At 65.0% G+C, this 57,191-nt stretch carries 52 protein-coding genes and 1 riboswitch (1 of these 53 running past the window's edge); of the genes, 24 read left to right on the plus strand and 28 right to left on the minus strand.

What is annotated here, in order from left to right:
• The first annotated feature begins 386 nt into the window (after positions 1-386).
• Positions 387-1,574, plus strand: a complete 1,188-nt coding sequence (locus SMD10_RS17270) for an abortive infection family protein (RefSeq protein WP_331686980.1) — start codon at positions 387-389, stop codon at positions 1,572-1,574.
• Here the strand turns inward: SMD10_RS17270 and SMD10_RS17275 are convergent.
• Positions 1,571-3,151: a trypsin-like peptidase domain-containing protein gene (locus tag SMD10_RS17275; protein WP_331686981.1), complete on the minus strand. Its 1,581-nt coding sequence runs from the start codon at positions 3,149-3,151 to the stop codon at positions 1,571-1,573. The two genes, SMD10_RS17270 and SMD10_RS17275, sit on opposite strands and share 4 nt — an antisense overlap.
• 1,241 nt (positions 3,152-4,392) lie before the next feature.
• Entirely contained in the window at positions 4,393-5,637 is a 1,245-nt protein-coding gene (locus tag SMD10_RS17280) for a ubiquinone biosynthesis hydroxylase (RefSeq protein ID WP_331686982.1), read from the minus strand.
• Between the two features lie 123 nt (positions 5,638-5,760).
• Between SMD10_RS17280 and tesB the strand changes: the two genes are divergently transcribed.
• From tesB to SMD10_RS17295, 3 genes are all read left to right on the plus strand, one after another.
• Positions 5,761-6,633 carry an acyl-CoA thioesterase II gene (gene tesB / locus SMD10_RS17285; RefSeq protein ID WP_331686983.1) on the plus strand — a complete coding sequence of 291 codons (873 nt, stop codon included), beginning with the start codon at positions 5,761-5,763 and terminating at the stop codon, positions 6,631-6,633.
• A 247-nt stretch (positions 6,634-6,880) separates the two neighbouring features.
• Complete coding sequence (locus SMD10_RS17290; protein ID WP_331687040.1) at positions 6,881-7,231, plus strand: P-II family nitrogen regulator; 351 nt, start codon at positions 6,881-6,883, stop codon at positions 7,229-7,231.
• Positions 7,232-7,249: 18 nt separating this feature from the next.
• Complete coding sequence (locus tag SMD10_RS17295) at positions 7,250-8,593, plus strand: ammonium transporter (RefSeq protein WP_331686984.1); 1,344 nt, start codon at positions 7,250-7,252, stop codon at positions 8,591-8,593.
• A gap of 67 nt (positions 8,594-8,660) precedes the next feature.
• Here the strand turns inward: SMD10_RS17295 and SMD10_RS17300 are convergent, their stop codons facing one another.
• Positions 8,661-8,939, minus strand: a complete 279-nt coding sequence (locus SMD10_RS17300; RefSeq protein ID WP_331686985.1) for a GNAT family N-acetyltransferase — start codon at positions 8,937-8,939, stop codon at positions 8,661-8,663.
• Positions 8,940-9,142: 203 nt separating this feature from the next.
• Here SMD10_RS17300 and SMD10_RS17305 point away from each other — a divergent pair, with 203 nt between their 5' ends.
• Positions 9,143-11,938, plus strand: a complete 2,796-nt coding sequence (locus SMD10_RS17305; protein WP_331686986.1) for a DNA translocase FtsK — start codon at positions 9,143-9,145, stop codon at positions 11,936-11,938.
• 33 nt (positions 11,939-11,971) lie between these two features.
• On the opposite strand, the gene SMD10_RS17310 is transcribed toward SMD10_RS17305, so the two are convergent.
• Positions 11,972-12,478 carry a phosphatase domain-containing putative toxin gene (locus tag SMD10_RS17310; RefSeq protein ID WP_331686987.1) on the minus strand — a complete coding sequence of 169 codons (507 nt, stop codon included), beginning with the start codon at positions 12,476-12,478 and terminating at the stop codon, positions 11,972-11,974.
• Positions 12,479-12,740: 262 nt separating this feature from the next.
• Here SMD10_RS17310 and SMD10_RS17315 point away from each other — a divergent pair, with 262 nt between their 5' ends.
• A complete protein-coding gene (locus SMD10_RS17315; RefSeq protein WP_331686988.1) occupies positions 12,741-13,382 on the plus strand; it encodes an outer-membrane lipoprotein carrier protein LolA in 642 nt (213 codons plus the stop codon).
• Positions 13,383-13,388: 6 nt separating this feature from the next.
• Here SMD10_RS17315 and SMD10_RS17320 read toward each other — a convergent pair whose 3' ends face one another.
• Positions 13,389-14,324 (minus strand): alpha/beta hydrolase, encoded by a 936-nt coding sequence (locus tag SMD10_RS17320; RefSeq protein WP_331686989.1) that lies wholly within the window; start codon positions 14,322-14,324, stop codon positions 13,389-13,391.
• 310 nt (positions 14,325-14,634) lie between these two features.
• Between SMD10_RS17320 and SMD10_RS17325 the strand changes: the two genes are divergently transcribed.
• Together SMD10_RS17325 and SMD10_RS17330 are read left to right on the plus strand one after the other, a co-directional pair.
• Positions 14,635-15,438 (plus strand): exodeoxyribonuclease III, encoded by an 804-nt coding sequence (locus tag SMD10_RS17325; RefSeq protein WP_331686990.1) that lies wholly within the window; start codon positions 14,635-14,637, stop codon positions 15,436-15,438.
• A gap of 2 nt (positions 15,439-15,440) precedes the next feature.
• Positions 15,441-15,998, plus strand: coding sequence for an MOSC domain-containing protein (locus SMD10_RS17330; protein WP_331686991.1), 558 nt, complete (start codon positions 15,441-15,443; stop codon positions 15,996-15,998).
• 166 nt (positions 15,999-16,164) lie between these two features.
• On the opposite strand, the gene SMD10_RS17335 is transcribed toward SMD10_RS17330, so the two are convergent.
• The 3 genes from SMD10_RS17335 to SMD10_RS17345 all read right to left on the minus strand — a co-directional run bounded on the left by SMD10_RS17335 (position 16,165) and on the right by SMD10_RS17345 (position 18,448).
• Positions 16,165-16,449, minus strand: a complete 285-nt coding sequence (locus SMD10_RS17335) for a hypothetical protein (protein WP_331686992.1) — start codon at positions 16,447-16,449, stop codon at positions 16,165-16,167.
• Between the two features lie 714 nt (positions 16,450-17,163).
• Positions 17,164-17,619, minus strand: a complete 456-nt coding sequence (locus SMD10_RS17340) for a cyclic nucleotide-binding domain-containing protein (protein WP_331686993.1) — start codon at positions 17,617-17,619, stop codon at positions 17,164-17,166.
• Between the two features lie 145 nt (positions 17,620-17,764).
• Entirely contained in the window at positions 17,765-18,448 is a 684-nt protein-coding gene (locus SMD10_RS17345; protein ID WP_331686994.1) for a response regulator transcription factor, read from the minus strand.
• Between the two features lie 105 nt (positions 18,449-18,553).
• Between SMD10_RS17345 and SMD10_RS17350 the strand changes: the two genes are divergently transcribed.
• Positions 18,554-19,087, plus strand: coding sequence for a L,D-transpeptidase family protein (locus SMD10_RS17350; protein WP_331686995.1), 534 nt, complete (start codon positions 18,554-18,556; stop codon positions 19,085-19,087).
• A gap of 126 nt (positions 19,088-19,213) precedes the next feature.
• Positions 19,214-21,523 (plus strand): FdhF/YdeP family oxidoreductase, encoded by a 2,310-nt coding sequence (locus SMD10_RS17355; protein WP_331686996.1) that lies wholly within the window; start codon positions 19,214-19,216, stop codon positions 21,521-21,523.
• A 221-nt stretch (positions 21,524-21,744) separates the two neighbouring features.
• On the opposite strand, the gene SMD10_RS17360 is transcribed toward SMD10_RS17355, so the two are convergent.
• From SMD10_RS17360 to SMD10_RS17405, 10 genes are all read right to left on the minus strand, one after another.
• A complete protein-coding gene (locus SMD10_RS17360) occupies positions 21,745-22,581 on the minus strand; it encodes a helix-turn-helix domain-containing protein (RefSeq protein WP_331686997.1) in 837 nt (278 codons plus the stop codon).
• 164 nt (positions 22,582-22,745) lie between these two features.
• Positions 22,746-23,516: an ABC transporter ATP-binding protein gene (locus tag SMD10_RS17365; protein ID WP_331686998.1), complete on the minus strand. Its 771-nt coding sequence runs from the start codon at positions 23,514-23,516 to the stop codon at positions 22,746-22,748.
• Complete coding sequence (locus SMD10_RS17370) at positions 23,513-24,514, minus strand: FecCD family ABC transporter permease (protein ID WP_331686999.1); 1,002 nt, start codon at positions 24,512-24,514, stop codon at positions 23,513-23,515. The genes SMD10_RS17365 and SMD10_RS17370 overlap by 4 nt, the downstream gene beginning before the upstream one ends.
• Entirely contained in the window at positions 24,507-25,451 is a 945-nt protein-coding gene (locus tag SMD10_RS17375) for an ABC transporter substrate-binding protein (RefSeq protein ID WP_331687000.1), read from the minus strand. Before SMD10_RS17375 ends, SMD10_RS17370 begins: the two co-directional genes overlap by 8 nt.
• 2 nt (positions 25,452-25,453) lie before the next feature.
• The gene (locus tag SMD10_RS17380; protein ID WP_331687001.1) at positions 25,454-27,400 is read right to left on the minus strand and encodes a TonB-dependent receptor plug domain-containing protein; all 1,947 of its coding nucleotides are present in this window, start codon (positions 27,398-27,400) and stop codon (positions 25,454-25,456) included.
• A gap of 185 nt (positions 27,401-27,585) precedes the next feature.
• Positions 27,586-27,808, minus strand: a riboswitch (cobalamin riboswitch).
• Between the two features lie 134 nt (positions 27,809-27,942).
• Complete coding sequence (locus SMD10_RS17385; RefSeq protein WP_331687002.1) at positions 27,943-28,713, minus strand: hypothetical protein; 771 nt, start codon at positions 28,711-28,713, stop codon at positions 27,943-27,945.
• Positions 28,714-28,762: 49 nt separating this feature from the next.
• Positions 28,763-29,023: a hypothetical protein gene (locus tag SMD10_RS17390; protein ID WP_331687003.1), complete on the minus strand. Its 261-nt coding sequence runs from the start codon at positions 29,021-29,023 to the stop codon at positions 28,763-28,765.
• A 90-nt stretch (positions 29,024-29,113) separates the two neighbouring features.
• Positions 29,114-29,641 (minus strand): TIGR02301 family protein, encoded by a 528-nt coding sequence (locus tag SMD10_RS17395; protein ID WP_331687004.1) that lies wholly within the window; start codon positions 29,639-29,641, stop codon positions 29,114-29,116.
• A 41-nt stretch (positions 29,642-29,682) separates the two neighbouring features.
• The gene (locus SMD10_RS17400; RefSeq protein WP_331687005.1) at positions 29,683-30,120 is read right to left on the minus strand and encodes an NUDIX hydrolase; all 438 of its coding nucleotides are present in this window, start codon (positions 30,118-30,120) and stop codon (positions 29,683-29,685) included.
• Between the two features lie 132 nt (positions 30,121-30,252).
• Positions 30,253-31,215, minus strand: a complete 963-nt coding sequence (locus tag SMD10_RS17405) for a phosphoribosylaminoimidazolesuccinocarboxamide synthase (protein ID WP_331687006.1) — start codon at positions 31,213-31,215, stop codon at positions 30,253-30,255.
• Positions 31,216-31,341: 126 nt separating this feature from the next.
• Here SMD10_RS17405 and SMD10_RS17410 point away from each other — a divergent pair, with 126 nt between their 5' ends.
• The 3 genes from SMD10_RS17410 to SMD10_RS17420 are packed head-to-tail and all read left to right on the plus strand — an operon-like array spanning position 31,342 to position 33,824.
• On the plus strand, positions 31,342-32,127 hold the full coding sequence (locus tag SMD10_RS17410; protein ID WP_331687007.1) for an SOS response-associated peptidase: 786 nt from the start codon (positions 31,342-31,344) through the stop codon (positions 32,125-32,127).
• Positions 32,128-32,153: 26 nt separating this feature from the next.
• The gene (locus SMD10_RS17415) at positions 32,154-33,191 is read left to right on the plus strand and encodes a M42 family metallopeptidase (protein ID WP_331687008.1); all 1,038 of its coding nucleotides are present in this window, start codon (positions 32,154-32,156) and stop codon (positions 33,189-33,191) included.
• An 18-nt stretch (positions 33,192-33,209) separates the two neighbouring features.
• Positions 33,210-33,824 (plus strand): LysE/ArgO family amino acid transporter, encoded by a 615-nt coding sequence (locus SMD10_RS17420; RefSeq protein WP_331687009.1) that lies wholly within the window; start codon positions 33,210-33,212, stop codon positions 33,822-33,824.
• Here the strand turns inward: SMD10_RS17420 and SMD10_RS17425 are convergent.
• Complete coding sequence (locus tag SMD10_RS17425; protein WP_331687010.1) at positions 33,807-33,989, minus strand: hypothetical protein; 183 nt, start codon at positions 33,987-33,989, stop codon at positions 33,807-33,809. The two genes, SMD10_RS17420 and SMD10_RS17425, sit on opposite strands and share 18 nt — an antisense overlap.
• 350 nt (positions 33,990-34,339) lie before the next feature.
• On the opposite strand from SMD10_RS17425, the gene cysS reads away from it, so the two are divergent.
• From cysS to rarD, 5 genes are all read left to right on the plus strand, one after another.
• A complete protein-coding gene (cysS, locus tag SMD10_RS17430) occupies positions 34,340-35,758 on the plus strand; it encodes a cysteine--tRNA ligase (RefSeq protein ID WP_331687011.1) in 1,419 nt (472 codons plus the stop codon).
• Positions 35,755-36,711, plus strand: coding sequence for a prolyl aminopeptidase (gene pip, locus SMD10_RS17435; protein ID WP_331687012.1), 957 nt, complete (start codon positions 35,755-35,757; stop codon positions 36,709-36,711). The genes cysS and pip (SMD10_RS17435) overlap by 4 nt, the downstream gene beginning before the upstream one ends.
• Positions 36,712-36,810: 99 nt before the next feature.
• Positions 36,811-37,296 (plus strand): GFA family protein, encoded by a 486-nt coding sequence (locus tag SMD10_RS17440; protein ID WP_331687013.1) that lies wholly within the window; start codon positions 36,811-36,813, stop codon positions 37,294-37,296.
• A gap of 9 nt (positions 37,297-37,305) precedes the next feature.
• Positions 37,306-38,265, plus strand: coding sequence for a prolyl aminopeptidase (pip, locus tag SMD10_RS17445; protein WP_331687014.1), 960 nt, complete (start codon positions 37,306-37,308; stop codon positions 38,263-38,265).
• 180 nt (positions 38,266-38,445) lie between these two features.
• On the plus strand, positions 38,446-39,381 hold the full coding sequence (gene rarD, locus SMD10_RS17450; RefSeq protein ID WP_331687015.1) for an EamA family transporter RarD: 936 nt from the start codon (positions 38,446-38,448) through the stop codon (positions 39,379-39,381).
• A 106-nt stretch (positions 39,382-39,487) separates the two neighbouring features.
• On the opposite strand, the gene SMD10_RS17455 is transcribed toward rarD, so the two are convergent.
• The 3 genes from SMD10_RS17455 to SMD10_RS17465 all read right to left on the minus strand — a co-directional run bounded on the left by SMD10_RS17455 (position 39,488) and on the right by SMD10_RS17465 (position 42,669).
• A complete protein-coding gene (locus tag SMD10_RS17455; protein WP_331687016.1) occupies positions 39,488-41,038 on the minus strand; it encodes a GNAT family N-acetyltransferase in 1,551 nt (516 codons plus the stop codon).
• A gap of 71 nt (positions 41,039-41,109) precedes the next feature.
• On the minus strand, positions 41,110-41,715 hold the full coding sequence (locus SMD10_RS17460) for an LOG family protein (RefSeq protein ID WP_331687017.1): 606 nt from the start codon (positions 41,713-41,715) through the stop codon (positions 41,110-41,112).
• Between the two features lie 93 nt (positions 41,716-41,808).
• On the minus strand, positions 41,809-42,669 hold the full coding sequence (locus SMD10_RS17465; RefSeq protein WP_331687018.1) for a D-amino-acid transaminase: 861 nt from the start codon (positions 42,667-42,669) through the stop codon (positions 41,809-41,811).
• A gap of 345 nt (positions 42,670-43,014) precedes the next feature.
• Between SMD10_RS17465 and xylA the strand changes: the two genes are divergently transcribed.
• Both xylA and xylB read left to right on the plus strand, forming a co-directional pair.
• Positions 43,015-44,328 carry a xylose isomerase gene (gene xylA, locus SMD10_RS17470; RefSeq protein ID WP_331687019.1) on the plus strand — a complete coding sequence of 438 codons (1,314 nt, stop codon included), beginning with the start codon at positions 43,015-43,017 and terminating at the stop codon, positions 44,326-44,328.
• Between the two features lie 257 nt (positions 44,329-44,585).
• On the plus strand, positions 44,586-46,046 hold the full coding sequence (xylB, locus tag SMD10_RS17475) for a xylulokinase (RefSeq protein WP_331687020.1): 1,461 nt from the start codon (positions 44,586-44,588) through the stop codon (positions 46,044-46,046).
• Positions 46,047-46,168: 122 nt separating this feature from the next.
• On the opposite strand, the gene SMD10_RS17480 is transcribed toward xylB, so the two are convergent.
• The 6 genes from SMD10_RS17480 to SMD10_RS17505 all read right to left on the minus strand — a co-directional run bounded on the left by SMD10_RS17480 (position 46,169) and on the right by SMD10_RS17505 (position 51,856).
• Positions 46,169-47,275: a branched-chain amino acid ABC transporter substrate-binding protein gene (locus SMD10_RS17480; protein WP_331687021.1), complete on the minus strand. Its 1,107-nt coding sequence runs from the start codon at positions 47,273-47,275 to the stop codon at positions 46,169-46,171.
• Between the two features lie 131 nt (positions 47,276-47,406).
• Positions 47,407-47,772, minus strand: a complete 366-nt coding sequence (locus SMD10_RS17485; protein WP_331687022.1) for a DUF6867 family protein — start codon at positions 47,770-47,772, stop codon at positions 47,407-47,409.
• On the minus strand, positions 47,772-48,521 hold the full coding sequence (locus SMD10_RS17490) for an ABC transporter ATP-binding protein (RefSeq protein ID WP_331687023.1): 750 nt from the start codon (positions 48,519-48,521) through the stop codon (positions 47,772-47,774). Before SMD10_RS17490 ends, SMD10_RS17485 begins: the two co-directional genes overlap by 1 nt.
• Positions 48,518-49,489: an ABC transporter ATP-binding protein gene (locus tag SMD10_RS17495; protein WP_331687024.1), complete on the minus strand. Its 972-nt coding sequence runs from the start codon at positions 49,487-49,489 to the stop codon at positions 48,518-48,520. Before SMD10_RS17495 ends, SMD10_RS17490 begins: the two co-directional genes overlap by 4 nt.
• A complete protein-coding gene (gene livM, locus SMD10_RS17500) occupies positions 49,489-50,934 on the minus strand; it encodes a high-affinity branched-chain amino acid ABC transporter permease LivM (protein ID WP_331687025.1) in 1,446 nt (481 codons plus the stop codon). The genes SMD10_RS17495 and livM overlap by 1 nt, the downstream gene beginning before the upstream one ends.
• A gap of 4 nt (positions 50,935-50,938) precedes the next feature.
• Positions 50,939-51,856 carry an ABC transporter permease subunit gene (locus SMD10_RS17505; RefSeq protein WP_331687026.1) on the minus strand — a complete coding sequence of 306 codons (918 nt, stop codon included), beginning with the start codon at positions 51,854-51,856 and terminating at the stop codon, positions 50,939-50,941.
• Between the two features lie 325 nt (positions 51,857-52,181).
• Here SMD10_RS17505 and dgcN point away from each other — a divergent pair, with 325 nt between their 5' ends.
• From dgcN to SMD10_RS17525, 4 genes are all read left to right on the plus strand, one after another.
• Positions 52,182-53,177, plus strand: coding sequence for an N-acetyltransferase DgcN (dgcN, locus tag SMD10_RS17510; RefSeq protein ID WP_331687027.1), 996 nt, complete (start codon positions 52,182-52,184; stop codon positions 53,175-53,177).
• Complete coding sequence (gene dgcA, locus SMD10_RS17515) at positions 53,174-54,154, plus strand: N-acetyl-D-Glu racemase DgcA (protein ID WP_331687028.1); 981 nt, start codon at positions 53,174-53,176, stop codon at positions 54,152-54,154. Before dgcN ends, dgcA begins: the two co-directional genes overlap by 4 nt.
• A 200-nt stretch (positions 54,155-54,354) precedes the next feature.
• Positions 54,355-55,602 (plus strand): metallophosphoesterase family protein, encoded by a 1,248-nt coding sequence (locus SMD10_RS17520; RefSeq protein ID WP_331687029.1) that lies wholly within the window; start codon positions 54,355-54,357, stop codon positions 55,600-55,602.
• Positions 55,603-57,191 carry the 5' portion of an AAA family ATPase gene (locus SMD10_RS17525; RefSeq protein WP_331687030.1) on the plus strand. The gene runs 1,891 nt beyond the window's last position, so the window shows 1,589 of its 3,480 coding nt (coding positions 1-1,589); its start codon is at positions 55,603-55,605; its stop codon lies beyond the right edge, outside the window. It begins immediately after the preceding gene.

Below are 57,191 nucleotides of genomic sequence, written 5' to 3' on the forward strand. Positions count from 1 at the left end.
GTCGGGCTCCTTGTTGAAGAAGCCCGTCATGCTCTGCCCCTGCCGCACGACGCTCAATGCAGGCGCGACTTCGGCCTGTCTCCTCTAACCTCAACCGCGGGTGCCCTCCCGCGCAGCGGGTTCGTTCAACGACCCCGGTGCGGTCGTTCGAGATTACCAGCGATCTCCCGAAAGCTGCCGTTGCTGCGTGGAGCGCAACCAGACGGCGTAAATGGCCGCCACCGAATTTCGGAGATTGCATCGGCTTACGCTGGTGCACGCGAGAGCCGGACCGAACTCGGGTGTAGAACGGAAATAGAACAAAGGAGTAGAGTATTTGGAGTGCCCCTCACTGGCACGACGGCCGAGATTGCGTGTAAATGAGGGGGGAGAAAGGGTGCCGGGGTGTGAAACAGCAAGCAGCGCAGCAGTATCCGACGGTGGCAGTCAAGCAGCTTAGAAATGCATTGGCTGGTGCGATATCCGATTTCAGCGCCAACGAGGTGCCGTCCCTCTGCAGCCGTCTTCAACTGCGAGACGGGGATCGCGATGAGTCATTCAAGAGCAAATTCAAGTATGCAGAGCGGCGACTGATCGAGAAATCGGCAGCGGAGCTAATCCCCATCGCTCAGCGCCTTCTTGAAGAGGTCGACTCCTTCGAGGTGGCCGAGGCCTTAGCCAAGCTGCAGGAAGCGGGGAAGGCCGCAGTCTCCGAACTCACTCGTCGCCGCATCATGGCGCTTTTCGATAAGCGGCCGTACAGCACCGAGTTCGAAGATATTGACTTCATCCGCCGCGTTTGGCCGACAATCAATATGCCATCGGTCGTCTCTTCATTCTCCAACAACCGTTCTGAAGCGACGTTGGATGACGATCTCTTCAACGCCATCGTCCGGAACAACGACTGGAATAACCGGGAGACGTTGGAAGCCGTCGGATATCTGACATGCTCGCAAAGGCAATTCTTCCGCTTTCTGGAGGAAGTAACCAGCCCTCTCACGCAATCGCGGGAGGTTCAAACCGATCTCGCGGCGGCTATCAATGAGCACCTGCGCCATGACGGCTATCGGCTGATCATTGTCCGGCGGCTCTCAGGCAGCCCCGTTTACGAGGTGCAGCCAGCAGCCCTCGGCAGTCCCTCGGATGACGCGATCTCGCAGGCGCTCGCCGACTTCGACCCGGACACGGTGCATGCCAGATGGACTCAGGCGCTAGACCGTCGGGATACCGACCCCGCAGGGGCGATCACACTGGCCAGGACGCTGCTTGAGGATGTGTGCAAGTGGATCATCATCGAAGCCGGCGAGACGTATGAGGAGAAGGATGACCTGCCAGTCCTCTATCGGAAATTAGCGAAGATTCTGAATCTGGCTCCGGACGGCCACACGGAACCTGTTTTCAAGCAGATTCTAGGAAGCTGCCAGTCAGTCGTCGAATCGTTGGGATCGCTGCGCAACAAGATCAGTGACGCTCACAGCCCGGGGCCAAAAAAGGTAAAGCCTGCGGCCCGACATGCTCAGCTCGCCGTCAATCTGTCCGGCACGATGGCAACATTTCTGGTTTCGACATGGGCTGCAAGAAAAGGCGCCCCCTAGCTTGCCGCCCACTTCTTCAACTCGTGGATCGCGGTCGCGATCTGGCGCCCCTCGTTCGGCCCACCCTTGTGAATGACGCCGATAACCTTGCCCCGGGCATCCAGCACGGGACCTCCGGACATGCCTTGACTGAGTTCTTGCGACACCTCCACTCGATCGATCGCGTGCTTGCGAGGGAGGGACGTAACCTTTCCTTCTCGAATGTTGAGACGATCACCAGGCCCATATCCCGGATAACCGTAGGCAATGACGTCGTCACCAACCGCTACCGCTGCCGTCGCCGCTTCAATTTCGAAGAACTCATTCGAACTAATCGCGTGGTCGAGAATTGCCAAATCGTGATGCTCGCATCGCTTGCGAACCGAAACCTTGGCTTGGTTCGAGGGAGTGCTTGGATGATAGACGAGCAGATCCTCTGGATCCTCCACGCAATGAGCAGCCGTGACGAGGCCAACACCACTCAGGAAAAAGGCGGTACCTTGCTCACCTCCATTCCCGGAATGCTCGACGATCCAAACCGACCTATCCCGCCGCTCACTGGCAGTCGGTGTGATCTTCACGGGATGATCCGCGAAGCTCCGATTGTATCGCAAAGCCAAGGACCTAACGACTGGGTCCGCCAACCCCTTCAAATGGCCGACGTATGCAATCTTTCCGCGAATGTGAGAGCCGATATCGCCTTTGCCACCTTTTGAAGAATATGTTGCTTGCGAGGCTTTGAGCCCATGTTGCTCTATCGAGCTGAGCTTCGCGCGGATGTCGCGGACGTAACGGCGATCAACGTTCAGCCCTGAATTGATTTTCACGCCAGTGACGATGCGCCGCGAGTTTCGGTCAGCGTAGTGGAGTTTATGCGGATTAATCGTGAATCCGTTGCCTTGGACGGCCGCACGCAAGGCGGCCGCGAGCAAGTCCGGGGAGAATTTTCCGACCGCAGGTGGCCCGGCTTCGAAAAGCGGGACTGGAGGCTGATAACCTGAGAACGTGATGTCGTCCGCATACCGGGTATAGATCGCTCTCGCGCTCTTTGCGATACGGAGGAGCTCCGTATCGAGGCGATAACAGATCATGTTAGACAGCACTGGGCTCGTCGGTGCCCCCTGGGGAAGATGCCCGTCATAGCAAGCCAGTCTCGCCACGATCTCAGCAACGCGACGTTCAAGGCCGACGGACGTCAGCAGGCCCACGATCCGGTTCTCGGTGATCGTCGGGAAAAAGTCCTGAAGGTCCAAGTTGAGCACGAAGCGTCGCGCGCCATGAGCCTCAGCGTTCGTTTTAACGGAACGATCTAGCACGAAGCCGTGGACTGGGTTTCGGACCCGATATATTTGGCCCAGCAAGGGCGCGAGCTTGCGTTGCAGGATTTTTAGCCGACGGTCCGGCGCGCAGATCATACGCGTCTTTCCGGGCCCTTTCGCGATCGAGAACTGTCGATACATCTTGCGGCGGTACCACCATATCTTCTTCAGCTCAGAAGGGCTGATACCAAGGTGGGCGAGCAGCGTCGTCTCATCGCCGAACACGGCAGGGATATCTATGGGATAGAGTTTGCCGAATATCCGAGCGGCCGATGGCACGGGGCCCCCTTCCAATCACGCCGCTCACCATAGGCATTCGGCGGGCAAGATGTGTCGAGACGTTTGCTCTTAGGCCGCAGTTACACAGCCCGTATGCGAAGAGTGACCCCGTCCAGCTTGTTTAACCGCGTTGGCACGACTGATCTACGAGTCCCTGGGAATATATCCACGGAAAATACCCGTGCGCCTAACCGCGGTCTTCATTTTAGGCGAAGGAAAGGAGCCTTGAAGTTCTGGATTCGGCGCAACGCCGAAATCTGGTGGCTGAATGTCTGCTTCCACCCTTCGGCCAAACCCATGCTGCCATTCCGTTCATCCGCCCAAAGCCAGTCATCGTATCTGATTTGACGAACGGTAGCTTCCAAGAAGTTCAACCAGCAGGCTGAACGTCCGCCATGGGCGCAAGATCGACATCGCTGCCGCCGACGTCCTTGAACCCTCATCCTGAGCCTGTCGAAGGGCGAGGGATCAAGGCTCCGGCCTGACGCTGGGGGCGCCGAGCGCCCATTGTGGTTCGACAGGCTCACCATGAGGAGCTGATGCGCCGCCGCGAGGCTCCGTCACATCACAAAAGAAATCCCCGCCCTTTCGCGCCGCTCCTATCATCCCGTCACCGCTGGTCCACGAATGGGCACGGACGATCGCCGGGATCGGTCGGGGGCCAAGCGGGCGGGTCCGGGTGTGGCTCCTTCCGGAGGAGCGGCAAACGGACGGGACGGACCGAGCCTGCCTTCCGAGATTCTGCGGGGAAGGCGGCGCGCCGCTGGCCCGGAGGTCGTACTCCCCCCGGTGGCAGCCAGAGCCAGTCCCGCGCATTTGCAGGCGCAGGGCGGTGAAGGGTTCGGCGGAGCGAGGGCAGCGAGAGCCCGCGCGCGTCCCGATCAAACCCCGCGCGGAACGCCGGAGGCGGACCGTATTATCACTATCATTCGGAGGGTCTGCCTCCGGCGTTCCGCCGTCCCATCGCGGATGGCATCGGGATCAACCCAGACGAAAGGAAGGGAGAGAGGACAGCGAAGAGAATGCCAGAACCGGCCGCGCACACGCCGCCGGGCGTTCTGACGCGTCCATATCCCCGGTGCGTCATCCTCGGGCTTCGTCCCGAGGATCCATTCCAAGTTCATCGAACCGCCGCAGCGGCGGAGGTCCTGCCCGATATTCGCCGGTCATGATGACGGAAGCACAAAGGCGTGGATCGGTAGCGACCGCACCCAACGCCTCACAGCACCGGCCGGCGCTGCTCAGATCGGGTCGCCCTGAAGCAGACGCGGCGAGGGGGCGCTGGTGATGCCGGAGGCCTGGGCGATGAAGAAGGACTTCAGCGACGGCGCCCGGTCGACCAGCGACAGGCCGAAGTCGCGCACCGAACGAAGCATGCCGGATTCGTTGGAGAACAGGCGGTTGAGCGCATCGGTGGTGGCGCCCATCGAGAAGGTGTCGAAGCGGCGCCAGCGCTGATAGGTCTCCAGCACGTCGAGCGCGCCGATGTCGAGCCCGAGCCGCGCCGCCTCGACCACCGTCTCGGCCAGCGCCGCGGCGTCCTTCAGGCCGAGATTGAGCCCCTGGCCGGCGATCGGGTGGATGCCGTGGGCGGCGTCGCCGGCCAGCGCGACGCGCGGGCGCACAAACTCGCGCGCCAGCGTCAGGCCGAGCGGGAAGGCGCGCCGGCCGCCCTCCAGCGTCAGTGCGCCCAGCTTGTGGCCGAAGCGCTGTTCCAGTTCGGCCTCGAACACCAGTTCGTCGGCCGCCACCAGGCGCTCGGCCGTGTGCGTCGATTCGGTCCACACCAGAGACGACCGGTTGCCCACGAGCGGCAGGATGGCGAACGGCCCGGACGGCAGGAAATGCTCTTCCGCGCGGCCGTTGTGCGGCCGCTCGTGCTTGACCGTGGCGACGATCCCCGATTGCCCGTAATCCCAATGGACGGTGCGGATGCCGGCCCAGTCGCGAACCCGCGACTTCACCCCGTCGCAGGCGACCAGCAGCTTGGCGTCGATCGCGCCGCCGCCGCCGAGTTTCACGGTGACGCCGGCGTCGCCGACGGTCATGCCGGAGACCGGTGTTCCCGAAAAGATCCCGATGCCCAGCGCTGCGGCCTTATCGCGCAGGGCGCCGTTGAGCACGATGTTGGACGCCATCTGGGCGAAGGGCTCGCCGGGGCGCGTCTCGCCGCCGAAGGTGAGAAACACCGGCCGGACGGGATCGCTGGTCCGCGAGTCCGTGATGATCATCTCGGTGATCGGCTGGGCGTCGTCGCGGATCTCGCCCCAGATGTCGAGCCGCGTCAGCATGCGGACCGCCGACGCCGAAAGGGCCGATGCGCGCTCGTCCTTCCGCCAGGTCCCATCGGGCGCCGCGTCCACCACGGTGACGGAGATGCCCGGGGCCGCATCGGTGATGGCGATCGCGGTCGCGAGACCGACATAGCCTGCGCCGGCCACCACGATGTCCGTTTTGGCGGGAAGGCTGGATGCACTGGCGGACATGATGTCTCCTCGAATTGGCCGGTCGGCTGCCCTAACTCCAGGGCTGTCGGGAAGATCCACGGGCAAGCCGGCATTCATATGGCCGCCATCGCCGCGAATTCGCAATCATAAAGGAAGTTTAGGATGGACGAGGCGGTTGAAAAGCTGCTGACGGCGTTGGATCTCGAAAGGATCGAAGAGAATCTCTACCGCGGCATCAGCCCGGATCAGAACTGGCAACGCGTGTTTGGGGGGCAGGTCGTCGCCCAGGCCCTGGTCGCGGCGCAGCGTACCATCGTCACGGAGCGGTCGGTCAATTCGCTTCATTGCTACTTCATGTGGCCGGGCGATCCCGCCGTCCCGATCGTCTATCGCGTCGAGCGGCTGCGCGACGGCGGCTCGTTTTCCACCCGGCGGACCGACGCGATCCAACACGGACGCACGATCTTCACCATGACCGCCTCGTTTCAGCAGGACGAGGCGGGGCTGGAGCATCAGATCGACATGCCGGCGGTGCCCGATCCCGACGACCTGCCGTCGATGTCCGAAATCCAGGCGGATGCGCTGAAGAGTGCGCCCGAGCCGATCCAGCGCTATTGGGCCCGCCCGCGGCCGGTGGAGTTCCGCCCGGTTGGGCTCGAGCGGTATCTGAACCGTAAGGACGCCGTGCCGCTGCAGCATATCTGGGTGCGGCTCAAGGCGCCGGTGGCGGACGATCGAGCCCTCGGCGCTGCCGTTCTCGCCTACATTTCCGACATGACGCTGCTCGATACGGCACTCTTCGCCCATGGCCTCTCGGTGTTCGACCGGCGTCTTCAGGTCGCCAGCCTCGACCACGCCATGTGGTTCCATCACCCGGCCAGCGCCAACGAGTGGATGCTCTACGCGCAAGACAGCCCGGCCTCGTCAGGCGGCCGAGGGCTGGCGCGTGGATCGCTGTTCAGCCGGCAAGGTCGGCTGATCGCTTCGATGGCACAAGAGGGGCTGATCCGCCCGCGTCAGGATCAGTCGGCCTAATAATTAGGCATTTTCCGAACCGCAGGCCGGAATGTCCGCCGGTGCCCAGGGCGCGCGTTAACCATGGCGTAAGGAACGTTTCCCCTTCGTAAACGCCCGCTTGAGCGGATTGTGGCGAGAAATTGTCGGCCCTTGCGCAGTTTGGCACGCCGCTTGATTATCAACTGGTAGTCACGGCCAGGGTCCGAGTTCCCATGGACGATGGCTGGGTCAAGGGGGGCGGCGCTTGCCGCCGTTAGCGCTCAAGATTGGGAAAACAATGAAAATCGTGATGGCCATCATCAAACCGTTCAAGCTCGACGAGGTGCGCGAAGCCCTCACGGGCGTGGGCATTCAGGGCCTGACCGTCACGGAAGTGAAGGGTTATGGCCGCCAGAAGGGGCACACGGAGATTTATCGTGGCACCGAGTACGCGGTGAGCTTCCTGCCGAAGCTCAAGATCGAGGTCGCGGTACCGTCCGACATGGTCGACCGCGCCGTCGACGCGATTTCGGCAGCCGCCAAGACCGGGCAGATCGGCGACGGCAAGATCTTTGTGTTCGGTATCGACCGCGCGGTGCGCATTCGCACCGGTGAAGTCGACGTGGACGCGCTTTAAGAGGGGAACGACAAGTTCATGCGCTTCAAAAAAGTATTGTTTACCGCCGGCGTCCTCGCCGGCCTCGCCGCCACTGCGGCCTTCGCCCAGGACGCGGCCCCGGAAGCGGCTGAAGCGGCTGCGGCTCCCGCCGCGCCCGACGCGCAGGTCCAATACATCTTCAACACGCTGCTCTTCCTGTTCGGCGGCTTCCTGGTCATGTGGATGGCGGCGGGCTTCGCCATGCTCGAAGCTGGACTCGTCCGCTCCAAGAACGTCTCCATGCAGTGCATGAAGAACATCGCCGTCTACGCGGTGGCCGGCATCCTCTACTGGGTCATCGGCTACAAGCTGATGTATGTCGGCGTCGACGGGGGCTATATCGGCTCCTTCGGCCCCTACAGCTTCGATCCTGTCGGCGGCGACGCGCTCGATACCGGCTATTCGACGGCGTCGGACTGGTTCTTCCAGATGGTGTTCGTGGCGACCTCGGCCTCGATCGTTTCCGGCACGCTCGCCGAGCGCATCAAGCTTTGGTCTTTCATGCTCTTCACCGCTATCCTGACCGGCATCATCTATCCGATCGCCGGTTCCTGGGCCTGGGGTGGCGGCTGGCTCTCCGAGATGGGCTTCAAGGACTTCGCCGGTTCGACGGTCGTTCACTCGGTGGGTGGCTGGGCCGCGCTCGCCGGCGTCCTGCTTCTTGGCGCGCGCAGGGGTCGGTTCACGCCCGAAGGTGTCAGCGTTCCGATGCCGGGTTCCTCGATCCCGCTCGCCACGCTCGGCACCTTCATCCTGTGGCTTGGCTGGTTCGGCTTCAACGGCGCGTCGCAGCTCGCCATGGGCACGATCGGTGACGTTTCCGACGTTTCGCGCATCTTCGCCAACACCAATCTCGCCGCCGCCGGCGGAACGGTCGGTGCGATGATCATGCTTCAGGTCCTCTATCGTCGCGTTGACGTCACGATGGTCCTGAACGGCGCTCTGGCCGGTCTCGTCGCCATTACGGCCGAGCCGCTCTATCCCTCGCCGCTGTGGGCGATCATCGTCGGCGTCATCGGTGCCGCCATCGTGGTCGTCGCGGTTCCGATGCTGGACAAGATGAAGATCGACGACGTGGTGGGCGCCATTCCGGTCCACCTGCTGTGCGGTATCTGGGGCACCATCGCCGTGCCGTTCAGCAACCCGGACGCCAGCTTCGGCATCCAGGCGATTGGCATTATCGCCTTTGGCGTCTTCACCTTCGTCGTCAGCTTCGTCATCTGGGTGATCATCAAGGCAGTGATGGGCATCCGCGTCAGCGAGCAGGAAGAGGCTCTCGGTCTCGACCGCACCGAGGTCGGCGTCGAAGCCTATCCCGAGTTCGGCGTCACCCACGCCTGACCGGAACGAACCTGCGAAAATCGAAAGGGCCCGCCATCTGCGCGGGCCCTTTTCATAGGGGCGGTCGTCAGGCCGCGATTTCTCGATAGTCCGCCTTGCGTGCGAATTCGGCCGCCACGTAGGAGCATTGCGGAACCACCTTCAGCCCCTCCTGGCGAGCCCAGTCGACGCCGGCCTTGACCAGCGCGCCGGCGATGCCGCGGCCGCGCAGCGTTTGCGGCACGAAGGTGTGGTCGAAGACCACGGTCCTGTCGTCACGCCAGCCGTAGGTCATTTCCGCTTCGCTGTCGGCCTCGCCGGCCACGAACCGGCCGCCGTGCCCGGTGATCTGGTGCCTGATGTCCATCCTGCTCTCCCGTTGTCTGTTGGGACGAGACTTGCAGATGGGAGGCGTGTGGGCTTCCGGCAACTCCGCCGACATCCTCCCGATGTCCGATAAGCCGGGACGTTAGGGTTAAAGAGCCTTTAACCAGAGCGGCCTAGGGTGACGTCGATCGAGAATCCGGTCCGCGCCGGACGCAGACAATCCGCAACAGACAGGCAGGCGACATGGTGTCGACCATCATCGAGACGAGTTCCAGCATTTCCGCCGCGGTCCGGCGGCAGGCGCAACTCGCGGGAGGACTGGTTTTGTTGGCGCTTGCGGCGTTCGTCGCCGTGAGTCTGGCCAGTTGGAACGTCGAGGATCCGTCCCTGAGCCTGTCGAACCATAATGTCGTGACCAATTGGGGGGGGGCCGCCGGCGCCATCGTCGCCGATCTGGCGATGCAGATCTTCGGGCTTGCCTCCGTGCTGATCGCCGTCCTGTTCGCGATCTGGGGTGCGCTTCTCTGCTTCGGCTGGAAGGTCGATCGCATCTGGCGGCGCGCGTGGTTCGCGCTGGCCGGGACGATCCTCGCGGCGTCGGCGCTCGGATGTCTGGCCGCGCCGCAAGGCTGGCCTCTGCCGATCGGCCTGGGCGGCATCGCCGGCGACCTCGTGCTGAAATTTCCGGCCTTGGCGACCGGTTCCTATCCGCAAGGGTGGCTGGCCATCGTCCTGGGAGCGATGATCGCCGCTCCGGCCGCTTGGCTGTTCCTGTCCGGCGCAGCGCTGATCGATCGCCGCGAAGCGTCGTCCGATGCCGCTCTGCACAATCATCATGGCCATGTCCATGGCGAAGAGGACGACGATGATGGGGAGGGCCGGCTGGCTCTGCTGGTGGGCGCCGCCGAGCATGCGATCTATTCCCTGAAGGCAGGGTGGCGTCGACGCTTCCCGAAGGCGCGCGACGTCACGCTGCGGGAGGCCGTATGGGGCGACGGCGAGGACGATGTGGATGACGTCCCGCCGGCTCCCGTCAGGGCCCGCACCGCACCTGTGCGCGTGACCGGCACCTATGACGCCGCCGCCGAGCCCTTCGATGCCGACGACGACGAACCGTGGGACGCGGCAGTGCCTGAGCAGGGCGCCGCCTCCGACGACTGGGCCGGCGATGAAGACGACGAGGAGCCCTGGGACGACGACGCGTCCGACGATTCCATGCTGGTCGGGCCGGCCGACCGCATTGCGCCGGGTGCGCCGGTGGCCGAGGAACAGACCGGCTGGCGCGGACTGTTGTCGGGCAACATCATCGCGTTCCCGGGACGCAAGGGTTCGAAGTCCGAGGCCGAGCGTCCCGCTTCGAACAGCCGCGACCGGTCGATGCCGGCCGGACCGGATGACGACGACAAGGCAGTCCGCGTGGTGCCCCAAGCGGGACCGCAGCCGGCTGCCCGGCAGCGCCGCACCGGCAGCGGCCGGACCGTGCCGCTGCCGCGCGCCAGCGTGCCCGGACCGTTCGAAATGCCGTCGATCGAATTCCTGATGCTGCCCAAGTCGCGGGGCCGCGACGCGTCGATGTCGATGGAGGCTCTGCAGGAAAACGCCCGTCTGCTGGAAGGCGTGCTCGAGGATTTCGGCGTGAAGGGCGAGATCATCGAGGTCCGGCCCGGTCCGGTCGTCACCCTCTACGAGCTGGAGCCGGCGCCCGGCATCAAGTCGTCGCGCGTCATCGGCCTGGCCGACGACATCGCCCGCTCGATGAGCGCGGTGGCCGCGCGCGTCGCCGTCATTCCCGGCAAGAACGCCATCGGCATTGAGCTGCCGAACCAGCGCCGCGAGACCGTCTATCTGCGCGAGATGATCGCCTCGGAGAGCTTCGCCGCCAACAAGGGCAAGCTGCCGATCACGCTCGGCAAGACGATCGGCGGCGAGCCGGTGATCGCCGACCTCGCCAAGATGCCGCATCTGCTCGTGGCAGGTACCACCGGCTCGGGCAAGTCGGTCGCCATCAACACGATGATCCTGTCACTGCTCTACCGGATGACGCCCGAGCAGTGCCGGCTGATCATGATCGACCCGAAGATGCTGGAGCTGTCGGTCTACGACGGCATTCCGCATCTGCTGTCGCCGGTCGTCACCGATCCGAAGAAGGCGGTGGTGGCGCTCAAGTGGACGGTCCGCGAAATGGAGGATCGCTACCGCAAGATGTCGAAGGTCGGCGTGCGCAACATCGACGGCTTCAACACGCGCGTGCGCCAGGCAATGGAAAAGGGCGAGACGATCTCGCGCACCGTCCAGACCGGCTTCGATCGGGAATCCGGCGAGCCGATCTTCGAGTCGGAGGAGTTCGATCTCGAGCCGTTGCCCTACATCGTCGTGATCATCGACGAGATGGCCGACCTGATGATGGTCGCCGGCAAGGATATCGAGGGCGCCGTCCAGCGTCTCGCGCAGATGGCGCGCGCCGCCGGCATCCACGTCATCATGGCGACCCAGCGCCCCTCGGTCGACGTCATCACCGGCACCATCAAGGCGAACTTCCCGACCCGCATCTCCTTCCAGGTGACGTCGAAGATCGACAGCCGCACCATCCTCGGCGAGCAGGGCGCCGAACAGCTGCTCGGCATGGGCGATATGCTGTTCATGGCCGGTGGCGGCCGCATCCAGCGCGTCCATGGACCATTCGTCGACGACAACGAGGTCGAACAGATCGTCGCGCACCTGAAGAACCAGGGCGTGCCGGACTATTTGGACGCGATCCTGGAGGATGACGAGGACGGCGATGGCGGCAGTTCGGGAGGCTCTTCCGGTGGCGGCGGCAGTGGCTCCGTCGACGAGGGAGCGGACCTCTACGACCAGGCGGTCGCCGTGGTGCTTCGCGACGGCAAGGCCTCGACCTCCTATATCCAGCGCCGTCTCGGCATCGGCTATAACCGCGCTGCCTCGATCATCGAGCGGATGGAGCAGGAGGGTGTCGTCGGTCCGGCGAACCATGCCGGAAAGCGCGAGATCCTGGTGCCGACCGAGGACGACAAGCTGTAACGCAGATGACGCTCGCCGGGTGAAGCCCTGACCTCATTCCGGGACGGCGGAGGAGGCCGGAGCGTGCGCGATCCAGGCCTCCTGCCCCGCCGTCTCGACGGCCCCGGGACGAGCCCGCCGAACCGCGGCGATCGCCACCTCGACGGCCGATCCCCGCTCGACCAGCAGCCGGGCGGCGATCATCCCGGTGCGGCCCAGTCCGCCCCAGCAGTGGATGGCGATGACGGCGCCGCGATCCAGACGGCGATGAAGGTCGCGGGAGACCGGCAGCCAGGCCTGCTCGTCTCCCGGCACGGAAAAATTGACGACGGGAAAACGGAGCCAGTCGATGCCGTTGCGCGACAGGGCCGGCAGCAGCGCGTCACGATCTGGAAACTCTTGGTCTTCGACGAGGCTGAGGAGACAGGAGACGCCGCGCCGGCGGTAGGCGTCGATGGTCTCGCTTACGGTCCGGCCCCGGCCCGGACATCGGTCGAGCAGCAGGACGCCGCCATTCGGCACCACAAGGCAGGACGCGTCGGCGGGTGTCGTCGGGGGCATGGGGCGGGCTCATGTGATCCGGCGCAGCATTATACCGCCGCTGCGTCGCGATGCTATCGGCCGGCTTGGTTGTGTTGTCGAGCATCCGTCGGGGGCGTTGCCAAACCGGCATCGCATGCCCAGGTAAGTCCCGGGTCAGGTCCGCCCCATTCATGCCGTACGGGTCCGCTAAGCGCTGTCGTGTCTTGCGTGAACCGGGCCGACGAATGTCGGGCGGAAACGACGCGTCGAAGGGTCGAGAAGGCGACGAGGACTGCCTGTCATGAACATCGGATCTATTTTGCCAACCTGTGTCAGGACCACCGTTGCTGCGCTCGCGCTTGCGATCGTCGCCGGCAGCGTGGGGCCGCAGCCGGCCGTGGCTGCCGCTAGCGCCACTGCGCAGGCGATTGCCGACCACTTCTCCTCCGTCCAGTCGATGACCGGTCAGTTCATCCAGTTCGATCCGAACGGGCGCCAGACCGAGGGCAATTTCTATCTGGAGCGGCCCGGCAAGATCCGCTTCGACTATTCGGGTCAGCCGCTTCGGGTGATTTCGGACGGCAGCCAGGTGGGCATCAACAACAAGAAGCTCAACACCTGGGATCTCTATCCGCTCTCCAAGACGCCGTTGAAGCTGCTGCTGGAACAGCGGATCAACCTGTCGAACGCCAATATCGAGAGCGTCAAGGAAGAGCAGGACCTCACCACCATCGTCATGGGCGACAAGTCGGTGTTCGGCGATTCGCGCATCACCATGATGTTCGATCCGGTCAGCTACGATCTGCGCCAATGGACCATTCGCGACGGCCAGGGCAAGGACACGACGGTGATGATCTACAACGTCAAGTCCGGCGTACGCTTCCAGGACGGCATGTTCGAGATCCCGTACACCACGATCACCCAGAACCGCACGGGCAAGTAACACGGGCTATTCGAGCGGCGCGGCCGCCAAGGCCAGCGCCATCGCGAAGGACGCGGCGAAGGTTTCGCCATGGCCGAGGCCGGTAAGCTGCTCCGTTCGCACCGTGGCATTCGCGGTTTCAGCCAGTCGCGCGGCGAACGTGCCCTGCCGCTCGACGTGCTCTGCATTGACGCTCGGCTTGGCCGGCCGGGCTTCCCCTGGTGCCAGGCGACGTTCGCTGTCGCCATAGGCGATCAGGACCTCGCGAGCCGGCTCGTCGTCCGCCCGACGAGGGATGGCCATCAGCGGTTCCAATACGTCGTCGCCCCAGGTGATCGACGGGCTGATCGCGGCATAGCGGCGGAACGCGGTTGGCTGTCGCAACAGGCAGTAGAGCGCGAAAAGGCCGCCATAGGAATGACCCCATAGGGCCCGGCGCCCGGCATCGACGGCAAGGTCGGCTTCGGCGGCTTGCTGCAGCGGTCCCTTGAGTCTCGCCAGAAACGCGTCGGCGCCGCCGGACAGACGGCCGGGACTGGTCGGATCGGGGACCGGCCCGTCCGATCCGAGAGGCGGCGTGTAATCCAGGGTTCGCTGGTCGGCGTCGAAGAGCAGGGGGGTGTCGTAGCCGATGCCGACCACCGCGAGGCCCGGCACCTGTTCCAGAATCTCGGCTGTCAGCCGATCGAAGACCGCGTTGCCGTCGAGCATGTAGATGACCGGATGGGCATCGTTCGCCTTCGATTGGCGCGGTATGGCGCGAAAGATCTGGTAGCGCCTGTCGCCTTCCGCGACGAAGAAGCGGTCGAGCCTGTGGCTTTGCGGCTGCGTCATAAAAATCCGGTAGCTGGCCTCGGCCGGGACATAGCGGGCTTGGGCGACACGAAACGGCAGACCGGTCGCCGCCAGCGCGGCACCCAGAAGAAGATCGCGGCGGCACAGGAGAGGGCGAGGCTGTCCCATCGGCTAGACTCCTATCCGAACGCGCCATGGACTTTCGCGTCGTCCTAGCAATATTTGACGATTGAATTCAACTTATATGGCCGCGCAGCTATGATTTGCCGGTTGCCAGCTTCCGACGCATCGTGGCCGGCTAGGCTTCGGAGGTCGCTGGCGGCAGAGGAGCGGCATGGCGTCGGCGCGCGGCATTCTTCGCGGCATTCTTCGAAGTCGATTCCTGAGGAAGAGCGCGGTAGCGACGCTCGGCGGAACGCGAGCCATCTTGCGGTGAGGCCGGTCGGGGCATACCCCGGTTTGGTCAACGGAGCCCGCAATGTCCTTCACCATCGCCACCTGGAACATCAATTCGGTTCGTCTCCGCCTGCCGCTGGTCGAGCGCTTTCTCGCCGAGCATCGGCCCGACGTGCTGTGTCTGCAGGAGACCAAGTGCCCGAACGAGCTGTTTCCGGAAGAGGCGTTCCGCGCGGCCGGCTATCAGCACATCGCGCTGCATGGGCAGAAGGGCTATCATGGCGTGGCGACGCTTTCGAAGGTGCCCTTTCAGGACACCGTACGCCAGGACTTCTGTGCCGTGGGCGACGCGCGGCACCTGTCGACCCGCATCCAGCTTGGCGAGCGCCGCATCCGCATCCACAATTTCTATGTGCCCGCCGGCGGCGACGAGCCGGATCGGGCGATCAATCCGAAATTCGCGCACAAGCTGGATTTTCTCGAAGAGATGCGCCTCGTCAGCGCCGAAGCCGAGCCTGGCGTCTCGGCGCTGCTGCTGGGCGACCTCAACATCGCGCCCTTCGAGACCGACGTCTGGTCGCACAAGCAGCTCCTGAGGGTCGTTTCCCATACGCCGGTCGAATGCGACGGCCTGCTGCGCGTTCTCGCCGAAGGCGCGTGGACCGATCTGGTCCGCAGGCATATCCCGATCGAGGAGAAGGTTTTTACCTGGTGGAGCTATCGCGCCAAGGACTGGACTGTTGGAAACCGTGGTCGCCGGCTCGACCACATCTGGAGCTCGGCGGACCTGGCTCCCAGCCTCAGGCAGGCTCAGGTCCTGACCGCAGCGCGCAGCTGGGACCGGCCGTCGGATCACGTGCCGGTCTTGGTTGAACTGGAGCTTTGACGATGACGCAAACAATTGCAGATGGACAAGTGCTGGACGTGGCGCGCGATAGCTCCCACCGGTTCAGCAAGCAGCCGACGGAGTCTATCCAGCTCGTCGCCGGTCTGGGCGTCGAAGGCGACGCTCATCTGGGGGCGACGGTTCAACACCGCTCCCGAGTGGCCGCCGATCCGACACAGCCCAATCTGAGACAGGTTCACCTGATCCATACGGAGTTGTTCGACGAACTGAAGGCGGAGGGATTTGCTGTCGCTCCCGGCGATCTCGGCGAAAACATCACGACCACTGGGATCGACCTTCTGGCCCTGCCGGTCGGCACTCTTCTCGCCATCGGAGAGACCGCTCTGATCGCGTTGACTGGGCTTCGCAACCCGTGCGCCCAGATCGAAAAATTCCAGGCCGGTCTGCTGAAAGCGGTTCTGCCGCGGGGGCCCGATGGTCAGGTGATCCGCAAGGCCGGTGTCATGGCCGTCGTGCTTTCGGGCGGCCCCGTGCGTCCCGGCGACGCGATCCGCGTCTCTCTGCCGCCAGAGCCGCATCATCCGCTCGAACGGATTTAGTTGCGGTCCGATCGATCGATTGGGCCGCGAGGCGCGTAAAGATTGCCGGGCGGAAGACGTGGACAGTCGATGTAAAACGGCGCCAGACGCGAAGAGTGCGCCCGGCGCCGATCCTTTTTGGGCGCAGCCCGTTCAAGGCTGACCCAATTTCTCGGATGGGTGCACGTCAGCCGTTGTTGCCGCTATCCGAAGCATCACCGCTGTCGTCGGTGCTGTCATCGTCCGTATCGGCGTTGTTGTCGTCGGCCGGCGCGTCGGCGTCCATATCCGATGCTCCGTCGGTATCGGTGTAATACGGATTCGGACATTTTTCGTCCGCTGCAGCAGTGCCGGTTTCAAGTTGGTTCGAACAGTCGGCAGCCGTCGGCTCCGTTTCGGTCGAGGTCTGGGCAAAGGCGGCCCCGCCCATCAGGGTGAGAGCCGTGGCACTGACCAAAAGGACTTGCTTCATTGGAAGTACTCCATAACAGTGGGCTCGGCATGCTGGATCAATTTAGATAACCCGCGCGGCCGTGCCATTTTGTCGATGTAAATAAAACACCAGATCCACGAAGATGTTCCATGCTGGCCGATAAAAATCGGTTGTGGGATGGACGTGCTCGGAACCAAATGTTGCTGGGCTCTGTTTGGTTTTATTGGTAAAATTCATGAAATAGAGCGACCGTGGAAATATATTCCTGCTGCCTCTCTATGAAATTCAAATTTAATAAATTATGCGATGATTGAAAAATCTTGATTGTATTTGTTGTTCCCAGGTCAGAATTTGCCAATGTTCGTCGCTGCGGATTTTCCCGTGGAGATCAATCGGGGATTTAATCGAGTCTCGGATTGCCTGAACGTGCCTTCTGCAATCCCGGCGAGGGCGACGGGCAGAAAACCAGTCGATCTGACAGGTTTCATTGAAAAGAATTCCAGTGCCTTTCGAAAAAACTGTTCGGATAGAGGCATGAAAAATATCTCGGCGTCTTCCATCGACCTCGGATGTGCAACGACATCCGGATCGCCGGGTTCCCCGAATACGATTTGGAAAATCGTCAGGCAGGCATGAAAACGACGGTTGATCCGCGGGCTTGAAAAGCAGCCATATGGGCTACGTCGATCGCTTGGCATTAATTGCTTAATCCGCGAGAGACCCCTGTCGGAAAAGACGATCGTCCGGGAGCGCCTATTCGGAAAAGCGATCTTCCAGCGCCGCGATCCGGCGGGTCATCTCCGCCAACTGATCACGTATGCGTGCGTGCAGATGAACCGCGATGTCGGGATATTCCTCCAGCATGCGGTGAAACAGCGTCCGGGTGATGCGGATCACGTCACTATCGGTTTCCGCGATCGCCGTCCCGGCGCGTCGGGTTTCGGTGAGCAGCGCCATTTCGCCCAGCAGAGTCCCCGCCCCGTATCGGCCGATGGCGCGCTGCCGGTCGCCGCGGCCGCGGAACAGCGAAACTTCGCCGCTGGTAAGGAGGAATCCGGCTTCGGCGCGTGCGTCCTCGCGAAAGAGCGTCTCTCCGGCGCGCAGCCGACGGTGCTCGGCCCCGAACGCCAGCAATCGGAGCTGGTCTGTCGTGAGATCCTCGAACAGCGCAGCGTGCCGCAACACGGCAATGTCGCTTTCAAGGCTCATCGATACGCCCGCTCCTTCATCGCGAGAACAACTTGTCCGCGCATATTCGCCTTATACATTCCCGCTGTTCGCGAAAAGTCCTCCGCCGGCACCTTATAATGACGTGCCGAGCGTGTGGGAACCTGGAACGGTGGCGAGTTCGACCTTAGGGGACGAGCTTGTAGCCCCCCGCCTCGGTGACGACGATGCGCGCGTTCGAAGGATCCGGCTCGATCTTCTGGCGCAGCCGGTAGACGTGCGTTTCGAGCGTATGGGTGGTGACGCCCGAATTGTAACCCCAAACTTCCTCCAGCAGAACGTCGCGGGTGATCACCCGCCGGTCGGCGCGATAGAGATAGCGGATGATCGCCGTTTCCTTCTCTGTCAGCCGGATCTTTCCGCCCTTTTCGTCGAGCAGCATTTTCTGGCTCGGCTTGAAGATGTAAGGGCCCACCTGGAAGGTGGCATCCTCGCTCTGCTCGTGCTGGCGCAACTGCGCGCGAATGCGCGCGAGCAGCACCGCGAAGCGGAAGGGCTTCGTCACATAATCGTTGGCGCCCGCCTCGAGGCCGAGAATGGTGTCGGAATCGGCATCCTGCCCCGTCAGGATGATGATCGGCGGCTTGAAGCCGGATTTGCGCAGCACCTTGACCGCCTCGCGTCCATCCATGTCGGGAAGGCCGACATCCATGACGACGAGATCGATCAGCTCCGATCGCGCTGCCGCGATTCCCTTGGCGGCGGTCGACTCCTGAAGGACGGCAAATTCCTCATGAAGAGAGAGCTGCTCGGCCAGGGTTTGCCTCAGGTCGCCATCGTCGTCGACGATCAAAATGCTGCGTACGCTCATGAGATCCTTCCACCATCGACGCGCGAAATCGCCAGAAATCGATACGACGGCGATCAGGCGAGACGAATCGCTCCCTTCATGTCACGATTAATGTAGGCAGGCGTGATGAAAAAGAACAGTTTCAACCGTGATCTGGTGGTGCGCCGATCACCGCTGGATCCCCGACGGGGCATTCTCCAGGCGGGCAGTCTCCGGCTTCGCTGCGCCCTCGGCCGCTCGGGCATCACCATCTTCAAGCGCGAGGGGGACGGCGCGACACCGCGCGCGAGCATGGCGCTCGTCTCGGCCTATCGCCGCAGCGACCGGCGTTCACCGGTTCCGGCACTGCCGACGAAGATCGCGCGAAGCAACGACGGCTGGTGCGATGCACCTCTGCACGCTGCCTATAACCGCCCGGTGCGCCTGCCGTGGGCGGCGAGCGCGGAAAGCCTGTGGCGGGCCGACCGGCTCTACGATCTCATCGTCGTCCTTGACTGGAACGTGAGGTGTCGTGCCCGCGGACGCGGCAGCGCCATCTTCCTGCACATCTCCCGGCCGGGCTATCTGCCGACCGAGGGCTGCGTCGCCGTCGCGCCGCCCGACATGGTTCGCCTGAAGCCGTTTCTCAGGCCCCACACGCGCCTGACCGTAGCTGCCTAACCGATAACGGGCGGCCGTGCCTGGACCGCTCGGTCTCTTTGTCCAGATTCTAAATTGCGTCGGTTCGAGCCGGGCTTCGCGGAGAACGAGGCTTGTCGCGACGGCGAGACAACAAGGAGACGGACGATGAAGCGCAGCGAGCGAACCGACAAGGTCACGGTCGAGCCCTACGAGTTTCCGACCGGTGGCTGGGGATCGCTCAAGTCCGTCACACGGCATGCCGCGCGCCAGGACCTGGCGATGTCATCCATCTGGGAAACGCTCTATCGGCAGAACAAGCCGAACGGCTTCATGTGCGTTTCGTGCTCCTGGGCGAAGCCTGCTCACCCGAAGCCCGCGGAATTCTGCGAGAACGGAGCCAAGGCCACGGTTTGGGAGCAGACCAAAAAGCGCTGCGACCGCGAGTTCTTCGCCAGGCACAAGCTGACGGAGCTCCTCGATTGGCCCGACCATGATCTGGAGCAGCAGGGGCGTCTGACCACGCCGATGCGCTACGATGTCTCGCTCGACCAGTATGTGCCGGTCACCTGGGAATCGGCTTTCAAGGAGATCGGCGAGGAGCTGAACAAGCTCGATCCGAAGTCGGTGGTCTTTTACGCCTCCGGGCGGGCCTCGCTCGAGGCCTCGCACATGTACCAGCTGTTCGCGCGGATCTACGGCTCGAACAATCTGCCCGACTCCTCCAACATGTGTCACGAGTCGACGTCGGTCGGCCTGCCCCAGTCGATCGGCGTGCCGGTCGGCACGGTGACGCTCGAGGATTTCCGGGCGTGCGACATGATGTTCTTCTTCGGGCACAACACCGGCACCAACGCGCCGCGCCTGCTGCATCCGATCCAGGAGGCGCGCAAGCGCGGCGTGCCCGTCGTCACCTTCAATCCGCTGCCCGAGCGCGGCCTGATGCGCTTCAAGAATCCGCAGTCGCCGGTCGAGATGCTGTCGCCCGACGAAGGCACCCAGATGTCGAGCGACTATCTTCAGGTGAAGGCCGGCGGCGATCTGGCGGCGATGACCGGCATCGCCAAGGCGGTGTTCGCCCTTGACGACCAGACCAAGGCGAAGGGCGAGCCCCGCGTTCTCGACCTCGCCTTCATCGAGGAGCATTGCCACGGCTTCGACGAATTCGAGGCCTTCGTGCGCGGCACCGAATGGGACGAGATCGAGCGCATGAGCGGCCTGCCGCGCGCCGCGCTCGAAAAGGTCGGCGGAGTCTACGCCAAGGCCGAAAAGGTCATCGCCAATTACGGCATGGGACTGACCCAGCATCGCCACGGCACCAAGACCGTGCACATGCTGGTGAACCTGCTTCTCATGCGCGGCAATATCGGCAAGCGCGGCGCCGGTATCTCGCCGATCCGTGGACACTCCAACGTGCAGGGCCAGCGCACGGTGGGCATCTCGGAGAAGCCGAAGCTGGTGCCGCTCGACAAGCTCGCCGAATTCTATGCGTTCGAGCCGCCGCGCGACAAAGGTCTCGACACGGTGGAAGCCTGCCAGGGTATCATCGACGGTTCGGTGCACGGGTTCATCGCACTCGGCGGCAATTTCATTCGCGCCGTGCCCGAAACCGAGATGATGGAGGCGGCGTGGCGGAAGATGCGCCTGTCGGTGCAGATCGCCACCAAGCTCAACCGCAACCATCTGATCCCCGGCGAGGTCACCTACCTTCTGCCCTGCCTGGGGCGCATCGAGCGCGATACCCAGGCGAGCGGGCCGCAGACCGTCTCGGTAGAGGATTCCACTGCCTGCATCCACGGCTCCAAGGGCTGGCGCGAGCCGGCATCGCCCGAACTCCTGTCGGAGCCGAAGATCGTCGCCGAGTTGGCCAAGGCGACCGTGGCCGGCAAGGCAACCGTGCCCTGGGACGAATGGGTGGCCGACTACGCCAAGGTTCGCGACGCCATCGAACGGACCTATCCGGACGACTTCAAGGACTTCAACGGGCGCTTCCTCAAGCCCGGTGGGTTCCACCGCGATCTCGCGGCCTGCTACCGTGTCTGGAAGACGCAGACCAGGAAGGCCAACTTCCTCTTGCCCGAGACGCTCGACGTCGATCCTGACATCGCCACCGACGGCAAGACGGTCTTCAAGCTCATCACCGTGCGCTCCAACGATCAGTTCAACACGACCATCTACGGCTATGACGACCGCCTGCGCGGCATTCACGGCTCGCGGATGGTGCTCTTGATGAACGAGGCGGACATGGCCTCGCTCGGCCTGGAGGACCAGGATCTCATCGATGTCGAGAGCCCGGTCGACGACGGCGTCGAGCGCCGCGTCGAAGGGCTCCGGGCGCACCGCTTCTCGATTCCGAAGGGCGATGTCGGCGGCTACTATCCGGAGCTCAACAAGCTGATCCCGCTCTGGCACCATGAGAAGGAGGCGCACGTGCCGGCCTCCAAGGGCGTGCCGGTCAGAATCCTCAAGCGAGACTGAGGGAGACCGGCCCAATCGACCAGTCCGACAAGGTCTCCGCCGCGTCCCCTCAACGCGGCAGCGGCGACCGGCCGGGCAACTACCTGTGGTTCAGGGGCACCAAACGGCGACGGCGATAGCCGAGCAACTGCACGCAGTTGATCGCATGGGTAGCGCGTGATTGCCGGTTTCTTGGCCGACCTCTGCCTCAGGGATCGCACCGCGGCCGGGAAACCTGCATCTCAGGCGATGCCGGCGCCGATGCGTCGCCGGTATTCGCTCGGCGACATGCCGGTCGCTCGGCTGAAGCTGTAGGAAAAGTAGTTGCTGTCGTTGAAGCCGGACGCCAGCGCCACGTCGGTGATGCTGTCGCTGGTCGACAGCAGCGCCCGCATGGCCCGGCTGAGCCGCAGCTTCACCAGATAGTCATGCGGCGTGGTGGCCGTGGCCTCGCGGAACAACCGGTTGAAATTGCGCAGCGAATAGCCGAACCGGCGTGCCAATTCCTCGAAATCGACCTGCTCGGTGCAATTGTGGCGGAGATAGCTGAGCACGTGGCCCAGGCGCACCGTGCTCGGTAGTGCGTCGCCATCGCCGGCGAACCGGGCGCGCGCCAGCAAGACGGCGAGCTGATTGAACAGGGCTTCGGCCATCATTTCCGACATGGGATCGGGATTGCAGGCTTCGCTTTCCAACGTTTCGATCAGCGGCGTGATCTTCGCCAGAACGTCCTCCGTCACCTGCCAGTGGCGCCGGGCGGAGCCGTTGGCCGCATCGTCCAGCATGATCTTCATCACATCCTGCCGGCCACCGCCGTCCGGGCGGTAGAGAATGTTCGACAGATAAAGATCGTTGACCTGCTCGTAGGAGTGATTGTCGTCGGCCTTGATGTAGAACACCTCGCCGCAGGTGATGAAGTGCGGCTCATCGTTCAGGACATGCCAGCCGTTTCCCGACAGCACGATCACGATCTCGTAGAAGTCATGGTCGTGCAGCGGAAAGGGCGGCTGCGGGCGCCGCTGCTCCACAACCACGGGCTGCGAGCTGGATCGAAAAAATTCCTTCGCCAACAGCTTCAAGGAACCCTCCTCAGGTCATCGGGAACACAGGATCGATCCTTGGAGGGCGTGTCAAGGGCACGGATCAAGGTCCGCATGCCGGCGGGCAAGAACCGTACAAAATTTTGAAAAGCAAGACGTTTCCCGGGCTGAAACGGCTGCCGGAGCCGAGCGCGTCCGCCGGCCTAAAGGGTATCGCGTGCGTGGATCACGAGGCGCCCGTCGAGATGGGCGATCTCGGCGTCGATCCGGTAGACGTCGCGGAGGATTTCCGGGGTCAGAACGGCATCCGGGGCGCCGTCGGCGACGAGGCGTCCATCTTGGATAACGAGCAGGCGCGAGCACCAGCGTGCCGCCAGGCTGAGATCGTGCAGCGAGGTGATCACCGCCCGTCCCGATAGTGCCACGTCGCGAAAGCAGCGCATGACGCCGATCTGGTGAGCCGGATCGAGCCCCGCCGTCGGCTCGTCGGCCAGAAGCAGCGCGGCGTCCTGCGCCAGCGCCCGCGCGATCAGCACGCGCGCCCGCTCGCCGCCGGACAGCGTCGTCGCCGGTCGGTCGCGCAGGGCGCCGAGTCCCATCTGCTCGATCACGCTTTCGATCCTCGCGCGGTCGTCTCGCCCCAGGCGGCCGAAGGAGCGGCGAAACGGTGCGCGGCCGAACGCGACGACGGTTTCCACAGACACCGGCCAGTTGATCGCCCGGTCCTGCGGCAGATAGGCGATGCGCCGGGCGCGTTCGACGGCATCGAACCGGTCGACCGGCGTGCCGTCGACCCGCACCTGGCCATGCCTCGGCACGAGGCCGACGAGGGCGCGCAACAGCGTCGTCTTGCCCGCGCCGTTCGGTCCGAGCAGCCCGATGATCTCGCCCCCCTCCGCCGAAAGGGAAACGCTGTCGAGTGCGCGGCGGGCGCCGAAGGAGACGGAGAGATCGCTGACGGAAAGGAGCGTCACGACAGCGTCTTCCTTTCCCGGACGACCAGCCACAGGAAGAAGGGCGCGCCGGCGAGCGTCGTCAACACGCCGAGCTTCAGGTCCCGTTCCGGCGCGATCAGCCGCACCAGGATATCGCCGGCGGTGAGCGCCGCCGCGCCGCCGAGCGCGCTGACGGGCAGCAAACGCCCCGGCCGCGCACCGACCAGCGGCCGCAGAAGATGCGGAACGACGAGCCCGACGAAACCGATATTGCCGGCGACGGCCGTGGACGCGCCGACGCAGGCGGCCGTCCCGAGCACCAGGACGAGCCGCAGCCGTTTGAGGTCGACCGCGAGACTGGCCGCCGCCTCCTCGCCGAGCGTCAGCAGGTCGAGCGGCCGGCCGAGCCCGATCAGCATCGCCCAGCCCATCAGGATGAACGGCGCGGCGAGACCGACGTGGGTCATCGACCGGTCGCTCAGCGAACCCAGCATCCAGAACACGATCTCCATGGCCGCGAACGGGTTGGGCGAGAGGTTGAGCGCCAGCGCCGTCAGCGCTCCCGCGACGCTGGATACCGCGACGCCAGCCAGGATGACGGTCAGTACGCCGCCGCTCGACCCCGCCGCCCACAGCACCAGCAGCACGGCGGCGAGCGCACCGGCGAGCGCCACCAACGGCAGGGCTAGGGGAAAGATCGCCGACAGGCCGGTGTAGATCGCAAGCACCGCGCCGAGCGAAGCCGAGGCGGTGACGCCGACGAGGCCCGGTTCGGCCAGCGGATTGCGCAGATAGCCTTGCAGGCAGGCGCCGGAGAGGCCGAGCGAGGCGCCGATCATCACGCCCAGGATGGCGCGGGGCAGTCGGATTTCCCGCATCACCAGAACGGTGGCGCCGCCTTGCCCGGTCAGAAGAGCCCTGACGCTGTCACCCAGCCCGATTTCGGCCGGCCCCAGAAGCAGGGAGACGGCGAACAACACGGCGACGAGGATGGCAAGGGCGACGACGAGCGCCGTAAAGCCGCGATCGTTAGCCACGAGGAGCCTCTGCCTCGCGCGGCCGCCCGAACTGGGCCCGAGGCCCGGTCGAGCCTTCGCCCGGCTGCGTCTGCGATGCGGTCCTGGCGGTTGCGGCACGATCCGCGATGCCGACCAGGATGCGCGCCGCCTCGACCGAGAAGGGGCCGCCGCAGGTCCAGTATTTCTCCAGCCGGTTGGCGACGTCGCCGCCGACCACCCGCGCCCGGATCGCCGGATGTCGCAGGTTCTGGTAGGCCAGAGCCGGAGTGGAAAAGGACGGCTGGCCGATGATGAGGTCCGGCCGCGCCATCACCAGTTCTTCGAGCGGGATCCGCGCCATCGCGGTGATCCCGAGCCGTGCAGCCAGATTGTCGAGGCCGGCCAAGCGCACCACCTCGTCGGCGAGCGTGCCGCGGCCGGCCGTATAGTCGTTGGCGAAAAACAGCGCGATGGTCTCGCGCGATGCGGCCTTGGGCAGCGCCGCGATGGCTGCATCCATCTCCGCGATCAAGGCGTCGGCGCGCCGAGGATGGCCGAGGATTTCCCCCATCCGGCGCAGATTGGCGCGAATCTGGCCGAACGAGGTTTCCGGCTGAAACATCTCGACGCGAAAGCCGAGCCGGCGCAGCATGTCGACGCTCGCCGGCGACGAGAATGGGCCGGCGAGCACCAGATCGGGATGCATGAGAAAGATCTCTTCGGCCGAGCCGTGGTTGACGACATAGTCCTTGGCGCGGTCCGCGAGCACCGAATAGATCGGATCGTCGGCCAGTTCCGACACCGAATAGAGCTGGCCGTCGCCCGCCACCAGCATGGCGAGCTGATCCGTGCACAGGTTGGTGGAGACGACGCGCCGCGGCGGCTCGCTCGTCGCCTCCTGCGCCAGACTCGGGGCGACGGCCGCCAGCTGGGCCGCAAGCGCCGTCCCGATCCAGCGTGCCGCCGTGCCTCTCATCCTTAGAACGTCGCCTTCAGTCCGACGAAGGCCGTGCGGCCCTGCGCCTCGTAGCCGTACACCTCCTGATACTCCTCGTCGAACAGGTTTTCCACCCGGGCGTAGCCTTCCAGCACGTCGGTGAACTTGTAGCTGCCGCCGAGATTGACCACCGTATAGCTGTCCAAGGTGGCCGTCGTGGTCGAGTAGGTGGCGCGGCCCGTGTGGTAGTCGTAGTCCTTCATCTCGCCGTTGAAGACGGCGTCGAGGAAGACGCGCGCGCGGCCCTCGTAGAATTGGTAGGACGCGTTGAGCGAGCCGGAATGGGGCGCCCGACGCACTTCCTCGTCACCGTCCGGATCCTCGGCGTCGGTATAGGTATAGGTTGCGGTGGCGGAGAAGCCGGGGAAGGGGTTGATCGTCAACGAGGCCTCGATGCCCTGGCGCTTGCTGGTGCCGTCCATGTTGATGACGGTCGAACCGTTGCTGTAGATCTCGTTCTCCAGATCCTGGTGGAAATAGGTGAGATCGGCGACCACCAGGCCGTCTGCGAAGTCGTGCCCGATGCCGACGTCCCAGCCGAAACTCTCCTCCGGCTCGAGATCGGGATTGCCGACGAAATAGGCCGGATAATAGCCGTAGAGCTCGGTGAAGGTCGGGTTGGTCACGCCGGTCCCGACGGAGCTGTGCAGGCGCGTATCGGCGTTGGGGATCTCCCAGGCCCCCGAGAGGCTGAAGGTCGTGGCGTCGGCGAAGTCGTCGTTGAGGTCGTGCCGGACGGCAGCGTCCAGGTAGAGCTGATCGAAGAACTCGCCGCGATACTCGCCGACGAAACCATAGGTCTCGCGCGACTTCTCGTCGTCCAACGCACCCGCGCTGCGCGGCTCCGTCAACTGAAAGGTCTCGCGCTCCCAGTCGATGCCCCCCGTCAGCTGATGATGCGCGTCCGCGAAGGACGGCGTATCGAACGCGTAGGAGGCCTGATAGCTGGCCTTCGTCCGCCCGCCCTTGGAGCCGCCCTCGACCTCGTCGCCGTCCTCCAGTTCGTCGCGCGTATAGTGGTTGCCCGACACGCGGGTTTCCTGCGTCAGGGCGCCGTCCAGCGACGTCCAGGTGAGCCCGAGCTGTCCGAGCACGTCTTGCGTGTCGGTCTGATTGTCGGTGTCGAGCACCAGGCCGTAAGAGGACCCGGCGGCGAAGGTGACCGGGTCGTATGAGAAGTCCTGCGCGTCGTAGTCGCTCTTCCGGTCGACGAAACGCAGCGAGCCGTCGAGGCGCAGATCGGGCGTGATGTCGGCGTTGAACTTTCCGTTCAGCGTGAAGTTCCGGTCGCCGTCGTCCTCGTCGCCATAGGGAGAGATGTTGTAGCCGTCGGAGCGGCGATAGCTGGCCGTGACCCCGGCGTCGAATGTTTCTCCACCACCGAGGAGGGAGACCGAACCGAGCACCGTGCCGTCGGTGCCGACTTCGCTCTTGGCCGTGATTTCATGACCGTTTCGCATGCCGGTCTTGGTGATGATGTTGATCACGCCGCCGACGGCGTCCGAGCCCCAGAACGCGCTTTGCGGGCCACGCAGAACTTCGATCCGCTCGATCCCTGCCGTCTGCAGGTTCGAAAAGTCGTAGCCGTCCGTCGAGGTTTCGCTGGCCTCGATGCCGTCGATCAGGACGAGGACATGGTTGGCCTCGGTGCCGCGAATGCGCACCTGCGTGAGGCTGCCGCGCGAACCGGCCTGCGAGACGGCGACGCCCGGCACCAGGCGCAGTGCGTCAGAGACGTATTGGATGTGGTGCTCTTCGAGCTCCTCGGCCGTGATGACCGTATAGGCGCGCCCGACCTTTTCGGCGGCTTCCGGCGTGCGGCCGGCGGTGATCACCACCGTTTCGAGCGCGGTTTCGTCCTCTTGCGCGTAGGCCGCACTCGCACCGGCAGCCGCCACCAGCGTCAGAACCAGGATCTTCGTCTTCATTTCGTTCCCCTCGAGGTCGCCGCGAATGCGCGAACGGCATTCGGCTGGAGCCGCGGGTCTTCCTCGGAAGCGAACGGTGGATCATGGAATCGCGGACGATTCCGGCCCCGGCCATCCGGACACACGGCGACATGTTGCTCACGTCACCGCACGGACAACCGCGCCTCGGCACGCCCCGTACCAAAGCTGGGTGACCGGGATTGGCAGGTCTCCTGGCTTCCGGATCGACGTCGCTCTTCCGCCTTCCCAAGCATTGGGCTCAGTGGCTGAAGCGTGCTCGTCTCACGCTTCGATGGAAGACGACTTTCCGGTTACAGTTGCGGGGGCAGCCCCGGAGTCGGCGCCGAAGCGCTTCACCGCGTTCCCTTTTATCCACCTTGCGGCAGAACCATTCCCATCCGCGTTGCTACAGGGGCCGGGAAAGGCGGTCAACATTTCGCCGCAATCGACAGACGCTGAGGAGGCGGGTGTAGAGTTCTTGCAACGTCGGCGGCCTCGACGTGGCGGCCGTGCCGCCGAAAGAGCCGCCCGGAGCGAGGAGTTCAGTCGCCCGCGACGAAGAACTGCCAACGGCCGTCGGGCGTAATCCCGACACGGTAGAAATTATAGGCGCCGAACCCCTTCATCGCCTCGAAGTCGCCGGCCGTGACCAGTTCAAACAGCTCCACCATCTGCCGCTTCGTCAGGGTGTCGAGCGACATTTGGGTGAAGTAGGGCCAGACATAGATCTCGTTGTCGGTGCCCGGCTCGTTGTGCACGTGTCCGGCCTCCAGGACCTCGAGCAGGATCGCGAGGATTTCCGCACCTTCGCCGTCGCCGGACAATTCCTTCAGAAAGGCGATCGGGTCCTCGGTCTGGGTGCCGAAACTCAGCACGGTGCCCTCGGGACCGGTCTCCAGATAGGGCCGCAGCTTTTCGACCTCGCCGGTCCTGGCGATGTCCATCAGGCGCTGCCGCAGGTCGCGCACCGGGCGCGGAAGGTCCTCGTCCCCGTAGAGGACGTCGGTCGGCGTATCGGTGGTCGCGGTCGCTTGGTCCGGGGCGGGCTCGCCCTCGTCGACATCGGGCTGGTCCGTCCCCGTCGCCGGGACGATTTCCTCCGGTTCCGAGACGTCGTCATTGTCGTCGGTATCGGTGGGCGCGGTCTCATCGAGATCGAGCGGCGGCAGGGGCACCGCGATGATGCCTTCCTTCGCCGGTTCCTCGCCGTCGGTTCCGATCTGCGAGAGCGCAAAAGCGCTGCTCGCGGCGCCCAGGGCGCCCGCGACAAGTGCGGTCTGCATCAACACGCGGAACAGGCGATGCGCGGCCATCTTCCCGATCCTTCGCTCTCGTGCGTCCAGGAGTGTGCGCCTGCCGGCTCTATTGCAGGGGGCGGTTCTGGCGAAACTCTCCGTATTCGACGCGCTGCTGCAGTTCCTTGACGAACTGCAGGACCTCTTCCTCGCCGTGCAGGCGAACAAGCTCGGTCAATGCCGTAGCGATGGCGGTCTCTGCGAGAATCTCGGCCTCGATGCCGTCGGAAATCCCGTCCGCCCAGGCCTCGTTGTGGTATTCGAGGGCGACCTGCTTCTTTTCGGCGGCGATGACTTCATCGAGTTCGGCGCCCTGCAAATCGATCATGAAAGGGTCCCCCTGGCTCATTGGTTGTCAAAACTCTAACACGACCGCGCAAATTTTAAGTCTCGAACGGTCGGGATCGTTAAGGGAATGTTAATTGCCGTACCTTGCGCTAATCTCCCGTGACAGAGCGATCCCCTCTTTTTGATAGCGCTGGACGGCGATTCGGGCGGCTGGCGTGCATGTGCGGTATGTCGATTCGAAGGCGCGGTAGCCGCTGTTGAAGCTGGACACCAGGATGCGTCGATCCGCCTCGTTGGGCTTCTGCGCATCGATCAGCGCGGCCATCTCGTCGCGGTAGGCGGACGCATTGGGGTCGCTGCAGAGCTTGCGCAGAAAATGCACCGATCCGAGGATCGACGACAGCCGGCTGAGCGGCTTCATGAACGGCGCGTTCGACGGCTGAACCGCCTCCGGAGCGGCATCGGGCGTGGCTCCGGCCTCTTCCGCTCGGCTGCAAACCGGGCCGACGAGAACCATGGCCAAGGCCAGCCCCGCCGCCGGGCCAAAGGAGAAACGACATGCCATCATGGCCATGGTTTGGCGTGACATTAACACAAAATCAACCACTTCGCCGATGCCTGGCGTGAATTGACGCAGGGTGCGCCATTCCCGCAACAAGCCTTGGCCGCCGTCGATCGGACCCGGCCGCGGCCCCGTCCCTACAGACCGGCCAAATGAGCGCGGTGGGCAGAGCGTACGATCTTGACCAAGCCCGGCGTGAGCTTGTCGTCGCGCTCGAGCTCCTCGATTCCGGCGAGAGAGTGGAATCCGACGGCGCGGGCATCGTCGCCCGCAACGGGCACGGCGTCGACGGGCAGGCCTTGCGCGCCGCGATAGACGGCGATCACCGCATGGGTTCCGTCCTCCGGACTGATCGCCTCGTGCAGGCAGACGAAGGCGAAGCGGGCCACGTCGAGACCGGTTTCCTCCATGACCTCACGCCGCAGCGCCTCTTCGAGCCGCTCGCCAAATCGCACCTTGCCGCCCGGCAGGCTCAACAGGCCGAGCGCCGGCGGTCGGCCGCGCTCCACCAGCAGCACCTTTTCAGCCCGGAACAGGCAAACGGATACACCGAGCAGGGGAGCGCGCGCGATCATTTCGCGACTCTACGCCGACCGGCCCCGCTGGCCAACGGGAGGAGCCGTCTCAGCCGCTATCCGCTCCCGGCATTCGCCGGATCGGTCCGACCGCTCTGGCGCGACTATTCCCGGCGGCGGAGACCGGCGGTCTTATGAAGGCAAAAAGTAGGACGACAGGTTCTGCCGGATGCGCGCCAGCGGCGTCTCACCCGAGAGATCGGGTTCGAAGGCCTGGCCCGTGATCGTCTGATACGCGTCGATATACGTCTTTGACGCGGCTTCGATCAGATCGTCCGGGATGGCCGGAATCGGGTCGCGGTAAGGGTCGCAGCGGGCATCGACCCAGGCGCGGACGATATCCTTGTCGAGCGACGGCGGGCGGTTGCCGCGTTCGAACGCCTCCTGGTATCCCTCGGCCAGCCAGAAGCGCGAACTGTCCGGCGTATGGATCTCGTCCGCCAGAATGACGGCTCCCGCCTCGTCGGTGCCGAATTCGTACTTCGTATCGGCCAGGATCAGCCCTCGGTCGGCGGCCATCGCCTGTCCTCGCGTGAACAGGGCGATGGCCGCGGTGGAGACGGAGTTCCACTGATCTTCGGTCAGCAGGCCCCGTTCGACGATTTCATCGACGGCCAACGGCTCGTCATGCCCTCCGTCGAAGGCCTTGGTGGTGGGCGTGATGATCGGGCCCGCGAGCCTCTCGTGGTCGCGAAGCCCGTCAGGAAACGCGTGTCCGTACATGACCCTCTCGCCCTTCTTGTAGCGGGTGAGGATCGATGTGCCGGTGGTTCCGGCCAGATATCCGCGCACGACGATTTCGACCGGCAGGACCCGCAGTTTCTTGCCGACCACGACGTTGGGATCGGGATAGTCGAGCACGTGGTTTTCGCAGATGTCGGCGGTGGTCTCGAACCAGTACCGCGCCAGCTGCGTCAGGACCTGCCCCTTGAACGGAATCGAGGCGAGGATGCGGTCGAAAGCGGAGATCCGGTCGGTCGCGATCAGGATGCGCCGGTTGTCGGGCAGGTCATAGCAATCCCGGACCTTCCCGAAATAGGGATTGGGCAATTCGGGAATACGGGCGTGGTCGAGGACGCGATAAGGCGAGGTCATGAGCACCGGCGCTGAGTGGATCGCAACAAGGTCTTTTGGCTATCATACTATCGGGCCGATGTCCGTCGTGTTCCGCGCGGCCGCCCGCCCTTGACACCGCTCCCCGCCTGAGGCTCAACGGCCGGCATGTGCGGACGGTTTGCGCTGACGGCATCTCACGACATCCTGGCCGAGCTGATGGCGATCCGGGCGGCGGAGCCATATCCGCCGCGCTACAACATCGCCCCCACGCAGCCGATCCTGATCGTCGCCGGCGGCCGCCGCGAGCGGCCCGACGCCGACAATCCCGAACGCCAGGCGCGGCTGGTGCGCTGGGGGCTGATCCCTTCCTGGGTCAAGGATCTCAAGGGGTTTCCGCTGCTCTTCAACGCCCGCTCGGAATCGACCCACGAAAAGAGCGCGTTCCGCGCCGCCATGCGCCACCGCCGCTGCCTGGTGCCGGCCACCGGCTTCTACGAATGGCGGCGGCAGGGCAAGGCGAAGGCCGAGCCGTATTTCGTCCGGCCGAAGGTGGGCGGGCTGATGGCCTTCGCCGGCCTGTTCGAAACCTGGCTGGCGCCGGACGGTGGCGAACTGGACACTGCGACCATCCTGACGACGGCCGCCAATTCGACGCTTTCGCCGATCCACGAGCGCATGCCGGTGGTCGTCGCGCCGCGCGATTTCGACCGCTGGCTGAATTGCTGGGAAAACGACGCTCCCGCCGTGGCCGGCCTGCTGCGTCCGGCCAACGATGACCTGCTGGAGGCGATTCCGGTCTCCGACAAGGTGAACCGGATTGCCAATATGGGGCCGGAGGTGCAGGCTCCGCTCGATCGCGCTATGACGGAGCGCCCCGCTTCGAATCAGGCGTCGCCCAGGCCCGACGACGCGCCGGACGACGAGCCGCCGGTTCAGCCGTCGCTTTTCTGACGCCCAAACTCCAAGGATTTGCCCCCGTGAACATCGATCTCCTGAAGCGTCTGTGCGAGACCCCCGGCGTGCCCGGCCGCGAGCGCCGCATCCGTGATCTCATCACCAGCGAGGCCGAGGGCCTGTTCGACGAGATCCGCGTCGATGCGCTCGGCTCGCTCATCTGCACCCGCAAGGGCAAGGGCGACAAGCCGCTGAAGGTGATGCTGCTCTGTCATATGGACGAGATCGGCTTCCTGGTCTCGCACGTCACCGACAAGGGCTTCATCAACGTCGATCCCGTCGGCGGCTTCGATCCACGCAACCTGTTCTCGCGCCGCGTGCTGGTGTGCACCGAGACCGGCGACCACCGGGGCGTGATGAACGCCGAGGGCAAGCCGATCCACATCCAGTCGGCCGAAGAGCGCAAGAAGATGCCGGAGCCGAACGAGTTCTTCGTGGACATCGGCCATGGCGCCGCCACCAAGGACTTCGTCCAGGTGGGCGACTATGTCGTGATGCACGAACCGTTCGAGGAAATGGGCGACAAGATCGTATCCAAGGCGCTCGACAACCGCATCGCCTGCTGGCTCGGACTGGAGGCCGTGCGGGCGCTGGTCGAGGGGAAGGTCGAGCATGATTGCGAGCTGACCGTCGCCTTCACCGCCCAGGAGGAGGTCGGCCTGCGCGGCGCCAAGACCGCGTCCTTCGGCGTGCAGCCGGATATCGGCATCGGTGTCGACACGACGCTCTCCTGCGATACGCCGGGCGTGCCCGACAAGGATCGCACCACCATTCAGGGCAATGGCGTCGGCCTGCACATGAAGGATGGCTCCTTCATCGCCGATATCGAGCTTATCCGCGAGTTCGAGGCGCTCGCCAAGGCCAACGACATCGCCTATCAGCGCACCATTCTCGCCCGCGGCGGCCAGGACGGCGCGGCGGTGCAGCAGACGGCCTCGGGCGCCCGTGCGGTGGGTATCGTGGTGGGCACCCGCTACATCCACACCGTGGCCGAGATGATCGATAAGCGCGATCTCGACGCAGCACGGCGGCTGCTTACCGCCTTCGTCGCGGCGCACTGACGGGCTTAAGGCGCCGCAATGCTGGCCGCCGCGACGGCCGGGTTTCTGCTCGGCCTCAGCCTGATCGTGGCGATCGGGGCGCAGAACGCCTTTGTCCTGCGCCAGGGGCTGGTGCGCCGGCATGTGCTGGCGCTCTGCCTGATCTGCTCGCTGTCCGATGCGGTACTGATCGCCGCCGGGGTCGCCGGACTGGGCAGCCTGATTTCCAGCCACCCGCGCCTGATCGCCGTCGTTGCGGTCGGCGGCGCGATCTTTCTCTATGCGTATGCGGCATTGGCGCTTCGCCGCGCGTTTTCCGGCGAAGCGCTGAAGGCCAGGGATGACGACGGCGCCGCCTCGCTCAAGGCGGCGGCGCTCACCTGCCTGGCGCTGACCTTTCTGAACCCCCACGTCTATCTCGACACGGTGGTCCTGCTCGGCAGCCTGTCGGCACGCTTTGCCACGCCACAGGACCGTCTCGCCTACGCGATAGGGGCCGCGACGGCGTCCTTCGCCTGGTTCTTCGCGCTCGGCTACGGTGCCAGACTGCTGGCACCGCTGTTTGCCAAACCGATATCCTGGAGAATCCTCGATCTCGTCATCGCCGCCGTGATGGCGACGCTGGCGACGAATCTGTTAGTCGAGGTCGCCTGATTCGAACTCACGGTCGTGCTCGACCGCCGTCTCGCCATGGCTCCTGCAGCACGGCTGGCTGGCGGCGGCCACGGCCGCGATGCCGAGCGAGTGATAGTGATGATCGATGTCGACTTCCTGGTCGCGTTCGTTCTTCGATCGGAATTCGGGAGAGATGCTGTTCATGATATCAGTCCATGTGCCATTTGCCCGCCGGACGTGCGGAGGTTGCATGGTAACTCTATGATTTCGGCATCATAGAGGCAGCTCCTGGCTTCAATCTGACCACGATCTTTCGACCTGACCAGGGCCGGAGCCGCATAGCACCGTTGCGGTCTCCCCATATGTTGGCCGGGGCAGAGGTACGTCTTCCACTTTTCTGGTTGCGGGGTGCGCGCGGCAGGGTCGCCTGGCCGCATCGCCAACCCTCTGGGGTTTGTGCTTCGCGCCGTTGATGATAGCGCATAGAAACCAAGACACGCTGAGATGTCGGCCGCCATGCGCTATGTCAAAGTGCAGGTGGCCAGGAGAGGACGATGGACGACGGATACAAGGGGCTGCGGCTCTTCAACACCATGACCCGGGCCAAGGAGGAGTTGCGGCCGCTCGACTGGCAGGACGCGACGATCCCGGCAGAGCGCAAGCGGGTCAAGATGTATGTCTGCGGTCCGACCGTCTACGACTACGCCCATATCGGCAACGCCCGACCCGTCGTCGTCTTCGACGTGCTCTACCGCCTGTTGCGCCATCTCTACGGCGAGGCGCATGTGGCGTATGCGCGCAACATCACCGACGTCGACGACAAGATCAACGCGCGCGCGGCCCGCGACTATCCGGATCTGCCGCTCAACGAAGCGATCGCCAGGGTGACCTCGGCGACGGCCGAGCAGTTCCACAAGGACATCGCCGCACTCGGCGCGCTGCCGCCTTCGATCGAGCCCCGCGCGACCGATCATATCGAGGCGATGAAGGCGATGATCGACGAGCTCATCGCCAAGGGTCATGCCTATGTCGCCGAGGGGCATGTGCTCTTCCATACGCCGTCCATGCCGGATTACGGCCAGCTCTCCCGGCGCTCGCTCGACGAGATGATCGCCGGCGCGCGCGTCGAGGTGGCGAGCTACAAAAAGGACGCCACGGATTTCGTGCTCTGGAAGCCGTCCTCGGAGGGCGAGCCCGGCTGGCCGTCGCCCGGCGGCATCGACGGGCTCGGACGGCCCGGCTGGCACATCGAGTGCTCGGCGATGAGCGGCGCGCATCTCGGTAAGGAGATCGACATCCATGGCGGCGGGCTCGACCTGATCTTTCCGCACCACGAGAACGAGATCGCCCAGTCGCGCTGCGCCCATGGCACCAGCCGCATGGCGCAGGTCTGGATGCACAACGGCTATCTTCAGGTCGAAGGCCGCAAGATGGCGAAGTCGGAAGGCAACTTCGTCACGATCCACGACCTGTTGGAGACCGAGACCTTCGGCGGCCGTAAATGGCCGGGTGAAGTGTTGCGACTGGCGCTGCTCAAGACGCATTATCGCGAGCCGATCGACTTCACGCTGGCCAAGCTGGAGGAGGCGTCGCGCGAACTCGACCGCTGGGAGCGCTTCGCGGCCGACGCCACGGCGGATCCTTCGCTGGTGGACGAGGCGGTCGTTGCGGCGCTCTCCGACGATCTCGGCTTTTCCGAAGCGATCGCGGCGATCCACCGTGCCTTCGACGAGGGCAGGGCGGATGCCGCCTTGTCGGCGCTGGCCTTGCTCGGCATCGATCCTCGTCGCGAGCAAACGGTCGACCAGTCGGTCACCGACCGCATCGCCCGTCGCCTCGATCTCATCAAGGCCAAAAACTGGGCCGAGGCGGACCGCATCCGCGACGAGCTTCTCGCCCAGGGCATCCAGCTCAAGGACGGCAAGGATCCGGAGACCGGCGAGCGCATCACCACCTGGGAGGTGAAACGTTGATCGGGGCGGAGAGGCCGCTCTACCCGCCTATCGAGCCTTACGAATACGGGCGTCTTTCGGTGGGCGGCGGCCACGAGATCTACTGGGAGCTCTGCGGCAATCCGGACGGCATCCCCGCGGTGTTCCTGCATGGCGGTCCGGGCAGCGGCTGCAGCCCGGCCCACCGCCGGCTGTTCGACCCGGAGCGCTACAAGACCCTCCTGTTCGATCAGCGCGGCTGTGGCCGCTCCAAGCCGACGGGGCTTTTGGAGGAGAACACCACCTGGGACCTCGTCGCCGACATGGAGCGGCTGCGCGAGGTGGCCAGGATCGACCGCTGGCTGGTGTTTGGCGGCTCCTGGGGCGCGGCGCTGGCGCTCGCCTATGCCGAGACCTATCCTGACCGGGTGACCGGGCTGATCCTGCGCGGCGTCTTCACCTGCCGCCAGGCCGAACTCGACTGGTTCTATGCCGGGGGTGCGGCCAAGCTCTTTCCCGACAAGTGGGAGGAGTTTCTGGCGCCGATCCCGCAGGAGGAACGGGGAGACCTGATCGCCGCCTACCGCGAGCGTCTCACTCACCGTGAGCGCGCGGTGCGGCTGGAGGCGGCCCGCGCCTGGGCGGACTGGGAAGGCCAGACGGTGATGCTGCGCACCCGTGCGCGCGCCGTTGGCATGCCGAACGCCAGCGAGGCGACCATCGCCTTCTCGCGAATCGAGAACCATTACTTTCTGCACCGGGGCTGGCTGGAGGATGGGCAGCTCATCGCCAACGCCCATCGGCTGAGCGACATTCCCGGCGTGATCGTGCAGGGGCGCTACGACGTCGTGACGCCCGGCGAGACGAGTTGGCAGCTCTGGAAAGCCTGGCCACGCGCCGACTACCGCATGGTGGAAGGGGCGGGCCATGCCTTTTCCGAGCCCGGCATCCTGCAGGAGCTTCTGGCGGCGACGGACCGTTTCGCGGAGACCTGACGCCGCAGTGGGAAACCGCGGTCCCGGCCATAGTTTCACCGAAGCAGACGGGTCCGATCGGGCGCAGCGCGCCGACATCGACGAAAGTCAGGAGGGACGATGACGCTCGACAACAAGCCCATCTACACGGGCGGCTGCCAGTGCGGCGCCGTCCGCTTCCGCATCGAGGGCACGCTCAGCAATCCGCACATCTGCCATTGCCGCATGTGCCAGAAGGCCTTCGGTGGTTTTTTCGCGCCTCTCGTCTCCGCCAAGCTGGGGGACCTGAGATGGACTCGGGCCGAACCGAAGCGCTTCCAGTCGTCCAACAGGATCCTGCGGGGCTTCTGCCCCGACTGCGGCACGCCGCTGACCTATGAGGCACCGCACGGCATCGCGCTGGCGATCGGCGCGTTCGACGACCCCTCGGCCATCGCCCCGGCCAGCCAGTGCGGCGCCGAGGGTACGCTGCCCTATTTCGACCGGCTGCACGACCTGCCGGCGACGACCACGGACGAGGACGCCAGGCAGCATCCCGAGCTTCTGGATATGGTGTCCTTCCAGCATCCCGACCACGAGACCGAAACCGACGAACCAACGAGGTAAGCGAGCGACATGAGCGAGTTACGTGGGCTCTATCCGGAGATCGAACCGTTCGAGCACGGCATGCTCGACGTCGGCGACGGCCATCGGATCTATTGGGAGCGATGCGGCACCAAGGGGGCAAAGCCGGCGGTCTTTCTGCACGGCGGACCCGGCGGGGGCTGCGGATCGGCCCACCGCCGCCTGTTCGACCCGACCCGTTATGACGTCCTGCTGTTCGACCAGCGCGGCTGCGGCCGCTCGACGCCGCACGCCGAACTGGAGGCCAACACGACCTGGCACCTCGTCGCGGACATCGAGCGGCTGCGCGCCCTGATGGGCGTGGAAAAATGGCTGGTGTTCGGCGGTTCCTGGGGCTCGACCCTGGCGCTCGCCTATGCCGAAACCCATCCTGAGCGGGTGAGCGAACTGGTCGTGCGTGGCATCTATACGCTGCGGCGGGCGGAACTGTCCTGGTACTATCAGTTCGGCGTCTCGGAGATGTTTCCCGACAAGTGGGAGCGATTCGTTGCCCCGATCCCGCAGGCCGAGCGCGACGACCTGATCGCGGCCTACCGGCGCCGGCTGACGGGCTCGAACCGGGCCGAGCAGGTCGCGGCCGCCAAGGCCTGGAGCCTGTGGGAGGGCGGGACCATCACGCTCCTGCCCGACCCGTCGCTCACCAGCCAGCACGGCGACGAGGACTTCGCCCTCGCATTCGCGCGGATCGAGAACCACTATTTCGTGCACGACGGCTGGCTGGACAAAGGGCAACTGATCCGCGACGCCGGACGCCTCAAGGGCATTCCCGGCACCATCGTGCACGGCCGCTACGACATGCCGTGCCCGATGCGCACCGCCTGGGATCTCCACCTCGCCTGGCCCGACGCCGACTTTCATCTGATCGAGGGCGCCGGTCATGCCTACAACGAACCGGGCATCCTCGACCGCCTCATCCGCGCCACGGACCGGTACGCGGGCAAGGACAGCTAAATCCAGGATTGTTGCCCTGCGCCATGGCTGCAAGGTGGGGAGCCGTGGCGGGGCTCGTTGTCGGTCCGTGCCCGTTCCGTTCTACCCATCAACGAAACTGATTGCTGGAATCACCAAAATCGGGATGTGAGCGGATCGGCGCTCTGCTACATCGACCGTTTCGATGGATGGCGGGCGAGCATGGCAACGGCGGACGGCGAGGACAGGCGGGGATACGGCTACGCGATCGGCGCCTATGCCATCTGGGGGCTGCTCATGCCCTTCTACCTCAAGGCGCTCGACCATGTGCCGGCGTTCGAGGTCCTGGCTCACCGTATCCTCTGGTCGATTCCCTTCGCCGCGCTGATCCTGTGGTGGCAGGGAACGTTCGGCTCGGTGTGGCGCCACTTTCGCAGCCCGCGCACGCTGGCCTTGGCCACGCTGACCGCGACCCTCGTCTCGACCAATTGGGGCGTCTACATCTATGCGGTGGCGAGCGGCCATCTGATGGAGGCGTCGCTCGGCTACTACATCAACCCGCTCATCAACGTGCTTCTGGCGACGATCTTTCTGGGCGAACGGCCCGACCGGCGCCAGGGCGTGGCGATCGCGCTGGCCGCGATCGGCGTGGCCATCATGACGGTGAAGGCCGGCGGCGTGCCCTATCTCTCGCTGATCCTGGCGCTGACCTTCGGCTTCTACGGACTGGTGCGCAAGGTCGTGCCGGTCGGCGCCTCGGATGGCTTCTTCGTCGAGGTGGTGATCCTGGCTCTGCCGTCCTTGCTGGTTCTGGTGCTGCTGCCCGACGCGCATCACTTCCTGGCGAACCGTAACGAGACCCTGCTGCTCGTCCTCGCCGGACCGATGACCTCGGTGCCGCTGATCCTCTACGCCGCGGGCGCTCGCCTGCTGCATTTCACCACCATCGGCATCCTGCAATATCTGGCGCCGACCGGCATGTTCCTGATCGCAGTCTTCGTCTTCGGCGAGCCCTTCTCGCTCTGGCAGCTCACCGCCTTCGCCTTCATCTGGGGTGCGCTGGCCGTCTACACCTGGTCGCTGTTCGCCAAGGGCAGGGCGCGGCGCAGGGCGGCGCTGGCCAAGGCCACGACCGCCTGCTCGTCGCCCGCCGAATAGAGCGTGATGCCGAAAAGTTGCAGACTTTTCGGTCCCACCTCACGCGGGAAAACGGGAGATTGGAGCGGCACCGCGATTCAGCCCGAACGCAGATCGCCCTACGACCTCAGCCGCCGTCGCTCCAGCGCGTGCGGTAGAGATCGAAGCGGCGATCGCGCAGGTTTCTCACCGATCCTTCGAAGCGCGCCCAGGAGAGCGCCGCCAGATTGAGATCGGCGACGGCCACCATCTCGACATTTTCGCTGGTCTCCGCCGCGATGCCGTCGCGCGCGAAGGGAAAGTCGCACGGCGTGAAGATGCCGGACTGCGCGTATTCGATATCGAGATTGTCGACATTGCCGAGATTGCCGGTCATGCCCGAGGTCACGACGTAGCACTGGTTTTCCACCGCGCGCGCCTGACAGCAGTAGCGCACCCGCAGATAACCGTGGCGGGTGTCGGTGTTGAAGGGCACGAAGAGAATGCGCGCGCCCTGGTCGACGAGGCGGCGCGCGATCTCCGGAAATTCGGAATCGTAGCAGATCATCAGGCCGATCGGTCCGCAGTCCGTCTCCACCGTGTCGATCGGGTCGCCGCCCTTGATCGACCAGTACTGCCGCTCGTTCGGCGTCGGGTGGATCTTCTCGCGGGCGTGCACGGAGCCGTCGCGCAGGAAGACGTAGCCGACGTTCTGGATGTCGCCGTCGTCGGTCTTGGTGGCGTGGCTGCCGCCGATGATGTTGATGTTGCGGCGGATCGCCATCTGCGACAGGCGCTCGACGAAGTCGGGCGTATGCTCGGACAGCCGCTGGATCGCGGCGTCCGGAGCGAGCGTTTCCGGCTCGCAGGAGAGCAGCATCAAGGTGAAGAGTTCGGGAAAGACCACGAAGTCGCCACCGTAGTCGGCCGCCACCTCGACGAAATACTCCACCGCCTTGTAGAAATCGTCGGGCGCGCCGATCTGGCGCGCTTCCATCTGGACCGTCACCACCCGCACCACGTCGGGATTGCCGCGATTGACGGGTTGCGCCTCGCGCGCCGGATCGTAATAGGGATTGTTCCAGCACATCAGCACGCCGTTGCCGCCGGATGCCTTGTCTTCGGGATAGTAGTTGCGCAGCACCTTGACCGGTTCGAAGCCGGCCTGGATGTGGAAGGTGGCGACCGGATCGTTGACCTCGCGGTTGCGGATCGCTTCCAGATAGGCCCGCGGCTCCGGATAGCGTCGGCGATGGCGTTGGTAGCCGGGCATCCGGCCGCCGAAGACGATACCTTTCAGGTCGAGATCGTGGCACAGCCGCCGCCGGGCGTCGTAAAGCCGCTTGCCGATGCGCTGGCGGCGATAGTCCGGATCGACACAGACCTCGATGCCATAAAGCCAGTCGCCGTGCCGATCGTGTAGGCTGGCATAGCCGCCGCCGGTGATCTCGGCCCAGCTGTGTTCGCGGAAGGCGCGCTCTTCCGGCACCATCATCGTCGCGGCATAGCCAACCACCGTGCCTTCGTAGAGCACCACGAACTGCCCGTCCGGGAAGCTTGAGAGCTGGCCTTGGATCGTGCCCCGCGTGTAGGGCGCTTCATCGCGGAAAACCTTGGCCGACAGGGCGATGATCGCGTCGATATCGGATTTGCGGGCGGTGCGGACTTCGATTTTGGGCGGCGTCTGGCGTTCGGCCATGGAAGGAAGCGGACCTCATGTTGTTGTCGGGAGGCCTGAGAAATAAGCCTCCCGACCCGCCGAGCAACCCGTCACATGCGTTCGATGAAGCCGCTTGCCTCCTCATGCGGCCCGTCGGTGGGCGCGGCGAGGATCGCCGGCACGATATCCTGCGCCTGGTCGACGACCAGCGGCCGCAGATGCTGCGCGCGGTGAATGAAGCCCGCATCGCGCATATGGTCGACCAGCTTCAGGAGCGGGTCCCAGAACCCGCCTATATTGGCGATGGCGATCGGCTTGGCGTGGCGGCCAAGCTGGCTCCAGGTCATGATCTCGACCAGTTCCTCCAGCGTGCCGATCCCGCCGGGCAGCGCCACGAAGGCATCGGAATGGCGGAACATCATGTGCTTGCGCTGGTGCATGTCTTCGGTGACGTGCAGTTCGTCGAGGCGTTTCAGCTCCTCACCGTTCGCCTCCATGTCGATCAGGAAGCGCGGGATGATGCCGGTCACCGCGCCGCCGGCCTCCTGTACCGCATCGGCGACGGCACCCATGACGCCCCGCGTGCCGCCGCCGTAGACGAGGCGCAGGCCGGCCTCGGCCATCGACCGCCCGAGGCTCCGGGCGGCTTCCAGGTGAATGGAATCGTGCCCGGGCGAGGAACCGCAGTAGACACAAATGGATCGAATCGCGCTCATGAAGAGCGACGGTCGACTGCATCCGCACCAAGGTCAAGATGGACCGCACATGGAAGGGGCGGATGGGCAGGCCCAGCGCCGGCGGTCCAGGCCTCAGATCGCGGTTTTCAGGCTCTCCTCGATGTAGATCTCGCGTAGTCGCCGCGCGACCGGGCCGGGCTGTCCGCCGCCGACCCGCGCGCCGTCGATCTCGATCACCGGATGGACGAAGGTCGTCGCCGAGGTGATGAAGGCTTCTTGGGCTGCCTGAGCCTCCTCGATCGAGAAGCCGCGCTCCTCGACCGTCAGCCCCGATTCCTCCGCCAGCCGCAGGATCGCCGCGCGGGTGATGCCATGCAGGATCGACTGCGAGCGCTCGCGCGTGACGATGGTACCGTCCTCGGTCACGATATAGGCGTTGTTGGACGAGCCCTCGGTGACGAGCCCGTCGCGCACCATCCAGGCGTCGTCGACGTGATGGTGCTTGGCTTCCATCTTCGCCATGGCGGAGGCGAGAAGCTGCACCGTCTTGATGTCGCAGCGTCCCCAGCGGATGTCCGGCATGGAGACGACCTTGATGCCGCGCACCGCGATGGGACTGTCGACCACCGATTTGGTCTGGGTGAACATCACCAGCGTCGGTGCCGTCTCCGCTGGCGGAAACACGAAGTCGCGGTCGCCCGCATTGCCGCGCGTCACCTGGAGATAGACCAGGCCCTCGTCGATCCCGTTTCTGGCGACCAGTTCGCGGTGCACGCCGAGCAGGGCCTCGTCGTCGAGCGGCGAGGGCATCTCCAGTTCGCCGAGGGAGCGTCGCAGCCGCTGCATATGGCCCGCATAGTCGATCAGCTTACCGCCCACCACGGAGGTAACCTCATAGACGGCGTCGGCGAACAGGAAACCGCGATCGAAGATCGACACGGTGGCCTCTTCTTCCGGCACAAAGGCGCTATTGACATAAACAGTGCGGCTCATGACCATTCCTTCGGGCGAGGGGAGATACCGCTGATGCTGCGGTGCGAACACGAAGAGGTAGCGCGATCACGGCGGCTGCGGCAAGCAGATCATGCAGAGCCGGGTCCGGTGGTCACGCATTCTTCCGCTGCCAAATGACGCACCATCGGGGAGGCAGTGACCGAAGCCTCCTGCCGCGCCGCGTTCCCGCCCTTTGCGGCCGCGGTGGCTCCGCCGAGCAGCTCCGGTGTCCCCGTCGTCCTGCAAAGCTCTATTGCAGACGATGGGTAATGTGAGGTACGTACATCAAAAAGCTTGGTGGGCCGAAGTCGCTCGACAGGTTCCGCCTTTGGGAGACCCGATTCTATGACAGTGACATCCTTTTTCTCTCGTTCGACTCCGGTCGCCTTCGCAGGCGAGGGCTCGGCCGATCCCCTGGCGTTCCGCTTCTACGACAAGGACCGGATGGTGATGGGCAAGCGGATGGAGGAGCATCTGCGCTTCTCCGCCGCCTACTGGCATTCCTTCACCTGGCCGGGCAGCGATCCCTTCGGCGGCGAGACGCTGATGCGGCCGTGGATGCACGGCTCCGATCCGATGGAAATGGCGCGTCAGAAGGCCGATGTCGCCTTCGACATGTTCGAGTTGCTCGACATGCCGTTCTTCGCCTTCCACGACGTCGACGTGGCGCCGGAGGGCGCGTCGTTGCCGGAGTCGATCGCCAATCTGAACGCCATCGTGGACATCTTCGAAAAGAAGATGGAAACGTCGAAGACCCGGCTGCTCTGGGGCACCGCGAATCTGTTCTCGAACCGCCGTTTCATGGGCGGCGCGGCCACCAATCCCGATCCCGATGTCTTCGCCTATGCCTGCGGCCAGGTGAAGGCGGCGATCGACGCCACCAAGCGGCTGAATGGCGCCAACTACGTCTGCTGGGGCGGCCGCGAGGGCTACGAGACGCTGCTCAACACCAATCTGAAGCGCGAACTCGACCAGCTTGGCCGGTTCCTGTCGATGCTCGTCGACTACAAGCACAAGATCGGCTTCGAAGGCCCGATCCTGATCGAACCGAAGCCGAAGGAGCCGACCAAGCACCAGTACGACTACGACGTTGCGACCGTCTACGGCTTCCTGGAGCGCTACGACCTGCTGAACGACGTCAAAGTCAACATCGAACAGAACCATGCGATCCTGGCCGGCCATTCCTTTGATCACGAGGTGAGGCTGGCCTATGCCCTGGGCATCTTCGGCTCGATCGACATCAACCGCGGCGACGATCTGCTCGGCTGGGACACCGATCAGTTCGGCATGAACGTCACCGAGACGACGCTGCTCTTCCACGAGATCCTGAAGCACGGCGGTTTCACAACCGGCGGCCTCAATTTCGATGCCAAGATCCGGCGCCAGTCGATCGACCCGGACGACCTCCTGATCGCCCATGTCGCCTCGATGGATGCCTGCGCGCGCGGCCTCCTGGCCGCCGAAAAGATGCTGGCCGACAAGGCGCTCGAAGGCCCGCTGGCCGAGCGTTATTCCGGCTGGGACGAGCCGGAGGCCAAAGCCGTGCTGGCCGGCGAGCGCAGCCTGGAGCAGGTGGCGGAGCGGGCGCAGTCGCTCAATCCGCAGCCGCGGTCGGGGCGCCAGGAGTATCTCGAAGGCGTTCTCAACCGTTACGTCTGATGCGGATGCCTGCATGACGTCGGCCGTTGGCATGGAGGCGAGGACGAAAGAGCCTTATGCCTTTCGTCCTCCCGGGCTTGACCCGGGATCCATGCCACGCCGTTTCCTCTCCCGCGCTGGTCGAGGAGGGGTGGCCTCCGAGCGACCGCTGCGGCAATGGCCAGGACTTTGGAATGGATCCCGGGTCGTGCCCGGGATGACGATAGGGGCGAAGGTTGTGCTCGGCGTTTCGCCTGAACCTCAAGGGGAGGAAACCCATGGCTACCTATCTGGGGCTTGATCTCGGCACGTCTTCGCTGAAGGCGCTTCTTATCGACGACAATCAGGCGGCGATCGCCACGGCCAGCGTTCCGCTGACCGTCGAGCGGCCCAATTTCGGCTGGTCGGAGCAGGATCCGGCGAGCTGGATCGCCGCCACCGAGGCGGTGCTCGACAAGCTGAAGGCCGAGCAGCCGGAGGCGCTCGCCGCCGTCGAGGGCATCGGCCTGTCCGGCCACATGCACGGCGCCACCATTCTGGGCGAAGGCGACGCCGTGCTGCGCCCCTGCATCATGTGGAACGACACGCGCTCCTACAAGGAGGCCGAAGAGCTCAACGACGCCGAGTCCCAGGCGATCACCGGCAACATCGTGTTTCCCGGTTTCACCGCGCCGAAGCTGCTCTGGGTGGCGCGCAACGAGCCGGAGATCTTCGCCAAGGTCAGGCGGGTGCTCCTTCCCAAGGACTATCTGCGGCTGTGGCTGACCGGCGAAGCCGTCTCCGAGATGTCGGATTCCGCCGGCACCTCCTGGCTCGACACCGGCAAGCGGGACTGGTCGCTGCGCATGTTGGAGCGCACCAATCTGCCACTGTCGGCAATGCCGCGTCTGGTGGAGGGCACCGAGAGAAGCGGTGGCCTGCGCGCCGAACTGGCCGCGCGATGGGGCATGAAGGCGGATATCGCGGTGGCCGGCGGCGGTGGCGACAATGCGGCCTCGGCGGCCGGCGTCGGCGTGGTCGAACCGGGCACCGGCTTTCTCTCGCTCGGCACGTCGGGCGTGCTCTTCACCGCGTCGGCCGGCTACGATCCGGTGCCTGAAACCGCGCTCCACACTTTCTGCCATGCCATTCCGGGACTGTGGCACCAGATGGGCGTGACTCTGTCGGCGGCCGGCTCGCTGGAATGGCTGTCGCGGCTGTTGCAGCAGGCGCCGGGCGACCTGACCGCTCTCCTCGGCGAGCAGTTGGAAGAACCCGGCCGCATCGTCTTCCTGCCCTATCTGTCGGGAGAGCGCACGCCACACAATGATGCGGCGATCCGCGGCGTCTTCGCCGGGCTGGAGGCCGACACAGACCGGCGGGCGATGGTCAAGGCCGTGCTCGAAGGCGTCACCTTCTCGATGCGGGACTGCCTGGAAGCGGGCGGCGGCACCGGCGAGGTCGAGCGCCTCATCGCGGTGGGCGCCGGATCGCGCTCGCGCTACTGGCTGAAGCTGATGGCGACCGTTCTGAAGACCGAAATCGTGCTGCCGGAGAGCGGCGACTTCGGTGCGGCCTTCGGCGCGGCGCGGCTCGGTCTTTGTGCTGCGACGGGGGCCGATCCTCGGGCCGTTCTCACGCTGCCGCCGCTGGCCGAGCGCTTCCAGCCCCAGCCGGAACTCGGCGAGGCTTTCGAGGCGGCCTATGCCCGCTATCGGGCGCTCTATCCGGCTGTGCGCGACGCGATGACGATCGCCTGACCCTCTCGTCGGCATGCTCGGCGCCTCCCGCCGAGCCCTCCTCCCAAACCGCCGATGAAAAAGTCCCCCGGCACGGTCGTGCCGGGGGACTTTTTATGCCTTCGTGGATCGGACGAGGCGGTTTATTTAGCCTCGGCCACGTAGTCGTAGGCGCCGTCCTTCCACTCGTAGACGACATAGCCGGGCAGGGTGACGTCGCCCTTGTCGTCGAACTCGAGCGATCCGATCACCGTGTCGAACGTGCCGTCGTCGAGCGCCTTGACGACCGGATCGAAATCGGTCGAGCCAGCCTTCTCCACGGCGTCCTTCCAGGCCTGGATCGCGGCATAGGTGTAGAGCACGTAACCCTCGGCGGTCTCGCCCTTCTCGGCCAGCTTGTCGACGACGGGCTTGGCTGCCTCGTTTTTGCGCGGATCGGGCGAGAAGGTCATCAGCGTGCCCTGGCCGGCATCGCCGGTGATCGCCCAATATTCGTCGGTGACCAGAGCGTCGCCGGACATGATGATCGTGTCCATGCCCTGCTCTTTCATCTGGCGGGCCATCAGGCCGGCCTCGGTGTGGTAGCCACCGATGTAGAGAAGGCCGATGCCGGCCTGCTTCAGCTTGGTGACGAGCGCGGTGTAGTCCTTCTCGCCGGCCGTATAGGATTCGACCAGATCCGGCTTCTTGCCGGCTGCTTCCATCGCCTTCTGCGTCTCGTCCGCCAGGCCCTTGCCGTAGGCGGTCTTGTCGTTGATTACGGCGACCTTGGTATCGGCGAAATTGTCGACGATGTACTGGCCGGCGACTTCGCCCTGCTGATCGTCACGCCCGCAGACGCGGTAGATGCCTTCGCCCGGCCGGTCGTCGGTAAAGGCCGGATTGGTCGAGGCCGGCGAAATCTGGACGATGCCTTCGTCGGCATAGACCTGGCTCGCGGGAATCGATGAGCCCGAGCAGAAGTGGCCGGCGACGAAGGGCACACCCTGCGAAGCGAACTGGTTGGCGACCGCCACGGCCTGTTTCGGGTCGCAGGCGTCGTCGCCCACGGACAGAACCAGCTTCTCGCCATTCACGCCACCGGCGGCGTTGATGTCCTCGACCGCCTGCTCGGCGCCGACGCGAAGCTGCTCGCCGAAGCTCGCATACTGGCCGGTCATCGGGCCCGCGACGCCGATGGTGATGTCGGCAAAAGCCGCGCCGGCGAAGAGAACGTTGATGGCTGCTCCGGCCAAGAGTACTTTCTTCATGACACCTTCCCTCTTGTTGCGATTGTAACGCTTTATTCTCGGCAGATCCTTGGTCCCCGACCTGCTGGGGATCAGCGATAGAAATCGGCCCTAGTTGACATAACCCAGGCCTAAATTTTGTCCAGGCTGATTTATTCGGCAGCCTGCCTGCCCTGGGCTTGGAGAAAACCGTATTGCCGGCGCATCTGGCGATTCCGCACGACGGTGCGGCCGGCCGCCGCGAGTGCGAACAGCACCACGAAGTCGACGATCGCATAGTGGAGCGCCGTGCCAAATGTTTCGGGCGGCAAGAAAAACGACCCGCCGAACAGGCTGAAATGGATGAAGCGGACGGCGATGGTCAAAAGCAAGACATAGAAGCCGGCAATACTCCAGCCGCTCCATGTCAGGGCCGTCGAGCGGCCGATCATCCACGCCGCACCGCCACCCAGGACGACGGTGACGAATAGGAACTCCCAGATCGAGACTTCCCACAAAAGGCCCATCGCGTTGTCCATCAGTGCGCTCCTCCTTCCAGATAGGCGCTGCGCACCTCTTCGCGGGCCAGCAATTCGCGGCCCGTTCCGGACATCGTAATGGCGCCATTGACCATCACGTAGCCGCGATGGGCGAGCCGCAACGCGTGGAAGGCGTTCTGCTCCACCAGGAAGACGGTGAGGCCCTGGCTGCGGTTGAGTTCACGGATGGCCTCGAAGATCTGCTTGACGATCAACGGCGCCAGGCCGAGGGAGGGTTCGTCGAGAAGCAATAGGCGCGGCCGGCTCATCAGGGCGCGCCCGATCGCCAGCATCTGCTGCTCGCCGCCCGACAGGGTGCCGCCGCGCTGGCCCTGGCGCTCCTTGAGGCGCGGAAACAGCTCGAAGACGCGCTTCAGATCGTCGTCGAAATAGCTGTCGTCCTCCATGATGGCGCCCATCTGGAGATTTTCCATCACCGTCATGCGCCCGAAGATGCGCCGTCCTTCCGGCGCCTGGGCGATCGACTTGGCCATGATGGTGTGGGTCGGCAGCTGCGTGATGTCCTCGCCGCGGTAGACGATCTGGCCGGTGCGGGCCTTCGGATTGCCGCAGATCGTCATCATCAGCGTCGACTTGCCGGCGCCGTTGGCGCCGATCATCGTGACGATCTCGCCCTCGTAGACGTCGATGTCGACGCCCCTGAGCGCCTGGATCTTGCCGTAGAAGGTCTCGACGCCGCGCACGGCCAGCAACGGCGCGCCCTTCGGCTCTTGTGCCAGCGCGCTCACGACCGCACCCCTCCTGCGCTTGCCGGTGCGTCGGTCATCGCACCGTCTTGGTCTAGATCGCTTTCGACGGCCTCCACCTCGGCATCGTCGACGCCGAGATAGGCGGCGATGACCCGCGGATCGTTGCGCACCGCTTCCGCCGTACCGTCGGAAATCTTCCGGCCATAGTCGAGCACGACGATATGGTCGGAGATCTCCATGACCACGCCCATGTCGTGCTCGATCAGGAGCACCGAGACGCCATGCTCGTCGCGGATATATTTGATCAGCGCATTGAGCTCTGCCGATTCGCGCGGGTTGAGGCCGGCCGCCGGTTCGTCGAGGCAGAGCAGCACCGGATCCGTGCACATGGCGCGCGCGATCTCCAGCCGACGCTGGGCGCCGTAGGGCAGGTCCGCCGCCGGATCGTCGGCACGGTCCAGAAGGTCCGTGTGCTCGAGCCAGAACACCGCCTTTTCCTTCGCGGCTTGAGCAGCGCGGCGATAGCCGGGCAGGTTGAGCAGGCCGGCGATGGAATAGCCGGACGCCGTCATCAGCTTGTTGTGCTGCGCAACGAGCAGATTTTCCAGAACCGTCATGCCCCCGAACAGGCGGATATTCTGGAAAGTCCGCGCCACCCCGGCGACTTCGGTGATGCGAAAGTCGTTCATCCGCTCCAGCAGGAAAACGGCATCGTCGCCGGTGCCCGCGAACTGGCGGCCGCTCGCCGTCACGTTACGGATGACGTCGTCGGCGATCGCCCTGCCGCGGCGCAGCGAAATCCGACCCTCGGTCGGCTTGTAGAAGCCGGTGACGCAGTTGAACACGGTGGTTTTGCCGGCGCCGTTGGGGCCGATCAGCGCCGTGATGTCGCCGCGGCCGACGTCGAAGGACAGGTCGTCGATCGCCACCAGGCCGCCGAAGCGCATGGTGAGATGCTCGACCTTGAGGACGGGGTCGGTGGCCCAGGATTGCATGCTGTTCGACATCAGTGACCCTCGCCCTGCGCGACCATGTCGGCGCCGATCGTCTTCTTTTCCTTGTAGATCGCCGAGGGCGAGCGGGACGAGATCAGCCCGCGCGGCTTCCACACCATGATGAGCACCATGGCCAAGCCGAAGAACAGCATGCGGTATTGCGTGGGGTCGAACCCGATCTGATGCAGGAAGTCGAGATTGCGCAACAGCTCCAGGCCGCCGATCATCACCACCGAGGCGATCACCACGCCGACCTGCGAGCCGAGGCCGCCGAGCACGACGATCGCCAGGATGATCGCCGATTCCATGAAGGTGAAGCTCTCGGGCGAAATGAAGCCCTGGCGCGTGGCGAAGAACGAGCCGGCGAACCCGCCGAACATCGCCCCGGTCGCGAAGGCGCTGAGCTTGACGTTGGTGGTGTTGATGCCGAGCGAGCGGCAGGCGATTTCGTCCTCGCGCAGCGCCTCCCAGGCCCGACCGACCGGAAGCTTGCGCAGCCGCAGCGTGATGAAGTTGGTCAGCAGCGCCAGCGCCAGGATGATGTAATAGAGGAAGATGAAGCGCTGGATCGGATTGTAGTCGATCCCGAAGAATTCGGAAAAGGAGCCTTCGCCGCGGCTGAACTCCAGGCCGAAGAGCGTCGGCTTGGGAATGCCCAGCACGCCGTTCGGCCCGCCGGTGAAGTCATACCAGTTGAGCAGCACGACACGGATGATCTCGCCGAAGGCGAGCGTCACGATCGCCAGATAGTCGCCCCGCAGCCTGAGCACCGGAAAGCCCAGCATGATGCCCCAGAGCGCGGCGAAGAGCCCGGCCATCGGCAGGCAGACCCAGAAGCCGAGATCGAAATTCTGGGCGAGCAGCGCGAAGGAATAGGCGCCCACCGCATAGAAGGCGACGTAGCCGAGATCGAGCAGGCCGGCGAGCCCGACGACGATGTTGAGACCCCAGCCGAGCATCACGTAGGTGAGGATCAGAATGGCGAGGTCGAGCAGATACCGGTTTTGGCTGGGCAGCGCGACGTCGAGCAGGAAGGGCAGCGTCAGCGCGAACAGCAGGAACAGTACACCGAGCGCCTTGCCCACCGACCGCAGCGTCCGCTGACGGCTTGGCGACGTCGCCGCCTTCGCGACGGGCTTTTCTGCCCGATAGATGAGGAAGGAGAGCGCGAAGCGCCCGACAAAGGCAATCGCGATCCAGATCAGCCAAAGCGGCCAGCGCATCATCAGGTCGAGTCCGCCAACGCCGATATCGGTGCGGAAGGCGAAGAAGCAAAGCGTGATGGCGGCGACGATGGCGGCGGTGATGCCCGCTTCCTTGAGCGAGCCGACAAGACGGCTGTCGGAGGCGGCCGCTTCGACGAAGGGCGGTTCGCCGCGCTCCGCGGTGCGCCGCTCTTCCTCCTGCCGTTCCGCGCCCTCGGGCGTGTATTCTGCGGTCGGGTCAAAGGACGACATCGGCTCAGACCTTCTCGACTTCGGGCCGGCCGAGCAGCCCGGACGGCATGAAAATCAACACGATGGCGAGGATCGAGAAGGCCGCGACGTCCTTATATTCGACCGAGAAGTAGCCCGACCAGAACGTCTCGATCAGTCCGATCGCAAGGCCGCCGAGCATGGCGCCGGGCAGCGAGCCGATGCCGCCCAGGACGGCCGCGGTGAACGCCTTCACGCCGGCGAGGAAACCGATATAGAAGTCGATGACGCCGTAATAGAGCAGGTACATCAGGCCGGCGACCGCGGCGAGACCGGCACCCATGACGAAAGTCAGGGAGATGGTCCGGTCGACGTTGACGCCGAGCAGGGCGGCCATCTTCTGGTCCTGTTCGCAGGCGCGCTGCTGGCGTCCGAGCGAGGTGCGGTTGATCAGCAGCGTGAAGCCGGTCATCAGGATGATGGTCGTCAGGATGATGATCATCTGCATGGTCGAGATCTGCACGACGATGCCGTTGGGGCTGTCCATCAAGGTGATCCCGCCGCTGATCTGCGGCGGCAGCGGCTTGACGCGGGCGCCCTGCGTGACCTGTACGAAGTTCTGCAGGAAGATCGACATGCCGATTGCCGTGATCAGCGGCGCGAGGCGGAACGAACCGCGCAACGGCCGGTAGGCGACCCGCTCGATCGTCCAGCCCCACAGGGCGGTGAAGAGCATCGCGACGATCAGGATGATCACCAGCACCAGCGGCAGGAAGGTGATGCCGAGCGCCGCCAATGCCAGGAACGTCGTCAGCGCGATGAAGGCACCGATCATGAAGATCTCGCCGTGGGCGAAGTTGATCATGCCGATGATGCCGTACACCATGGTGTAACCGATGGCGATCAGCCCGTAGATCGACCCGAGCGTGATGCCGTTGATCAGCTGCTGCAGAAAATATTCCATGAAGACCTGTCGGCTCCGTACTCGCACTTGGCCCAAGGCCTCCCATCATGGCCAATCGGCCTCGATGTTGCCAGGGGCGCTTGCCCATGAGGCATGATCATTTTCATAGCAGCGGCCTCGGCGCAAGAGCACGGCCTTGAGTTGTCCCTGCGACATCCTGTGCTATCGACTCATCTTTCATACCCTCTTGCGCGCGGCGTCGCGCAGTGCTCGATTTGCAGGCGTGATGACGAATCCGGCAGGCGCGGCGGTTTTCCCGTCGCGCCGCGTTCGTTTGTCCGGTTCAACTGCCGCCTGGAGCGGCGCCGATGGAGATGGCTCGAGCATGCTGAAGACACCGTATCTTTTGTTTCTGGGAGATGCGCCTGATGCGCTGGCCGCCAAGGTGGCGCAGGGCGTTCGCGACTGGCGCCCCGAGCACTGTGTCGGCCAGTTCCGCCTGCCCGGATGCAATGCCGATCTCAAACTGCCGGATATGACCATCGCCGAAGCCGCCGCGGCCGGGGCCAAGACGGTGGTGGTGGGCGTGGCCAATCGTGGCGGCCTCATCGGCCCGAGCTGGATCTCGGTGCTGAAGGAGGCCCTGGCGGCCGGCATGGACGTCGCCTCCGGGCTTCACAATCTTTTGCGTGACGAGCCGGACCTTGTGGCGGCCGCCGAGGCCAGCGGCACGACCTTGCACGACGTTCGCCTGCCGACCGTGAAATACCCCATCGCCACCGGCAAGAAGCGCGCCGGCAAGCGGTGCCTCGCGGTCGGGACCGACTGCTCGGTCGGCAAGATGTACACGGCGCTGGCGATCGAGCGCGAGATGCGCGAGCGCGGCATCAAGGCGACCTTCCGCGCGACCGGCCAGACCGGCATCCTGATCACCGGCGAGGGCGTCCCGCTGGACGCCGTCATCGCCGACTTCATGGCCGGTGCCGTCGAATGGCTGACCCCCGACAACGATCCGGACCATTGGGATCTGATCGAAGGGCAGGGCAGCCTGTTCCATGCCTCCTATTCCGGCGTGACGATGGCGCTCGTCCACGGCGGGCAGCCGGATGCGCTGGTGCTCTGCCACGAGCCGACACGCGCTCACATGCGGGGTCTGCCGGACTACACGCTGCCGTCGCTCGAAGATCTGCGCGACGTGGCGCTGCGGCTGGCGCGCGTGGTCAACCCGGCCTGCGAGGCCGTCGGCATCTCCGTCAACACGGCGGCGATGGGCGAAGACGAGGCCATGACCTATCTGGCCGAAACGGAGAAGAGGATGGGACTGCCGACCGTCGACCCGTTCCGCAACGGCGCCGCACGGCTGGTGGATGCTTTGGAATGACGGAACTGACGGTCACGCCGGAGATCTTTCCGATCGCCGGCACCTTCACGATCTCGCGCGGCTCGCGCACCGAGTCGCCGGTGGTCACGGCGAGCCTCGACGACGCGCCGCATCGCGGCTGGGGCGAATGCTTTCCGCTGCCACGCTACAACGAGTCGGTCGACAGCGTGGTCGCCACGCTGAACGGCGTCTGGGACGAGATTCTGGGAGGGCTCGACCGTGACGGCCTGCAGCAGCGCCTGGGCCCAGGCGCCGCGCGCAACGCCCTCGACTGCGCGTTCTGGGACCTGGAAGCGAAGCGAACCGGCCGGCCCGTGTACGAGCTCGCCGGGCTCGACGCGCCGCAGCCGGTGATCACCGCCTACACGCTGTCGCTCGCCGATCCCGAAGCGATGCGCGAGAAGGCGCAGGCCAACGCGCATCGGCCCTTGCTGAAGCTCAAGCTCGGCGGCGAGGGCGACATCGCCCGGCTGGAGGCGGTGCGCCAGGGCGCCCCGGATGCGCGCATCATCGTCGACGCCAACGAGGGATGGACGCCCGACATCTATCGCGAGTTGGCCCCCGTCCTGTTGCGCCTTGGTGTTCAGATGGTCGAACAGCCGTTCCCGGCGGGCCAGGACGAGGCGCTGGCCGAGATGGACCGGCCGCTGCCGGTCTGTGCCGACGAATCCTGCCACGATCGCGACTCGCTGCCGGCGATCCTCGGCCGCTACGACGTGATCAACATCAAGCTGGACAAGACCGGCGGCCTGACGGAAGCGCTCGCGCTCAAGGACGAGGCCTTGTCCTCGGGCCTGAAGGTCATGGTCGGCTGCATGGTGGGCTCGTCGCTCGCCATGGCGCCGGCGCTGCTGGTGGCGCAGGGGGCGAGCGTCGTCGATCTCGACGGCCCGTTACTCTTGGCGCGCGACCGCGAGCATGGACTGCTTTACGACGAGGCCGGCGTCCATCCGGCCGATCCGCTGCTCTGGGGCTAGGTTTCGAGACCGAGCCGGACGGTCCTCGTCAGTTTTTTGTGGAAAAGGAGGGTCTCCAACCTTTCGATTGTCGGAATGCTCGCCATCTCAGCATCGGACATCCCAGCGTTGCGTCACACTGCGGGACCCGTGCTAGAGCGTCGGGTCTGGCACGAGGGTGTCGGTGAAAGAGCCGAATCGATCATCGAGAGGAGGGCCGGATGGCGAGCTTCAAGTTCCTGCATGCCGCCGACTTGCACCTCGGCAGCCCCTTCGTCGGACTGTCATTGAAGGATGCCGAGATCGCCGCGCGATTCGCGGCGGCCAGCCGTCAGGCGTTTACCGCCATGGTGACCAGGGCGATCGAGGCCGACATCGCCTTCGCCATCATCGCGGGCGACGTCTACGACGGCGAATGGCGGGACACCTCGATCGGCCTGTTCTTCAACCGGGAGGTGTCGCGGTTCATCCGCGCAGGCATCCCGGTCTTCCTGATTCGCGGCAACCACGACGCCGAAAGCGTCGTCACCAAGAGCCTCACCCTGCCCGAGGGCGTCTACGGCTTTTCCACCCGCAAGGCCGAGACCCGGCGTCTGCCCGAATTGCGCGTGGCGCTGCACGGCCAGAGCTTTCCCGACCGGGCGGTGGCCGAGAACCTGGCGACCGCCTATCCCGATCCGGTGCCGGGCTGGTTCAACATCGGCATACTCCACACCTCGCTCGACGGGCGGCCCGGGCACGCCACCTATGCGCCCTGCACGCTGCAGGATCTGGCGCTTCGGACCTACGACTACTGGGCGCTCGGTCATGTGCACCAGCACGAAATCGTGGCCCGCGACCCGTGGGTCGTCTTTCCTGGCAACCTGCAGGGTCGCAGCGTCCGCGAGACCGGCGAGAAGGGCGCGATGCTGGTCGAGGTCGAGGATGGCCGCGTCGCCTCGGCCGAACGACTGATCGTCGACCGCGCCCGCTGGGCCGACCTTGCGCTCGACGTGTCGGAGATCGTCGACGAGGCGGGCCTGATCACGGCCGTGCAGGAGCGGCTGCGGCCGCTGGCGGACGAATTGGAGGATCGGCTCGGCGCGCTGCGGCTGCGGCTGACCGGCGCCAGCGAACTGCACAATCGGCTGGTGGCCGAGCACGAGCGGATCGCCGCCGAGGTCCAGGCGGTCTGCCATCACGGACATGCCGACATCTGGCTCGAGCGTCTCGTCGTCTCCACCCAGCCGCCGGCCGCGGTGCACGGCCCGACCGACGATCCCGCGCTCGCCTCCGTCGACGTCGCGGCGCTGCTGGCGGCAGCATCGGCCGAACCGGACATTCGCGCCGAGTTGGACGCGCTGCTCGCACAGATCGGGGCCAAGCTGCCGGCCGGCGTGACGATCGGCGGAGAGGAGGCTCCCGACGTCGCAGACCTTCTCGGCGAGGCGCGGGATCTCGTGCTGGCGCACAGCGGGGGAGCGATCTGAATGCGGATCCTGTCGCTCGACCTCCTGCGCTACGGAGCCTTTTCGGACACCTCGCTTGCCTTTCGTCCGAACGCCAAGCTGCATCTCGTCTATGGGCCCAACGAGGCCGGCAAGAGCTCCGCCCTGTCGGCGATCGGCGATCTCCTGTTCGGTTTCGGCCGCCAGACGGCCTTCGGCTTCCAGCACGATATGACGGCACTACGGGTCGGCGCCACGCTGACCGCGAGTGCGGGCACACAGCTCTCTTTCCGGCGCCGCAAGGGCAACAAGAATACCTTGCTCGCGCCGGAGGACGGCGAGGCGCCGCTGCCCGACGATGCGTTGCTGCCCTTCCTCGGCGGGCTGAACCGCGAGGTCTTTACCCGAGCGTTCGGCCTCGACTCGGCGGCGTTGCGGACGGGCGGCGATGAGATGCTGAAGAGCGACGGCGAGATCGGCGCAGCGATGTTCGCGGCGGCTTCCGGTCTCAAGGGCCTGCACGATCTCAGGCAATCGCTGGAGGCCGAGGCCGACGCCGTGTTCGGCGCCCGCGCCAGGCAGAGCCGCGTGTTCGATCAGGCGTTGGCGCGTCACAAGCAGGCCCGCCAGGAGGAGCGCGACAGCGAGCTGAAGGCGCCGGTCTGGAACGCCCTCAACGAACACATCAAGCAGCTGGAAACCGAACTCGACGAGATCCGGCGGAGCCGTGCCGAAGTCGTCAAGAGCCGCGCCCGCCTCGAACGGCTGCGCCGGGTCGCGCCTTTCGTCTCGCAGATCGACGCCGATCTCGCCGATCTGGAGGCTCTCGGGCCGATTCCAGATCCGCGCCCTGGCTATGCCGAAGATCTGGAAGCTGCTCTCCTGGCACATGACGGCGCCCGTGAGCGGCTGGCCAGCAGCCAGACGAGCGAAACGAAGGCTCGAGAAGCCTTCGCACATGCCGTCGTGGACGCGCCTCTGCTGAAGCGGGCGGACGAGATCGTCGCGCTGTTCGGCGAGACCGGCGGCATCCGCAACAACGAGCGCGATCTGCCGCGCGTGCTGGCGGAACGCGACGGCGCGATCGCGGAGCTGGAGGAGCTCGCCTCGCGGCTCGGCTATCCGGACATCGCCACGCTGGAGGAGCGGCGGCCGACCGACATGGCCTGCGCCGCCGCCCGCGCGCTGATCGGCCGCGGCCGGGATCTCAAGGATCGCGAGGCCAAGAACCGTGCCGTCCGCCGCGAGGAACAGGAAGCGCTGGCCCGGCTGGAGAGCGAGCTGCATGGCCGGGGGCAGGTGGTCGATCCGCAGCGCCATCGCCAGGAATTCGACGCACTGGCTCCGGATATCCGCCGTATCGAGGGCCGTGGCGAAGCCGAACGGACCTATGGCGAACGCCTGCGGCGGCTGTCGGAGGCCTGTGCGCAATTGAGTCCGCCCGTCGCCGATCTCGACCGGCTCGCCCGGGCCTTTCTGCCGGGGGAAGATGCGATCGCGCAGTATGCCGGCCGCTTCACCGAGTTCGGCGACCGGCGCCGGCACCTGCACAGCCGGGCCGCCGACACGGCCCACGAGATCGCCGCGCTGGAAGAGGAGGCCCGGCATTTCGAAATCGATCGCCCGGTCCC

It is taken from the genome of Consotaella aegiceratis, from assembly GCF_036541425.1.
In the GTDB taxonomy this organism is placed as follows: domain Bacteria; phylum Pseudomonadota; class Alphaproteobacteria; order Rhizobiales; family Rhizobiaceae; genus Consotaella; species Consotaella aegiceratis.

Bases quoted from the DNA above. Each gene is read 5' to 3' on its own strand.
- SMD10_RS17280 (WP_331686982.1), bottom strand. From the start codon at position 5,637: ATGTCCGCCAGTGCATCCAGCCTTCCCGCCAAAACGGACATCGTGGTG.
- tesB (WP_331686983.1), top strand. From the start codon at position 5,761: ATGGACGAGGCGGTTGAAAAGCTGCTGACGGCGTTGGATCTCGAAAGG.
- SMD10_RS17295 (WP_331686984.1), top strand. From the start codon at position 7,250: ATGCGCTTCAAAAAAGTATTGTTTACCGCCGGCGTCCTCGCCGGCCTC.
- SMD10_RS17300 (WP_331686985.1), bottom strand. From the start codon at position 8,939: ATGGACATCAGGCACCAGATCACCGGGCACGGCGGCCGGTTCGTGGCC.
- SMD10_RS17305 (WP_331686986.1), top strand. From the start codon at position 9,143: ATGGTGTCGACCATCATCGAGACGAGTTCCAGCATTTCCGCCGCGGTC.
- SMD10_RS17310 (WP_331686987.1), bottom strand. From the start codon at position 12,478: ATGCCCCCGACGACACCCGCCGACGCGTCCTGCCTTGTGGTGCCGAAT.
- SMD10_RS17315 (WP_331686988.1), top strand. From the start codon at position 12,741: ATGAACATCGGATCTATTTTGCCAACCTGTGTCAGGACCACCGTTGCT.
- SMD10_RS17320 (WP_331686989.1), bottom strand. From the start codon at position 14,324: ATGGGACAGCCTCGCCCTCTCCTGTGCCGCCGCGATCTTCTTCTGGGT.
- SMD10_RS17325 (WP_331686990.1), top strand. From the start codon at position 14,635: ATGTCCTTCACCATCGCCACCTGGAACATCAATTCGGTTCGTCTCCGC.
- SMD10_RS17330 (WP_331686991.1), top strand. From the start codon at position 15,441: ATGACGCAAACAATTGCAGATGGACAAGTGCTGGACGTGGCGCGCGAT.
- SMD10_RS17335 (WP_331686992.1), bottom strand. From the start codon at position 16,449: ATGAAGCAAGTCCTTTTGGTCAGTGCCACGGCTCTCACCCTGATGGGC.
- SMD10_RS17340 (WP_331686993.1), bottom strand. From the start codon at position 17,619: ATGAGCCTTGAAAGCGACATTGCCGTGTTGCGGCACGCTGCGCTGTTC.
- SMD10_RS17345 (WP_331686994.1), bottom strand. From the start codon at position 18,448: ATGAGCGTACGCAGCATTTTGATCGTCGACGACGATGGCGACCTGAGG.
- SMD10_RS17350 (WP_331686995.1), top strand. From the start codon at position 18,554: ATGAAAAAGAACAGTTTCAACCGTGATCTGGTGGTGCGCCGATCACCG.
- SMD10_RS17355 (WP_331686996.1), top strand. From the start codon at position 19,214: ATGAAGCGCAGCGAGCGAACCGACAAGGTCACGGTCGAGCCCTACGAG.
- SMD10_RS17375 (WP_331687000.1), bottom strand. From the start codon at position 25,451: ATGAGAGGCACGGCGGCACGCTGGATCGGGACGGCGCTTGCGGCCCAG.
- SMD10_RS17380 (WP_331687001.1), bottom strand. From the start codon at position 27,400: ATGAAGACGAAGATCCTGGTTCTGACGCTGGTGGCGGCTGCCGGTGCG.
- SMD10_RS17385 (WP_331687002.1), bottom strand. From the start codon at position 28,713: ATGGCCGCGCATCGCCTGTTCCGCGTGTTGATGCAGACCGCACTTGTC.
- SMD10_RS17390 (WP_331687003.1), bottom strand. From the start codon at position 29,023: ATGATCGATTTGCAGGGCGCCGAACTCGATGAAGTCATCGCCGCCGAA.
- SMD10_RS17400 (WP_331687005.1), bottom strand. From the start codon at position 30,120: ATGATCGCGCGCGCTCCCCTGCTCGGTGTATCCGTTTGCCTGTTCCGG.
- SMD10_RS17405 (WP_331687006.1), bottom strand. From the start codon at position 31,215: ATGACCTCGCCTTATCGCGTCCTCGACCACGCCCGTATTCCCGAATTG.
- SMD10_RS17410 (WP_331687007.1), top strand. From the start codon at position 31,342: ATGTGCGGACGGTTTGCGCTGACGGCATCTCACGACATCCTGGCCGAG.
- SMD10_RS17420 (WP_331687009.1), top strand. From the start codon at position 33,210: ATGCTGGCCGCCGCGACGGCCGGGTTTCTGCTCGGCCTCAGCCTGATC.
- SMD10_RS17425 (WP_331687010.1), bottom strand. From the start codon at position 33,989: ATGAACAGCATCTCTCCCGAATTCCGATCGAAGAACGAACGCGACCAG.
- cysS (WP_331687011.1), top strand. From the start codon at position 34,340: ATGGACGACGGATACAAGGGGCTGCGGCTCTTCAACACCATGACCCGG.
- SMD10_RS17440 (WP_331687013.1), top strand. From the start codon at position 36,811: ATGACGCTCGACAACAAGCCCATCTACACGGGCGGCTGCCAGTGCGGC.
- pip (WP_331687014.1), top strand. From the start codon at position 37,306: ATGAGCGAGTTACGTGGGCTCTATCCGGAGATCGAACCGTTCGAGCAC.
- rarD (WP_331687015.1), top strand. From the start codon at position 38,446: ATGGCAACGGCGGACGGCGAGGACAGGCGGGGATACGGCTACGCGATC.
- SMD10_RS17455 (WP_331687016.1), bottom strand. From the start codon at position 41,038: ATGGCCGAACGCCAGACGCCGCCCAAAATCGAAGTCCGCACCGCCCGC.
- SMD10_RS17460 (WP_331687017.1), bottom strand. From the start codon at position 41,715: ATGAGCGCGATTCGATCCATTTGTGTCTACTGCGGTTCCTCGCCCGGG.
- SMD10_RS17465 (WP_331687018.1), bottom strand. From the start codon at position 42,669: ATGAGCCGCACTGTTTATGTCAATAGCGCCTTTGTGCCGGAAGAAGAG.
- xylA (WP_331687019.1), top strand. From the start codon at position 43,015: ATGACAGTGACATCCTTTTTCTCTCGTTCGACTCCGGTCGCCTTCGCA.
- xylB (WP_331687020.1), top strand. From the start codon at position 44,586: ATGGCTACCTATCTGGGGCTTGATCTCGGCACGTCTTCGCTGAAGGCG.
- SMD10_RS17480 (WP_331687021.1), bottom strand. From the start codon at position 47,275: ATGAAGAAAGTACTCTTGGCCGGAGCAGCCATCAACGTTCTCTTCGCC.
- SMD10_RS17485 (WP_331687022.1), bottom strand. From the start codon at position 47,772: ATGGACAACGCGATGGGCCTTTTGTGGGAAGTCTCGATCTGGGAGTTC.
- SMD10_RS17495 (WP_331687024.1), bottom strand. From the start codon at position 49,489: ATGTCGAACAGCATGCAATCCTGGGCCACCGACCCCGTCCTCAAGGTC.
- livM (WP_331687025.1), bottom strand. From the start codon at position 50,934: ATGTCGTCCTTTGACCCGACCGCAGAATACACGCCCGAGGGCGCGGAA.
- SMD10_RS17505 (WP_331687026.1), bottom strand. From the start codon at position 51,856: ATGGAATATTTTCTGCAGCAGCTGATCAACGGCATCACGCTCGGGTCG.
- dgcN (WP_331687027.1), top strand. From the start codon at position 52,182: ATGCTGAAGACACCGTATCTTTTGTTTCTGGGAGATGCGCCTGATGCG.
- dgcA (WP_331687028.1), top strand. From the start codon at position 53,174: ATGACGGAACTGACGGTCACGCCGGAGATCTTTCCGATCGCCGGCACC.
- SMD10_RS17520 (WP_331687029.1), top strand. From the start codon at position 54,355: ATGGCGAGCTTCAAGTTCCTGCATGCCGCCGACTTGCACCTCGGCAGC.